The sequence below is a fragment of the Streptomyces sp. NPDC046931 genome, assembly GCF_040644655.1.
In the GTDB taxonomy this organism is placed as follows: Bacteria; Actinomycetota; Actinomycetes; order Streptomycetales; family Streptomycetaceae; genus Streptomyces.
The window spans coordinates 223,834-277,557 of the sequence record NZ_JBEYWX010000005.1 but is presented as its reverse complement, the minus strand read 5'-3'; the positions used below and the strand labels follow the sequence as shown (position 1 = coordinate 277,557).

Sequence of the window (53,724 nt, the reverse complement as noted above, 5' to 3'; positions counted from 1 at the left end):
GCTCTTGCTGTTCGTGGCGACGGGTGCCCGCGGCATCGAGGTTGGCCACCTGGCCCGCGGGCTTGGTGGTGCCGTGGGCAGTAGCTGGGGGAGAGGCGCTTTGTGTGAAGCGGGTGGGAAAGCCGACTGGGCGCTGAGTGGCTTGGTGAGGCGGCCCTGGGCCTACTGTGTGGCCGCTTCGGGATCAGCCAGCACCGCAAACAAGGTGTCCTGGACCTCGTGCTGTGCGTCGTCGCTGATGCGCTGCCCGGCCCCGGCCGCGAGACGGCTGGCCTGTCGGGCCAGGGCAAAGGTCAGTCGGTGTTGCTGTGACGACAGCTCCCGCGGCTCTTCGGGATCCAGGTCGCGGTGGGCTTGCCGTAGCGCCTCACCTAGGTGTCGAGCGTCATGAAGAGGCTGTTGAGGCCTCCGCCAGCAACGGGTGAGTGAAGATGGCATTCGCCATGGCGGTATACGGGAGCTCGCCCAGCATGGCGACCTGGATGATCGACATGATCTCGCCGCCTTCCGCGCCGAGCACGGCGGCGCCGAGGATCTGCTGGGTGTCCGCATCGACGAGTGCCTTCATGAAGCCGCGCGTATCCCCGGTTTCGAGGGCCCGGATGACGGCGCTCATCGGCAGCTCGCAACGCGGACCGCGCGGTTTTGCTCCCTGGCCTGCCGCTCGGTCATGCCGACGCGGCCGAGTTGCGGGTCGATGAACATGGTGTACGGGACGATCCTGTCCCGGGTGCCCGCCTTCTCGCCGCCGAGCAGGTTGGCGTGCAGGATCCGGTAATCGTCATAGGAGAGGTGGGTGAAGGCCGAGCCGCCCTTGACGCCCCCCATGGCATAGACGCCGGGGACGGAGGTTTCCAGATAATCATCGACATCGATGGAGCCGTTGTCGCGCAGCCGGATGCCGGCCGCCGCCGGCGCGAGCGCCTCCGTGTTGGGGATGCGCCCGATGGCAGACAGCAGGTGGGAGCCCTCGACCTGCCGTGCGCCGTCCGACGTGCGAATGGTCAGCCGCACCCGCCCGCCGTCCGCCTCCTCGACCCGGTCCGGCGTCGCCGACGTCAGGACCGTGATCCCGTCGTCGCGCAAGATGGCGGCGAACCCATCGGAGACGTCATAGTCCTCCCTCATCATCGGGCGCGGGCCGGTCTGGACGATCGTGACCTCGCTGCCGAACCTGCGGAACATCTGCCCGAACTCCAGCCCGATGTAGCCGCCACCGAGGATGACCAGGTGCTCGGGGAGTGTTCCCAGCTCCATGATCGACGTTGAGTCCAGGACGGGGACCTTCTGCGCGCCGCTGATCGCCAGCGGCTTCGGCCTGGTGCCCGTGTCGATGACGATCACCGGCGCCGTGATCCCCCGCGTCCCACCGTCCCTCAGCGCGACCTCGACCGTCTTGGGCCCCGCGAAATGGGCCTCGCCCCGGATCAAGTCGAGCCCCTCCTGCGTCAGGCGGCTCGCATAGTTCTCTCCCGCGCCCGCGACCATCGCCCGCTTGCGCTGCTCCCGCACGGCGGCGAGGTCGACCGACACCGGACGGACCGGTCCGCACGCCGTACTCCGCGCCGCGCCGTGCCTGGTGGGCGAGGCGCGCGCTGGCGACCATGGTCTTGGTCGGGGTGCATCCGGTGTTCACGCAGACGCCGCCCAGGTGGTTGCGCTCGACGAGCGCAACCTTCCTGCCTGCCTTCGCCAGATCGACGGGGAGGAACCGGCCGCCCTGGCTGGTCCCGATCACGATCACGTCATAGCCGTCGTCTGCCGCAGCAAGATCATAACCTTGTGCATTGCTGCGTTCACTGAGAGTGGTGGACGCGCGTCGGGTGGCATGGTGACCGGCGGGGTGGCCAGGGCCGCTGTCAGGGGCCGCGCACAGGTTCGGCTCGGTCGGCGTGGGGCGGGGAGGGCCTTGTTGCCGACGTCGTCCCCATGTCCTTCAGCTGCGTCCAAGCCCATGCGGTTCCGTGGCTGAGCGGTGTTCACGAACTGAGGCGGAGGGGACCGGACCCGACGCGCGCGCGAATGAGACGGAAGCCGAGCGGGCCCGGCCGATCACATTTCACAGTCCGAACAGCCTTGCCGCGTTGTCGTGGCACACGGCCCGCAGCCACTCCTGACCGAGACCCAGCCGCTCCAGGGCGTGGAGCTGGTGCACGTAGGAATAGGGGATGTTCGGGAAGTCGGAGCCGAGGAGGATGCGGTCGCCGAGGTCGGCGAGCCGGGGCAGGGCCCGGCGGGGGAACGGCATGAACCCCTCGGTGAAGTCGGTGAACGCCATCGTCGTGTCCAGCCGCACCTGCCCGTACTGCTCGGCGAGGCCGAGGAACTCCTCGTACTCGGGCATGCCCATATGCGCGACGATCAGCCGCAGGTTCGGATGCCGCGCCAGCACCCGCGCAATCGGGCCGGGGCCGGTGTGCTTGCCGGGCGCGGGCCCGGAGCCGCAGTGGATCACCACGGGAATCCGAGCCTCGGACAGTACCCCCCATGCCTGCCGGAGAAGTTCGTCGGCCGGGTCGTACGCCCCCACCTGCACATGAGCCTTGAACACGCGCGCGCCCGCTTCGACGGCCTCGCGGACGTACGTCTCGACGCCGGGCTCGGGGTAAAGCGTGGCGGTGTGCAGACAGCCGGGGGTGCGGCGGGCGAAGTCGGCCGCCCATCCGTTCAGCCACCGGGCCATGCCGGGCTTGTGCGGGTAGAGCATCGCGGTGAAGGCCCGAACTCCGAACTCCCTGAGAATGGCCGTTCGTTCCGCCTCCTCCTTCCGGTAGCTGATCGGCCACTCGAGCCCACCGGTCAGCGGTCCCAGCATGTCGAAGTAGGCCCAGACCTTGTGCAGGACACGCTCGGGCATGAAGTGTGTGTGGACGTCGACCAGCCCTGGAAGACCGAGCCGGCCCCAGAAGCGGCGCACCTCACTGGCCTCCTCACCCGAAGGCAGGTCGCTCGTGGCCTGCGAACCCGTGACGGCGCTCGGCCTCGACGACCCGGCACGGTACGAGGAGCCGTCGGCGGGGGTGGATTCGGCGGGGCCGAAAGGGTCGACGGGGGCCATGTGGTGATCGCTCATGTCGCCCACGATCGGCCCTGGTGAAGGGGCGGGTCCACCCCTTTCCGCAAGGGGTGCGTGAGGGATCCGTCACTAGGGTCGCGGCGGTTGGGTGCCCCCCCCGGCCTCCACCTCCGAGTCACGATGATCTGGATCATGGGCCTGACCCGGGCTGGCCTTGATCACAATCGAATGCGCGCCCCAAGAGCCGAGTCCCTGTGTGACGGGCTGGAAGAGGACGCCCTGGTGGTGGCCCCCGGCAACGCCCGCGCCCGCAAGGAGGCCGCCGAGACGGAGTGCAATCGTCCTCGAGCGTGACCGGCTCTGCCTGCGTGGGCAGCGTGGCCGCTGGTGGCCGCTCAGCGGCTCGGGTCCGCCCCGCCGGTCGGCGCTTATCCGGTTGTGATCAATCTGCGCACGTGCGCCAAGCCGGCGGGCCCTGATGCGGTCGGTCATCTTGCGTGACGGGGGTGGAACTGACGGACGCGGGGTGGGAGCTCATTGAGCCCGGCCTGACGATCGGCGGGTTCGGGCCCGTACCCCGAGCGGCTGCGGCAGAAGTTCGAAGGCGTGATCCGGCGCCGGGGTGGAGGCAGCCGTGCCACTCGGTCACCTCAGAACGAGCCGGGAGCCCGATGTGCACTCGGCTGGGGGCGACGTGGGTCGACGGCAGGCGTTCTGCGCCGCGGTGTCAGCCGAGTGGGTCGGCCGCATCGCGCAGGGTGGCCAGGGCCGAGGCGTCCATGCGTGCCTTGATGGTGCCCAGGGTGTCGCCGGCCTTGCTCAGCTGTGCCTCGGCGATCTCCACGGCCGTGGAAAGCACGGCGTCCTCTTCCACCGCCCGGTCGACAATGCCGGCGGCTGCCGCATCCGACCCGCCGTAGCGGCGGCCGGTGACCATGGCCTCGTGCGCGGTCTGCGGCGCCAGGCGGGACTGGATCAGGGCGCACATGCCGGGTGTGAAGGGGACGTTGATGTCGGCCTCGGGCAGGCACCGGAAGCCGCGGTCGGCGCGCATGACACGGAAGTCGTGCGCGAGGGAGAACATCGCGCCGGCGGCGAAGGTGTGCCCGCCGCCGTGAACGGAGCGGACCCGCCCGATGCGGCGGCGCCGGCCGTGCCCGAGGCCTCGGCGAGTGACTGGTACAGGGCCCCCAGGGCGCGGCGCTGGGCGGCGAACCGCGGATCGTACGGCGGGAGCAGCTGCACCACCCACGATGATGCCGGTCCCGGTCGCGATCCACCCGGCCATCACCAGGCCGCGGTGCACGTCGGGAGCCAGATCAGCCGTGATCATCAGCCCGATGATCGTGAGGCAGCCCCGGATGACGCCCACGGTCCGCCAAAGCCCGGCGGCGAAGGCCGCGAGCGCGAGCAGCAGCAGGAACAGCCAGGTGGTGTCGTGCACCAGGGCCGTGAACGCGCTCGGGATGGTTGCGGCCTTCAGCGCAATGGCGGTGCTGAACACGACGACCACGGCCGACCTCGGTTACCCGCACGGCCCGCTCGCCTAGGGCGAGCTGACGGGAGGGTGGTGACTGCTCACCTCGCAGGAAGGGCTCCACCGCACCATGGGTGACCCTCGCTGCCGGCCCACCCACTGGGTCACCGAGCGCGTCCGGCTCGGTTCTCCCCTTCACCTTCGACATTTTCGACCACACGGAGAAATCACAGCCGACATCGAGACGATCGAGAGCAGCAGCCGCCGCGCGGCCGATCCCGCCGTGTCACGGACGACCGTGGCGGTAGCGCTGGACCGTCAGGACGGCCTGCGCGTCGCTTCCGTCCGGGGCCGATGCCTCGGTGGGGGCCTGCACCCGGCGCGGCGAATCGGACGATAGACGGTCAATGTCCAGGGTACGACGGGCGGGCTGGCCGTCGGCGAAGACGGCAGCGGCCACGGTCGTACCCCAGGTGGAAACCAGGACGATCTCGCCCGCTCGCCCGCCGGAAGGCCGGCGCCGGCCGGGGCCGATGTCCGGCGCGGGGCGTGGGCGTCGGGCCCGTCACCGGTGACTGGACCGGTCGGTCGGCTTACCGGTGATCGGGTGCTCGGCCCAAGGGGCCGCGTCGGGAGTGTAGGACCAAAGCCGCGTCAGGTCTTGCGGCCGTACAGCCCGGCGGCCACCCGGTCGGGTGTCAGGCAGGAAGCCCGGATTCGGCCGGAGTAGCGGACGCCGCGTCAGATCGAGTCGATGACTGCGGACCGCCACGTTCAGGCCGGTGAGGTCCATGAGCTCGAACGGGCCCATACGGAGCCCCAGTACGTCGCGGGCGATCCGGCCGATTCCGGCAGGATCGGCGACCGACTCCTTCAGCGGCGCGAACGCCTCGGTGGCGGTCCTCGGCCGGCGTGGTTGATCAGGGAACCGGGGGCATCCACGAGACCAGAGCCGTAGAGGCGGTTGACGGTGGCTCCCGGAACGGACGTTGGCAGGCCGACGCAGAAGTGCACTCACCGGGCTGCGTTGCGGTTGTCCCCGCCCGCTCCGTTCGCATCTCCCGGAAGGCGTCGCCCATGCGCGCGGGATCCAGGTCCGGGTGCCGGGGGAGGGGCGGTGAGACCTCGGCCGCTTTGCGCGTTGCTGAGCCGCCCGCTGTCTTGCCGGGCCGCCGAGCGGAGGCGCAGGAGCTGTATGGACGTGAGCGGACGTGAGCTCCCCTGGCGTCCTGGCGAGTTTGTGCTGGGAGAGCTGGAAGCTCCCGGCCGGGTTTGCGAACTGTTGGCGGGTCAGGACGTAACGCAGGGCGATCTCGTACGCGAACGCGCGGCGATCTCGTACGCGGCGGTGGCGGCCCGAGTGCCTCCCAGGCCGCCAAGGAACGCGTCGCGCTGAGGACCCATCTCGCCCGGACACGTCCTGCCCGGCCTGATCAGTCGAGGATCGCCGTGGCCTCGATCTCGACCAGATGCTCGGGGACGTCCAGTGCCGCCACGCCCACCAGCGTTGCCGGCGGCGCAGGGGCGACCCCGAGCTTCCCGGCCGCCCGGGAGATGCCGTCCAGGAGCAGGGGCATCTTGTCGGGCGTCCAGTCGACGACGTAGACGGTCAGTTTCGCCACATCGTCGAAGGACCCGCCGGCCCCGGCCAGTGCGGTGGCGACGTTGAGGTAGCACTGCTCGGCCTGGGCCGTCAGGTCACCCTCGCCGACCGTGAGTCCGTCGGCGCCCCAGGCGACCTGTCCGGCGACGAAGACCATCCGCGAACCGGATGCGACCGCCACCTGCCGATAGACGTCGGTCGTGGGCAATCCGTCGGGGTTCAACAGAGTGATAGCCATGCTGTCTGTCTCCTCGTGCTCTCTTGCAGTTACTCGGGAACCATAGGAGAGTGACCGCTGACCTGTAAGAACGCACTTTTCGGTGACTGGGGAACCTCATGGTGACCAAGCAGCTCAAGGGCTCGGCCAGGGACGAAGCGGATGTGACGCGGGCGGACTCCTTGGCTCGGGAGATCTTCTCGGACATCGCCAACAAGTGGGCGCTCCTGATCATCGAAGCGGTGGGTGACCGTACGCTGCGCTTCACCGAACTGCGCAACGAAATCGAGGGCATCAGCCACAAGATGCTCACGCACAATCTGCGCCTGCTGGAGCGCAACGGCCTGGTCGAACGGACCGTGCACCCCACAGTGCCGCCGCGCGTCGAGTACACCCTCACGGAGCCGGGCCGGGCCTTGCGGTCGACGGTGGACGGCATGTGCGACTGGACCCACCGCTACCTCGGCGCCATCGAGATCGCCCGCCACCGATTCGACTCGGCCTGACGGCGCGTATCCGGCAGGGCCGCCCGGCCCGGACCCGGTGCGGCTGAAGACCACCGCGCGCCGCAGCCGCAGACCGATGGGCGCTGCGCGGACGGGCACCAGGCGTCCCCCACCCTCGGATTTCCTCGTGGGTCGGTTGCATGGAGGCCATGAGAAAGCTGCCAACGCAAGAATTGGCAAGTCGATAGCGGACGAAGTCGAGGCAACACTCTGATGCGTTCCGTGTCAGCGGACTTGTTGCACGACGTATCACAAGGCCCACTGCGAAAACACGCATGGCGCACAAAGATCGATTCCTCTTGATTTCTGGCGCAAGCGGAAACGGTCGTCGCCCGTCGGGCCTCGGTGTGAGAGGCGACCAAGCCATGCGTGACCTGCCCACAGCATGCATGGCAGTCACGTCAGGTGAGGTCAGGCCCGTACGCAGCCCTACGAACTGATGCCCGGCATCGGCAACCTCTGCATGGGACGCGACAACGACTCCCGCTATGACCCCCGCCGACTGATCGAACTGCTCCTCCAGGGACTGCAGCGACCCAAGTCACCCTGACCTGGACCGTACTTGATGGCCCTGTGGCCACTGCGAGACCGTGGGTCGCACCCTCCGGGCGCGGTGCTCACATAGCCGTTCCCGCCGCGGCGAACTCAGGGGCCACCGGCCCGAAGCCTGCGCCTCGCCGGTCGCGCGGGCTACGCCAGGGTCCTCCGCCCCGACGCCACGGTGTCCTGTAGTCGGACGTCAGGTGCTCGGTTTGAAGTCGAACGCCTTGTTTCACAGTAGTGTTGTGCGGGTTCGTACGGCCCACCTGACGATGGCGCGAGGCCAGTCGACCGGCTTTCACCCCTTCCTCGGACGGGCGTGCGCAGCATGCGTATGCTCCGCGCATGAAACTTTTCCGGTCACGCGGCCGAAACGAAGCCGGTCAGATGGCGAGGTCGTCGTTGGCGCACGCCGTGGTGCTGTACAAGGCCGGGCGCTATGCCGAGGCGGAGGCCGAGGCCCGCGCAGTGGCTGCTGACCGGTCCCGGTTGCGTGACGACCCGCACGCACCGTTGGCGCTGAGCATCGCCGCGGCCGCGACGGGCGCTCAGGGACGCAACGCCGAGGCCCTGGCCACACACGACGCACTCCTGCCCGTCTTCGGCAGGATCTTCGGCGCCGAACATCCGCAGACTCTGAAACTGCGCTCGGACCGCGCCCAGACGCTGAGCATGCTCGGTCGGCACACTGAATGCGAGACAGAGTGCGCGGCCGTCGCCCGGGCAGCGGCCCGCGGCACTGGGCCTGAGATGGCGCTCATAGCGGTGGCCGCCCGCAACGGCCTGGTCTACGCCCTCACCGCTCAAGGCCGCCACCCGCAGGCCGAGGCGCTCGCCCGCGAGACCCTCGCGGCTCATCGCGTACCGGACCGCTTCACTCTGGTGCTCCGGCTCGGCCTGGCCCGCAGCCTCAATGGCCAGGCCCGCTACGAGGAAGCTCTCGCCGAGGCGGAGCGCGCCGACGAGCTGCGACGCAGCCTGCCCGAGGAGGAGTGCCGACCAGAGGCCGGCGCCGTCGAGCTGGCTCTGGCCACCGCCATCCTTGGGCTGGGCCGCCACGCCGAGGCCCGCACCCTTGCCGCGACCGCCCACCATGCCTGCCTGGCCGTCTTCGGTGAGGACCACCGCCGCACCACAGAGGCCTCGGCGCTGCTCGACCGCATCGACGGCATGTGACCAGGGCGCATCCTTCGGCACCCCGACGAGGTGGAACGGCACTGGCGCACTTGGCTGGCTTCGGCAGGGGGCTCATGCACAACCGGTTCAAGGGGAAGTCGACCAGTAGGACGACGACGCCTGCGTGGTTCGGGCGTGGGGCAGTACAGGCCGATGGCCCCGCTGTTGCCCGGGCCAAGGAGCCCGGCCCGCGCGTGGCTCGCGGACCCCGCGACATCCGTGACGGTGAGCCAGGCACCGTGCAGAAGTTCGGCGGAAGACGGGAGCAACTCTCTGTCGCGCCCCGACCTTCGACCTTCTTGGTGGTGACGGCCTCCACTACGCAGTCCAGGATGTGGCCCGCATACATGACCTCGCTCTTGCCACATGACAACCGAGGCCAGGGGCGGCACACCACTTGGCGTGCCGCCTCGTAGAAAAGAAGTCACCGGCCCCGTGTTGGGGGTGATGAGGCGCTTCCTTCTCGGTGCGCGGGCCGGCTTACAGAACGGCGACGGCCGTCTGGTTGGCGGAGACGTACCCGTCGTTGTCGAAGTAGTAGACGGCGACCTTGACCTTGTCTCCCTTTGCGAAGTGCGTATCGTGGGCCGTGCGCAGGGTCACCTTCGCGATGTGGTTGCTGTAGTCGCAGACGAGCTTGTCCTGCTTGACGATGCCCGCGGCGACGCCCCCGTCGGGGCTGTCCGAGCCAAGCGCGGTCGCGTTGGCCACGAGCTCTTGCCCTAGACCGGGGTCGCATGAGTAGGTGACCTGCACCTGCACGCTCGAATCGCGCAACGACACATTGGTGATGGTCAGCTCGTTGGCCTTGGCCGCTGCCGAGGGTGCGGTCGCCAGGGCGCCCGCCCCGATGACAAGGGCGGTGAGCACGGTCCCGGCGAGGCGGCGTCGCAGACTGGACGGCTTCATCGGCTTTCTTCCTTCCCCCCTGCGCGGTCGCCCTTGGTCTGGGATGTGGAGATATCTCCAACTAGGCGGGCGACTGCAACAGTTGATCGAATTGAGAGACAGGATCCTACGTGATCTCCGCGATGTGCAGGTATGGCCGGCGTGTCGAGTGGTTCCCGCCGTGAGGTCGAAGCGGTTCCGGAGTCGAGCCGCGGGCGATTACCACCGACTGGCTGAGCGATGGGCCAAGTCGACGATGTCGAGGCCGGCGGCGGGTGCAGGTGCCGACGCCGTCGACAAGCGGACGTCGTACCTTCTCACGTCGCTGGGGTGCACCGTTTGCCCTCCAAGCGACACCGAGGGTTTTCCGGCCCGGGCCGCCGGAGCGTCACGAGGGGCCGCATCCCAGGCCGCCGCCGGTCCGGCCGCCAGACACTGACCGGCCCGGCGGACGAGCTGCACGAGTTCATCGAGGTCGGCCAGTACATGGCCGATCGCAAGGACAAGCTCGCCCGGACCCACACCGCGCAGATGCAGCGCCTGCTCAACGAGGCCGACGGCATCGCCGCCCTGGCGCGCAAGGACAGCTGCCTGGCCGCCAACGCCGTCGCCACCGCCAAGAACGCCAAGGACGAAGCGAACAAGGCGGCAGCCGAGGCACACAAGAACGCCGAACAGGCAGGCAAGTACGCGGAGGACGCGAAGAAGTCCGCGGACCAGGCACAGGACAGCGCCAACCAGGCAGCCGAATCCGCCAAGACCGCCCGCAGCGCCGCCGACCGAGCCGACCAGGACGCCGCCAGCGCCGACGATTCGGCAGCCCAGGCGGAATTCTCCGCCAACTACGCACGAGAGACTGCCTACGTCGCCACCGATGCGGCCAACGATGCCCGGGCGTCCACGCAAGGGCGGCATCCGGGGTGCATTCCGGATGCCGCCCTCGGTGGTGCGGGGTTCAGTTGACGTCGACTGCGGACCAGGCTGCCGCGACCGCCTTGTACTCGGCGCTGGAGGAGCCGTACAGGTCGGCTGCCGCTGAGAGAGTGCCCTTGCGGGCACCCGCGTAGTCGGTTGTCGAGGTGAAGTACGTGGTCAGCGCCTTGTACCAGATCTGCAGCGCCTTGTCGCGTCCGATGCCGGTGACCTTGGAGCCGTCGTGTGTGGGCGAGTCGTAGTTGACGCCGTCGATCGTCTTCGCGCCGCTGCCTTCGGACAGCAGATAGAAGAAGTGGTTGGCGACCCCGGACGAGTAGTGCACGTCGAGGTTGCCGACGGACGAGGACCAGTTGTCGGCGGAGCCGCCGTCCTTGCTGGGCTTGTCCATGTAGCGCAGCGGTTTGCCGTCGCCGTTGATGTCGATCTTCTCACCGATGAGGTAGTCGCCGGGGTCGGAGGCGTTCTTGGCGTAGAACTCCACGCCGGTGCCGAAGATGTCGCTGGTGGCCTCGTTGAGGCCGCCGGACTCGCCGGTGTACTGGAGGCCCGCGGTGTTGGAGGTGACGCCGTGGCTCATCTCGTGGCCGGCGACATCGAGGGCGGTCAGCGGGTCGGAGTTGCTCGAGCCGTCGCCGTAGGTCATGCAGAAGCAGCTGTCGTCCCAGAACGCGTTGACGTACGCGTTGCCGTAGTGGACTCGCGAGTAGGCGGCCTTGCCGTCGTTCTTGATGCCGCTGCGGCCGAAGGTGTTCTTGTAGAAGTCCCAGGTCTCCTGGGCGCCGTAGGCGGCGTCGGCGGCGGCGGTCGCCGCGTTGGACACGGTTCCGTCGCCCCAGGTGTCGCTGGACTGGGAGAGCAGGGTGCCGGTACCGGAGGTCCCGTGATCCAGGTTGTAGGTCTTGTGGCCCCCGCGTGAGGCGTCGGTGAGCGTGTAGGACGAGCCTGACTGCGTCGTCGTCAGGTCCACCTTGCCGCTGTAGTGGGTGTTGCCGACGCCGGTCTCGATGCCCTGGTACTGGAAGAGCCTCTTGCCGGTGGCGGCGTCGGTGATGACGTGCAGCTGGTTCGGGGTGCCGTCGTCCTGCAGGCCGCCGACGATCGTTTCGTAGGCGAGGACCGGCTTGCCGCTCGCCGCCCATATGACCTTGCGCGGGGCCTGCTTCGCGGTGGTCTTCGCCGAACCGGCCGCCTTCGCCAGGTGCAGGGCCTGCTTCACGGCCGTGGCCGCGGCGATCTGCGGCTTGAGCGAGGCGAGCTCCAGCTTCGCCCTGATCGCTCTGGTCACGCCCTGTGTCTTTCCGGATTTGGCCGTGTGGACGACCAGATCACCGCCCAGCACCGGCAGGCCCGCGTAGGTGCGCTCGTAGCGGGTGTGGACGGTGCCGTCGGCATCCCTGATGACGTCCTTGACGACGAGCTTCTCCTCGGCGCCGAGGCCCATCTTCTGCCCGGTCTCGGCAGCCTCGTCCTGCGCCTTCCGGATCAAGCCCGTACGGGCAGCGGCGGACAGCCCGACCGGGGTGGCGGCAAGGCGAGGGCCGTCGGCAGCGGGCCGGGCCGTGGCCGTGGCGGTCAGCCCGGTGCTCAGGACAGCCGCGGCGGCTACCGCGGTGGCCGCGGCCAGAGCGGTGCGCTGGTGACGTATGGAGTGGGGGGTCACACAAGCTCCTTTTGTGGGGGGAAGCCCGGCCGGTGTGGGGCCGACCGGGACGGGTGTGCAAGTTCTCGTGCTCGTGCGGCGGATGGAGGAAGCGTGGCATGAATGTCGTGTACATGTCAGCAGGCTGAAATTGATGTTGCTTAAAATTGGCCAATCCGCAAACAAGGACCCAGGGTGCACGGACGCCGTCCGGCCACACGGGCCGGCAGGCAGCGGCAGTCGGCATGCGTGAGCCACCTGCCCTGCGCCTGTCACCACAGCATCAGGAGGAGGCGGACAACCGCGTCGTGTCGGCTGCGATCGCCTCACCCGGCGCCGGTCACCGGCCACATGCGATGGCTGCACGGACGGCGCGGTCGGCGTGCTGCGCCGTAGGTGACGCTGATTCAGTCGGTGAAGGTGTCCAGCATGGAGGACAGGCGGATGTCGAACTTGTCGTGGGCGTAGCCGTCCGTCGAGTGCGGTGTGGCCACCGTCAGAGCACGGTCAGCTCACTGTGGGCCGTCGCGGTGGAGAGCGGGGCCGACGGGCCGGCGAGCGCGGGCACGGCCGAGATACCGACAAGGAGCAGCGGGCAGGCCGAAAGCGGCGCGGCGCATGAAGTCTCCAAGAAATGTGGGGGGTTGGAGAAACAACACCAGGAAACCGCACCATTCACTCCGTCCGCTACGCGCGTTGAGCGGGCGCGACAACCCCTCCACAGCCCCTTCACCGATCCGGCACGGTGGTCGATCGCTCCCCAGGAGGACCGCGGACCTTTCCGCCTCACTGTCCGCGGCCAGGCCAGGCCAGGCCAGGCCCGGGGGGCCCAGCACAGAACGCGAGGCTCTGTTGCTGTCCGTTGTCCGTTGTCCGCCTCGGCGTTCGGGGACAGGGATGTCTGTTGTGGCGGAAGATTGGCAATCTGCTGGTCTTTCCCTCTCTGTTTGCTGGGCGGCCTCTCAACGGCGGGTTCCTAGGGTCGTTGTCGCCCCCTGGAGGTCAGGTTCCGCAGACCTGCCTCTGAACTCGCAAGCCATACCCCAGTGTTTGGAGACACCTGATGCGTCCTCTGCCCCGTCGTGCCGTGCTTGCCGCTCCCGCTGCCGTGCTGATGTTCGCGCTGGTCGCCTGCGGCGGTTCCGACTCCGGCTCAGACACCTCCGGCTCCGCGGACAGCCAGCAGTCGGCCCAGAGTGCCGGTGGCACCGAGGCAGCGGGCGACGCCGCCGGTGACACCGACGACAAGAAGGAGCCGCCGCTGACCGGTGATATCAAGCAGAAGGCCGAGGCCGCCGCCCTGGCCGCGTACCCGGGCACGGTGGTGAAGTCCGAGCAGGACGCGGAGAAGCCCGGCATGTATGCGGTGGAGGTGAAGCAGGCCGACGGAAGCTCGATCGAGGTCTACCTCGACACGTCGTTCAAGGTCACCGACACCAAGAAGGAGGGCGCCGAAGAGACCGAGGACGCCGGCTGACGGCCACGGCCTGAATATACGGAAGGGGAGCCCGATGCCGACCGGACCTGAGCACGCCTCCGCCTCCTCGGGCACCGAGGAGACAGCGATCCTGCATGCGCTCCCCGGCGTGCAGGCGCCGGCCGGCTACGGGGACCGCTTCGCGGAGGGCGCCTTCGACTAGCCGTTGTTGTCGGCCACGCACGCCTGGTCCGCAGAGCGCACGACTTCATCGCGCACGAGGATTTAAAGATCCGCACCATGGGCAAGGCCCCCGCACCGAGATCCGACCCCGGCCGGCCGGGCACCTTCCTGCCCAACGGGGCCCTAGCCAAAGCCGGGCTCAACAGGTCGATCAGCGATGCCGGATGGCGGGTGTTCCTGACGATCCCGCACGCCAAGGCTGAAAGCGCCGGACGGGAAGTGATCGCCGTCAACCCCCGCAACACCTCCCGCACCTGCCCCGAATGCGGGCACACCGCCAAGGAGAACCGGCCCACACAGGAAAAGTTCCACTGCGTCTCGTGCGGCCACCACGCGCACGCTGACACCGTGGGCGCACTCAACGTTCTACGGGCCGGGCTGGTCCATCGCAACGCCAACCCGGCGTAACGAAAAGCCCCCGACTTCAGCCGGGGGAGGAGTCACCATCGTCCCGTACGTCTCCCTGGCCCCGGACGGCTTCCCGTGAACTCTCCAATTCCCCTGGCACAGTTGTGCGAGCCTTGCGCCATGCGGCTGCTGCTCATCGAAGACGACGACCGAATCGCGGGCCCGCTCACCGAGGGCCTGGGGCGCTACGGGTTCACCGTGGACCACGTCCGCACCGGCGCGGCCGGCCTCGCCGACGCCGAGGCCGCGCCGGACCTGGTGCTGCTGGATCTCGGCCTGCCCGACATGGACGGCCTGGACGTCTGCCGCAGCCTGCGCGCCCGCTCCGCCGTCCCCATCATCATGATCACCGCGCGGGGCGAGGAGGCCGACCGCATCGTCGGTCTCGAACTCGGTGCCGACGACTATCTCGCCAAGCCCTTCGGCGTGCGCGAGTTGATCGCCCGCATCCGTGCCGTCACCCGCCGCGCCGGGGCGCCCGCCTACGCGCCGGCCGGGTCCGCGCAAGCGCCAGAGGCGCACCAGACGGCCCCGGGCGCGCAGACGCTGGGCCCGCTCGCCGTCAACCGCCGCACCCGCGAGGTCCATCTCGATGGACAGCCGATCGCCCTCACTCCGAGGGAGTTCGACCTGCTCGCCTATCTCGCCGAGGATCCCGGAACGGTGTACTCGCGTCAGCAGATCATGGACACGGTGTGGGACCCGCACTTCTTCGGTCCCACCAAGACCCTCGATGCCCACGTCGCCGCGTTGCGCCGCAAGCTCGGAGACCCGGGCTGGATCACCACCGCCCGCGGGGTCGGTTTCCGCCTGACCGTCCCCGGTGACCACACCGCCGCCGAGGCGGCCGGATGACCAGGCGGCTGCTGCTGAGCTACCTTGCCCTGGCCCTGCTTGTGCTGGCCGGCCTGGAAATTCCCTTCGGCTGCATCTACGCCCGCGGCGAGACCGCCCGCGCCTCCCAGAACGTGGAACGCGACGCCGTCATGCTCGCCGAGGTGACCGAGGAGGACATCGAGAAAGGGAACCTCGACGAACTGCCCGAGGTGGTCGGCGACTACGCCGCCCGCACCGGCGGCCGCGTCGTCGTCACCGACAAGCACGGCATCGTTCTGGCCGACTCCGACCCGGCCGGCCCCACCGGAATCAGTCTTGCCGCGCAACCGGACATCGTCCGGGCCCTGAACAACCAGCCCACCGTCACCACGACCACTGACAGCGCCGGCAACGACGTGCTGTCGGCCACCATGCCAGGCTCCTCGGGCACCACCATCCGCGGCGCGTTGCGCCTGACCTACCCGATGGCCGAGGTTTCCGCTCGCGTCCACCGCATCTGGGGCGCCCTCGCGCTCGCCGGTGGCTGCGTCCTGGCGGCCGTGGCGCTGGTCGCGTTCAGCCTGGCCCGCTGGATCACCCGGCCCCTGCGCGTCATGGAGGCGGCGACCACGCAACTGGCCGACGGTCACCTCGCCAACCCGCCCGACGCCACCGCCGGTCCACCCGAACTGCGCAGTCTGGCCGCCTCCTTCACCCGGACCGCCACCCGCCTGCAGCACCTGCTCAAAGCTCAGCAGGCGTTCGCCTCGGAGGCATCTCACCAGCTGAAAACCCCGCTTACGGCGCTGCGGCTGCGGCTGGAGAACTTCGAGCCCTACCTCGACCCCCGGGCCCACGGCAGCCTGGAGGAGGCCGTCGGCGAGGTCGAACGACTTGGCCGCATGGTGCAGGGGCTGCTCGCCCTGGCCCGCCTGGAGAACACCGCCACGACCCCGGAACCCGTCGACCTGGACGCCGTTCTCGCCGACCGGGCAGCTATGTGGGAGCCGCTGGCCGCGGAGCAGTACGTCGCCATCGACATCGCCGGCCCGCCCGCCGGCCACGTGTGGGCGATCCCCGGGGCGCTGGAGCAGATCATCGACAACCTGGTCGCCAACGCCCTGCGCGTCTCCCCGCCCAGCACCACCATCACCCTCCACCGTGTTCCGGGCGGCGAACTCCACATCGTCGACCAGGGGCCCGGTATGAGCGAGGCCGACCGCGAGCGTGCCTTCGACCGCTTCTGGCGTGCTTCCGGCTCCCACCACGACGGCACCGGCCTCGGCCTGCCCATCGTCCGCCACCTCGTCGACGCCTCCGGCGGCGCCATCACCCTCCACCCCGCACCCGGCGCCGGCCTCGACGCCCGAATCCGACTGCGCCCCCTCACCGCCCGCCCGCGAAGTCCGCGCTCCACGCCAGAAGAGGTCCGCTCGTCCCGCGTCCCCGGCCGCCGAACACAGGCAGCCGGTCGGCGGTGAGGTCCTCACGCGGCCGTACGAAGCGGGCCGGGCGCCGGTAGCGGCGTGCTTCGTACGGCCGCGTCGGAAGTGAAGATCGCGACCAGGCCCGGTCCGGACGGGGTACTCCGGGTCGCCGCGCCGCCCGCCGCGGGCACCGCCGTCGTCTCGTTCGTGGTCGCCTGCGCCTCCATCGCCCGGCTGCTGAAGTAGTTCTTCACCCGGCACTCCTTCAACGCGTTCGTGGCCTACCGGATCATCGCCGGGACGGCACTGTGCGGGCTCCTGGCCATCAGCCTGCTCGCCCGACGCATCAGGCGGCACTGCAGCCACTGTAACGAGTGCTACATTTGCTGCTGTGTCAAAGAAAGAGCCTGGCAGGCGCTGGCTCATCCTCGTGATCAAACTGCCCGCCGATCCGTCCCGGCACCGCGTCGCGGTCTGGCGTGAGCTGCGCAAGACCGGCGCGCTCTCCCTCGGCCAGGGCATCTGGGCCGTTCCGGACGTGCCCGTCTTCGCCGACGGCGTCACCCGGGCCATCACGCTCGCCGAACAGGCCGGCGGGCAAGCCGTGACCCTGAACGCTTCCGGGCGCAGCGAGGAGGACGCGTCCCGCTTCCAGGCACTGTTCACCGCCGCCCGCTCCGAGGACTGGCAGGAGTTCCTGGCCGACTGCGGCAAGTTCGAGCAGGAACTGGCCAAAGAGATCCGCATCGGCAAGTTCACCCTGGCCGAACTGGAGGAAGAGGAGCAGTCGATGGAGCGGCTGCGGCGTTGGCACCGCGATCTGACCGCGCGGGACGTGTTCGGCGCTCCGGAGGCCGCCGAGGCCGGCCGGCGGCTCAAGCAGTGCGCCGCAGCCTGCGAGGGCTATGCGGAGCGGGTCTTCGCCGCACTGCACCAGAGCCCGCAGGGGGAGCAGTGAGCGCGCAGGCGGCCCCGGCCCGGCAGATGTGGCCGCTGTACGCGGCAGGGTTCACCACCGCATTCGGCGCCCACGGCATCGCCGCGACCCTCGGCGGCGACACCGAGGACGCGGTCACCTCCCTGCTCGTCCTCGGCGGCCTGCTCGCCCTCTACGACGGCGCCGAGGTGCTCCTCAAGCCGCTCTTCGGCGCCCTCGCCGACCGCATAGGCGCTCGCCCTGTACTGCTCGGCGGGCTGGTCGCTTTCGCCGCCGTGTCCGCGCTGTACGTCGCCGCGGACAGCCCGGGCTGGCTGTGGGCCGCCCGCCTCGGCCAGGGGGCCGCGGCCTCCGCCTTCTCTCCCGCCGCCTCCGCGCTGGTCGCCCGCCTCAACCCGGCCGCCAAGCATGGCCGCGCCTTCGGCAGCTACGGTTTCTACAAGTCCATCGGCTACACCCTCGGCCCGCTGCTCGGCGGCGTCCTGGTGTGGGCCGGGGGGCTGCGGCTGCTGTTCGCCGTCCTCGCGGTGCTCGGCGCGGCGGTCGCCGTCTGGGCCGCGCTCGCCGTACCCGCCGTACCCCCGCTGCCCAAGGCCCGGCAGACCGTGCTCGACCTGGCCAGGCGGCTGGCCGATCCGGCCTTCCTCGCCCCCACCGCCGCGCTCGCAGCGGCAACCGGGGCCCTGTCGGTCGGGGTCGGTTTCCTGCCGGTCTCCGGCCGCGCCGCCGGACTGGGCACGGTGGCCACCGGGGCGGCGGTGTCGGTGCTCGCTCTGTCTGCGGCGGTCGTCCAGCCACGCGCCGGGCGCGCCCTGGACGACGGGCGCCTCACCACACGTTCCGGCCTGGCCGTGGGCCTGCTGGCCACCGCCGCGGGTCTGGCCTGCGCCATGCTGCCGGGCCTGACCGGCGTGCTCCTCGGTGCCGCCCTGATCGGCGTCGGCACGGGCCTGATCACCCCGCTCGGTTTCGCCGCGCTGGCCGCGAGCACCCCCACCGAGCGCCTCGGCCAGACCATGGGTGCCGCCGAACTCGGCCGCGAACTCGGCGACGCGGGCGGGCCCATCCTGGTCGCCGCCGTCGCCTCGCTCGCCACGCTCACCTACGGATACGCCGCCCTCGCCCTCCTCGTTTCCGTCGGCGGCGCCCTGGCCGTCGTAGGCCGCACCGGCGCGACAGTCGCGGCCGGCCAGGCGGAATAGCCAGACCCCGGTGGGCCACGCCGACGGCGGCTCGTCACGGCACCTCTGCCCGTCCTCCTCACGGCGCCGTGTGTCGGCGTAACCGCTTTGCCGCTACTCAGTCGAGTGGCGCGAGGGGTTCGGGCCGGAACGCCTGAAGGCGGGGGTCCCGTTGACCCCTTCAAGGAAGCTTTGGAGTACCTGCCGCAGGAGGTCGGGGTGTTCCAGGTGTACGTCGTGCCCCGCCTCCGGGATGCTCATGGCCACCATGTCGGGTCGCTGCTGGAACATGTCGTCGACCTCCTGCGCAGGGATGATGCCCCTCTGGCCCCATATGGCCAGGGTCGGGCAGGTGATCCTCGCCCATTCGTCCCAGAAGGATCGCTGGGCGTTCTCGGTCAGTGAGGCGACCATCACCTCGCGGTCGAAACGCGGCCACCATCCGTCGTCCCGTTGCTCCAGCCCGGTCGCCCAGCCCTCGCCGACCGCTCCGCCGCCGAACCGTATCGGGGATTCGTAGACGCAGGTGAGGAAGGTTCCCGGGTACGCGTGCGGGTCGCGGCGGGACAGGATACGCCTCGCGGTGTGCGTTGGACGCGCTGATCGGGCACAAGACCCGATCAGCGCGTCGCCGACGACTGTGGTATCAGTTCAGGTGCCGAGTGAAGAACCGCAGGGAACTGTCCAGTTCGAACGCCGGGATCTCCCCGTGCTTGCCTGGGTTGGCGTGCAGCGTCTTCTCCGCCGAGGCCAAGGCGTCGAACAGTGCCAAGCCCTGGGCACGCGGCACCCGCTCGTCGTCCCACTGCAGCAGGAACTGCACCGGGACGGTGATCCGCGCGGCGGCCTCCGCTGATGCCAGTGCTCCGCCCAGACCCAGCACAGCGGCACGGACCCGGGGTTCGGCGGCAACGAACGGAATGCCGAGACCGCACCCCAGCGACACACCCCAATAGCCCACGGGACCAGTACCGACATGCTCGAGTTCCTGGACCGCGTCCAGGACCGCCCGCCATTCCGGGACGGTCTGGCGGGCCACAAGCGCCTGGAAGCCGGCGATCAGCGGAGCCAGTTCCTCTCCGGCTTCCACGCGAGCCTGGTTCTCGGTCGCGATCCGGTCGTACTCCTCATGCTTCGGCCGGTCGCCATGGCCGGGCACGTCGACCGCCGCTACCGCGAAACCACACTCGGTCACAAAGCGGCGCGCACGCGCGAGAATGCCGGGGGCCTTCTTGTGCTGACCGCCACCGTGTCCCATCAGGATGAGGGGACGACTACCGGTGGCACTTTCCGGAGTCCACAACACACCCGGAATCGCACCGAGGGTAAAAAGCTGTTCGGAGACACCGCCGGACGAGGTCTCAGAGGTGAAGCGCATAGCGTTTCGAGCCTTTCGGGAAGCCTTCTGCGGGCACTCCCTAGACCATGCGAGAGAGGGAGTCCCGACCTGTCGAAGCGTTGATCGGTCTCACCTCCTCAGTTCGCAGCGGCGCACGGCGACGCCGAACCTACCACGACGGGTTCGCCCGCTCTGCTCAAGTACGACGCCAAGGCGAAAGTCTGTCGCCCCTGAAATTCGAGGAGTTGGGCCTCGGGGCAGCCATCCTCTTGTCGGCGAACCGGTGTTGTCAGGTTCTTGATCCGGCCGAGCGGCTTGCTCATTCCGGCGGTCTTGGACGCGGCGACCCGCGGCCCGGCTCATCGCCTCGGTCATCACGGCCTCGGCGTGGGCGCCCACAGCGGCCCGGCCCGGCTGTCGTAGGTGAGGGTACGCGCCCTGGCGAGCATGCCGCCGTCACCGGGTCGGGTACGGGCCGGCGCCTGCGTTGATCCAGCCCCCGCCATGAATCGGCGCGGTCCCACGGGTTGGTGCTGTGGGCATTGACGAGAGTGCCGCTGCGGGTGAGCACGTCACCGGTCGGCTGCCGTCACGTAGGCGCGGCGCGACGTGGTCATCAGCGGCTTCCGTGGCACCGATGACGGCTTGGTAAGGAACCGGGCGCGCTTCCCCGATACGAGCGCCGAGACTGCCGCGTTCCGGCCCCGCGATTTTCGGCACGCAGACCAAGCGTGGCGCATCGCTGGGCGAGCGCTACGGCGTTCGGCAACTCGGTCGGAAATCGGGAGGATGACCTGGGCGAGGGCTCGCTCCACGCTGCCGATGACGCTTCGGTGGACCATGACCGGGCGGTGCTCGGCGCGGTCCGCGCCGACGTAGTGCAGGTCGCACTGCTCGGGCTGGTGGCAGTCGAGGTCGTGGCGATGCCGAGCGCCGCGTAGGCCCGAGCGGGATCGGTGGATCACCGCGTGGTGCGGACACGGGCTTGGCTGCAGCACGACCTGCTCACCGCCCATCTCCATCGGGGGGAACATGTCGTCGCTGACTCCAGGGTGTGCCGGACGGTTGCACCGTCGGGCAGCCAGTACGCCAGTCCCGCGCCGATCAGCGGGTCGGTGCCGAACGGGCCCAACCGACGGCCGAGTTTGCGGTGGTCGTGCGTGGCGGTCTCCTCACCGGCATCGGGCGAGTGACCGCAAGGCGAAGCCCCGGGGCACTCGCCCGGGGCTTCGGGCCATCGACACATGCGGCAGCCTATGAAGGGGCTGCGCGTCGGCTGTGAAGGGGCGCCTGGGCCGGGGGAAGTCCTGCCGACGGAGCCGCTGGGGGCCGGGTCTCGGGCAGCAGGGCGAAGCATCCGAAGCTGAGCAGGGCCATGGCGGTGAGGTAGACGCCGATGCTCCAGGGTGTGCTGCTGCTGCGCTCGGCCAGTGTCGTGGTGATGATCGGGGTGAGGGTGCCGCCGACCACTCCGCCGAGGTTGTAGCCGAGGGCCGCGCCGGTGCAGCGCACGCGGGCGTCGTACAGTTCGGGTACGTACGCGGCGGTCACGGCGAACATCGGCGTGAGGGAGAGCATGGCCCCAAGGGAGCCCAGGAACATCAGCAGCGGCCGACCGGTCGACAGCAGGGCGACCATGGGGAACATCCACAGGGCCACGGCCGTGCAGCCGGCCAGGCACAGCGAGCGCCGCGCGCAGCGGTCTGCCAGGTGAGCCACCAGGGGAGTCAGGGCCCCTTGCACGACGACGACGGCCATGACACAGGCCAGTATGACGGTGCGGCTCACGCCGAGCCGTACGGTCCCATACGCCAGAGTCCAGGTCGTCACGGTGTAGGCGACAGCGAATCCGACTGCAAGAGAGCCGGCTGTCAGCAGGACGAGGCGCCAGTGGCCGCGCAGGACATCCAGGAGCGGCACACGTGCGTGGTGGTCGATCTCCAGGAAGTGCGGACTTTCCGCGAGCGAGCCGCGCAGCCACAGTCCGACGGCCGTAAGGACCCCAGCGGCCCAGAACGGAACCCGCCAGCCCCAGGCGGCGAACTGCGCGTCCGACAGCGTCGCTGACAGCCCCAGCATCACGACGTTGGCCAGCAGGAAGCCCAGCGCCAGGCCCATCTGCGGAAAGCTCGACCACAGCACGCGCCGCCGGGCCGGCGCGTGCTCCACAGTCAGCAGTACCGCACCGCTCCACTCTCCGCCGAGCCCGAGTCCCTGCACAAAGCGCAGCACGAGCAGGAGGACGGGAGCGGTCGCGCCCATCGTCGCGTAGGTCGGCAGGCAGCCGACCGCCACGGTCGCGGCCCCGGTCAGCCACAGCGAGGCGACGAGTACTGGCCGCCGTCCGCGCCGGTCCCCTATGTGACCGAACACCACCGAGCCGAGGGGCCGCGCCAGGAATGCGATGCCGGCGCTTGCGAAGGCCAGCAGCGTGCCGGTCAGCGGCGAGAAGGTCGGGAAGAACAGGGGTCCCAGGATCAGGGCGGCCGCGGTTCCGTAGACAATGGAGTCGTAGATCTCGATGGCCGTCCCGACGAGCGAGGCGGCAGCGAGCCGGAGCATCGAGGGAGCTCTTACGGCGCGTACATCGTGCATGCCGCTTCACTACCCATGGTGACGACGGGTTACGGGGGAGCATGCGGGGCACTGCGTATCACGGGGGGCATGCGGGGGCACTGCGCATCCGTGGGGTGGAGGGGGCGTACGCCTGTCGCGCGTCAGGCTTTCCGGCACAGGCACTCGTGATCCCCGGCCCCACCGTGCACATTGATCCGGGCTTGTGCTGTGACGGCGCGCTTTTGGCCAACGGCCTGTACGGCGTCGCTGGTGGCGAATGCGGGTGCCGGACGCGGGTCGCCCCGGGAGAGCCGGGGCAGGGCGTCCGGAGGCTCGGCAGTGGCGTCGATACGGCCGCGTCGGCGTGTGCCGGAGAACGCCGGCGCAGATCGGGCCGCGCCGAGGCGGTGGCGAGTTGCTGCCCGATCGGCCCGGCCCGGCGTCGCCCACCGCGAGGGGCCCTCTCTGGCTCACCCACGCGGACGCGCGGGCTCGATGCCCGGCTTGCGCGCGATGGCCGTACAGCCGCATCCGACGGACTCCGCGCACAGCGAGCCGTACGGGCTGCTGGTCGGCCTCTTCGTGCCAATGTGCCCATCCTGCCACCCGACGACGGGCCCTGAGCCTGCGGCAGCGGCCGGCCGATCGGCCGTGTCCCCGCCCGGCGTCGGTGTCCCGCCGGATCTGCGAAGCCGGCTGGGAGGCTGTGTCCGGTGCCTGCATGACTAAGGTGAGGCCACTTCGGATGAGCCGTCTATGCTGGGCCCGCAGCAGCACAGGGGGGAAGGGTTGGCTTGTGGACTGGTTCTGGTGGGTTCTCATCGTCTTCTGGACGGGTGGCTTCGCGTGGGCGGCCGACAACGTTCGCACGGCGCTGCGCAATCGGCATGAGCGCAAGCTGCAGTTGCTGGAGGCGGCGAAGCAGGAACGATTGGCCATCGAAGCGGCGCACAAGCCACCGGAGCCCGTGTGCGGATGCACGCACCATCTCGCCAAGCATGACAAGCAGGGCCGGTGCCACGAACGCGTCGAGGTGCCGACGGCCTGGGACGAGAACAAGAAACCGCTGCGTTACGAGGCCGGCCAGTGCAACTGCCAGCAGTACGTCGGACCGCAGCCCCTGTCGCAGGTGTTTGCGGAGGACCTGACGGACCGCGCCTGACCAGGACGGCGTCCGTTCCACGAGGGCGTCGTCACGCGGTTCACCTGCCGACGGTCTCTTCGACCTCCGACCACAGGGCGATGAGGGCCTTGTAGGCGGTCGGGTGCTGCTTGCCGATGTTGACGCGCTGGGGGTCGGTCATGGTTCCTTTGGTGGGCGGTCGTGTGTGTCTTGACCGTGTCGACGGAGTACACCCGGCCTTCGCGGTAGAACACAAGGGCGAGCTCGCCGCCGACCTCGGCGCAGTCGATGCGGTCCGGGTGCCACTGCCGCCCCACACGCACCATGACCTCGGGGACGCGCCCGCCGCCGTGGAGGAGCTTGCGTGCCGCGGAGACCTTGCCGCCGCCGTCGGTGACGTAGACGGCGTCCGGGTGTAGAAGTCTGACCAAGCCGGCCAGGTCCCCGGCTTCGTACGCAGCGCGGAAAGGTTAGGCCACTGGGGGGATCCGGCCGCCGGTCCTGTGTCGAAGTGCCGCCTCCAGCCGGTCGCGGGCCTCGGTCTGGGCAGCGATCCTTTCGTTGAGGACCGTCAGCCGTTCCAATGCGACCCGCAGACCCTTGTCCGACGGCGTTGCGGCAGCCACATCGCCGTCCAGGCAGGGCAGGAACACCTGCACGTCGTCGAGGGTGAGTCCCGCGGCCAGCAGGTAGCGGATGTTGTGGACCCGGATCACTGCCCGTTCGTCGTAGATGCGATAGCCGTTGGGGGCTCGCTCCGAGGAGATCAGCCCGGCCTGTTCGTAGTGCCGCAGCGCACGGGCGGTCGTCCCGGTGGCTTTGGCCAGCTCGCCGATCCTCACCCGCTCCACCTCCCGGGTCACTCCTATCACGCCACGACCGCCCCGCCGTCGACCGGGAGCACAATCCCGGTGACGAACGACGCGGCCGGTGAAGCGAGCCGGGTGATGGCCCAGGCCACCTCCTCGGGGTGGCCGATCCGGCCCAGTGGGGTGTGTGCCAGCTGCCATTCCCGCACCGCGGCCATTCGCTCCGGCGTCAGGCCCTGATGTTCGCCGATCGGGGTGTCGATCGCTCCGGGGGCGACCGCGACCACGCGGATCCCGCGGGGTGCCAGTTCGACCGCCCAGCTGCGGGTCAGCAGCTCCAGCGCGGTCTTGGTCGCCGCGTAGACCGAACTGCCCGGCCAGGCCCGCTGCCCCACCGACGTGGTCACGTTGACGATCACCCCACCGGTTGACTCCAGGAGCGGCAGGGCGGCCTGGGTCAGCAGGATGGGTGCGATCAGGTTGGTGGCGATCTGCGGGGTGATCGTCTCCGGTGTCAGGGTGCCGAGGGCACCGCTGCGCACGATGCCGGCGTTGTTGACCAGCACGTCCAATCGGCCGTGCAACTCCTGCGCGGTGTGGATGATTCGCTCGGGTTCTCCCGCGGCGGTGATGTCCGCGGCCAGCGGGGTGATCCGCTCGCGACCGGCGGCGGTCTCGTGGAGCGGTTCGGCTCGCCGGCCGACGGCGAGCACATGGGCGCCCTCGGCGGCGAAGGCCCGGGCGGTGGCCCGACCGATCCCGGTGCCGGCCCCGGTGACGGCGACGATTCTGCTGCTTTGCGGTGCGACGTTGGTGTCCATGCTGTGATCGTTCAACCCTGCCGCCAGTGGCAAGGTCAAACGGCGCCCGGTGGGGCCCGCTGGTCCTGGGGCTCACCGGGCCGGGAGCGTGTGGACCGTGGCGTGTGGGGCGGACTCGGCTCCCTTCCGAAGGGCGACGATGAGCTCATGCCGGGCCGCGTGGCGAGACAGGGCTGGGGCCTGGGCGCGGCGAGCGGAGACAACGGGCACAGGTACAGGGCAACGGCACCGGGTACGGTCCGGTGGGCGCGGGCAGGGTGAGCTGCACCGGCCCCGGGGCGGTGGGGGCCGCCCACGCCTGGGGTGCGACGCCGATCGGTAAGGCGGCTCCGACTGCCAGCGCGGCTTTGAGTATGCGGCGGCTGTCATTCCTTCTTGGTTCATGAGCGGTGCGGTTGTCACTGAGCCTCCCTGGGTTGCTTGCGCAGAACCGGGCTGCGGCCCCGCGTTCGGGTAGCCGGCCGAGCCCACCAATTTTTTTGATCTCTGGATGTCGGCGATTTCTCCTGATGAGGCATCAGAAAGGTCCTGACGGAGAGGCCCTTTGAGGAGTTGACGTGTCAGCCGTTGCGGGCGGCCCCTGGGCCGGTGATGCGTTTGAGGAGAGGGAGAGTCGAGGCGATGATGCCCAGCGAGGCGACGAGGCCGAGGGCGACGAGGCCGAGGGCGACGAGCGCGTAGTACGCCGCGCCCGGCGACACCAGGTCGTAGTGCATCTGCGATTTCAGGAACAGGGCGGAGGCGGCGAAGGCCGAGCCGCGAGCGTGCCCGCGTCCGCAGCCAACGCCAGCAACGCTGGGGCCGCCCCCGCTCCATGGCGGCTTGATCAAACCGATCGGCGTTCGTGGCACCGCGCACTAAGGTCGTGGCATGGGGAGCCAGGGCCGCGATCGTGCCGGAGATGTCTGTGGCGTCGTGGCCACGCATCTGCCCGCCTACCGGATCGACTCCGTGGTCCTCTTGGGGGAGGGCGAGGACAACACCGCCTACGAGGTCAATGGCGAGCTGATCCTACGGTTCACCAAGGAACCCGATGCGCAAGTCCGGGCAGCGAAGGTGAACGACGAGGCCAGGTTGCTTGCCGCTGTCGCGGGCATCTCACCGCTGCCCGTCCCCGAGTCGGCCTTCACGGTCGCCGAGCAGGGCTGCCTGGCCTACTTCAAACTTCCCGGTCTGCCGCTGATCGACCTGCCTTTGCCGCAACGATCGGCCCACGGCACCTCGATCGCCGCCGTGCTCGGCGAAGTGCTCACCGCACTGCACGGCGTTCCGCTCGCCCAGATGGCGGAGCTCGTGGACACCGATGACCAGCCGATGGAACTGTGGCTACGTGAGGCCGCGGAGACCTACGCCGCCCTGGCCCCAAGGGTGCCCAAAGCGCACCGCCCGGCCGTGGAGGCGTTCCTCGACACGCCACCGCCGGCTGACGGACACACACTGGTGTTCTCCCACAACGATCTGGGAATCGAGCACGTTCTCATCGACCCGGTCACCTGCGCAGTAACCGGCGTCATCGACTGGAGCGATGCCGCGATCGTCGATCCCGCCTACGACTTCGGTCTCCTCTACCGCGACCTGGGCCCCGACGCTGCCCGCCTGGCACTGCACAACTACCCAGCCGACCCCCATGAGATCGGTGCCCGAGCCGCCTTCTACGCCAGGTGCAGCGTCTTGGAGGACATGGCCTACGGAATCGAGACAGGGCACCACAAATACCTCGACAAGAGCCTCGCCGCCTTGAAATGGCTGTTCCCGACGCAGTCAGAGTGAGCACCCACCAACTCGCGCATGTCCACGCCCATACGGACCGAAAACCTCAGAAGCGGGAGCGCGGCCGGTGCTGCTCCCGTGACAGCCTCGCCCTGCGGGCCGGGCGTTGCCGTACCTGCCTCAGACGGCGGCAGACTTCCCTGGGCCGGGGACGGTGCGGAAGCGGAAGGGTTCCGGTTCGCGGCCCGCCTGGACGAACCAACACTCGCCCGTACCGTCGCCGGTGACGATCCGCAGCACCGTGTCCGCCACCACCTCGGCCGGGATGACGGGCAGGCCCTGCTCGGAGAGCATGTCCCGCAGCGGGTCGATGATCCGCGATTCGGCGAAGCCTGGGCAGACCGCGTTGAAGCGCACATTGTCCGGCGCGAGAGCCGGTCCAAGGGAGCGTGCGAGTCCGACGACCGCGTGCTTGTTGGCCGCGTACAGCGGGTCGAGCGGTACCGCCGCCAGTCCGGCGAGGGAGGCGGTCGCCACGATCGCCCCTCCGCCGCGGGCTCGCAGCGCCGGCAGCACCGCGTGGGTGCCGTAGACCACGCCGTCGAGGTTGGCGCCCATCGCCCGGCGGTAGCGCGCCGGGTTGAAGTCGTCACCGACGCCGCATCCGGTCGCCACGCCCGCGTTGAGCAGCGCGATGTCGACACCGCCGTAGTGCTCCTGGGCGAAGTCCACCAGCGCGCGGCTGGCGTCGAGGTCGGAGACGTCGCAGGCGCGGAAGGCTCCGTCGACCAGGTCGGCCACCTCGCGGCCGCCGCGCGCGTCGAGGTCCGCGACGACCACCCGCGCCCCGGCCTGCGCCAGCGCGAGTGCCATGGCCCGGCCGAGTCCACTGGCACCGCCGGTGACGATCGCCACCTTGCCCGCGAGCGCGGCGCCGTCCGTCTGCCCTCCCCGCAGGGCCCCGGTGGCGGTCATGCCGACTCCGGCACGAGCTCGCCGACGTTCTCGCCGCGGAACAGCACCTGCAGCGCCTCACGGAGGTCGTCCACGGTGCCTCTCACCATGTGTCCCCTGATCTTGATGCGGCCGTCTCGGATCCAGGCGGGGATCTGCTGCGCGGCCGTGGCGCACTGCTTGGCGTAGTCGAAGGAGACGTAGCCCATGGGCATCCCTTCGAGGGGCGGGGTGAGAGCGGCCGTGCCCAACGGCCGCACGTAGAGCGCGACGGCCATCGCTACGGGGTGATGATGTGGCCGGTACGCGGCGAGGTCCGACCCGACTGGACCTCGTGCCAGACCCGCTCGAGGCTCTGCGGGCCGCTGCTGTGCACGATGTCGACCCACCCCTCGGCCACGGGCAGGAACTCCTTCCACGCCTCGGCGAAACGGCGGTCCAGCCCTTCCCGCCCCCAGTCGCCGATGCGCTTGCGCATCTGGTCGGGGGCGAAGAACATGCCCGGCCCCGTCTCCGCAAGGGTGCCGGCGGGCGCGGGTTCCTGGTTGGTGATACCGACGACCACCTCGTGCACCAGCGAGTCGCCCAGGTGGGCGCCCAGCCGGGCGGACAGCTGCTCGTCGCCCGCGAAGTCGGCGTACAGCGTCTGGGTGCGTGGGAGCCGGGAGATGTCCTCGTAGGTCAGCACCCGGTCGTAGCAGCCGAGGCCCTCGGTGAAGGCGAGGTTGCGCGGGGAGGTCAGGCCGACCACCTCGCAGCCCTGCCCCTGCAGCAGGTGGGCGGCGCCGTAGGCCGTCTTGCTCGAAGCGGACGACAGGACGACGCTCTTCGCGCCCAGCCAGGCGTTGTCGACGAGCCAGTCGGCCAGCATGAACGAGGTCCAGAACAGCGGGCGGTACAGGACGTGAAGGTCCTCCCGACCGGCCTCGTAGGCGAGGTCGCCGGTGGTGAGGGCGTAGGCGTTGTAGGGCCGGGGCAGCGGCACGCGATGGGGGCTGGCCTCGCGGAAGCCGCGTTCGTCGACCCGGTCGGGGCGGACCAGCAGGTGGCTCGCGGACGGGTAGTAGCCGTAGTAGCGGCTGCCTGTCTCGATGCCGTCGACCCGGGAGGCGACGACGTCGGCGAAGCCCCAGAGGGGGACGATGCCCCAGCCGGCGCGGGGCGCGGGGAAGAACTCCCAGTAGCGGAACGAGTCGCCGAGCGCGGCGTAGGTGACGTTGTTGGCGGTCAGGCCGACCCGGTCGACGCGCAGCAGCGCCTCGCCGTCCCGCACTTGCGGGACGGGGGCGTCGGCCAGCTCCGCGGTGGACAGGTCGTCGCGGCGGACGAGCAGGTTCCAGGCGGTGGCAGCGGTGGTGTTGTCCATGGGCCGGAACGTACTTGAATCCGCATTCGGATTCAAGATTGGGCTACGATGTGCACATGCTCCCCCCTGATCCTGGAACCGAACAGCCCGCGCGGCCGCAGTCGGCCGGGACGCGTACCCGGCGTGGCATGCGCACTCGTGACGCCCTGGTGGCCGCGGCCCGGCGGATCTTCGAGCGGGTCGGCTATCTGGACGCCCGCATCGTCGACATCGCGGCCGAAGCCGGAGTGGCCACCGGCAGCTTCTACACGCACTTCACGTCCAAGGAGGACGTGTTCGCCGCCGTCCTGGCGCGGCTGCAGGACGAGATGCTGCACGCGGGAGTCAGCGACGGCGGTGACGGCGACGGCGGACGCAAGGACCTGTGGCGAGGGGTCGAGGAGGCCAATCGCGCCTACCTGGAGTCCTATCGCCGCAACGCCGGCCTGATGGCAGCCATGGAACAGGCCGCCGCCGTCGACCCGCAGTTCGTGCGAGTGCGGCTGGAGCGGTCGCGCGTGTTCATCGACCGCAGCGCCGCCTCCATCGCCCGCCTGCAGCAGTCGGGCCTCGCGGATCCGGAACTCGACCCGGACATCTCCGCCCGGGCGCTGAGTGCGATGGTCAGCCGGCTTGCGTACGTGACCTTCGTCCTGGGCGAATCCGTGCCCTTCGACACGCTGGTCGAGACCGTCACCCGGCTGTGGACGAACGCGCTGCGCATGCCGCGGGACTGAGCCCGGCGCCGACGCACCCTGTGATCCGACTCATAGCGGGACCGTCACGGCCGGTGGTTGACGACGGCGCCGCGCACCCGCAAGGTTTACCGCCAGCCGGCTGGTGAGCAAGCGCTTAGTTAGCGATGAGAGGTGTCCGATCATGAAACGTCGCATGTTCGAAGCGGATCACGAGGTCTTCCGGGCTTCCGTACGGGAATTCCTGCACCGCCACGTCCACCCGCGCACCGACGAGTTCATCGAGGCGGCCGCGATCCCGCGCGACATATGGATCGAGGCCGGCAAGCAGGGCTTTTTGGGGCTGGAGATCCCCGAGGAGTACGGGGGCGGCGAGGCGCGCGACTACCGGTACAACACCGTGCTGGCGGAGGAGCTGGCCAAGGTGAATGCGGCACTCTCCTCCTGCCTGGGCATCCACACCGACATCGTCGCGCCTTACCTGGTCGATCTGACGACCGAGTGGCAGAAGCGCCGCTGGCTGCCCCGCTTCTGCTCCGGCGAGATCGTGACGGCGATCGGGATGACCGAGCCCGGCGGCGGCTCCGATCTCGCGGCCCTGCGCACCACCGCGGTCCGGGAGGGTGACACCTGGGTGCTCAACGGGTCGAAGACCTTCATCACCAACGGCTACTCGGCCGACCTCGTCGTGGTCGCCGCACGGACCAGTCCCGAGAAGAAGGCTCATGGCATCACCCTGTTCGGCGTGGAGACGGGGATGGAGGGCTTTACCCGTGGGCGCAAGCTCGACAAGGTGGGGCAGACCGAGTCCGACACGGCGGAGCTGTTCTTCGACAACGTCCGGGTCCCCCACGCCCATGTCATCGGCGAAGTCGATCGGGGCTTCGTTCACATGATGGAGCGACTGCCCCAGGAGCGCCTCGGAGGGGCGGTCGCCAACCTCGCGCACGCCGCGCAGATCCTCGAGGAGACCATCGAATACACCAAGCAGCGCAAGGCATTCGGCCAGCCGATCGGCTCCTTCCAGTACAACAAGTTCGTGCTTGCCGAACTGGTGACGCAGATGGAGGTGGCCCAGGCGTTCGTCGACCAGGCGGTCATGGCACACAACGACGGCGAACTCACCGCCGTGGACGCGGCGAAGGCCAAGTGGTGGTCCGCGCAGGTGCAGAACGACGTGCTCGACGCCTGCGTCCAACTGCACGGCGGCTACGGCTTCATGAACGAGTACCGGGTGGCCCGGGCCTGGCGCGACGCCCGGGTCACCAAGATCTGGGCCGGCTCTAACGAGATCATGAAGGAACTCATCGGCCGCGACCTCGGTCTGTGACCGCACCGCTTCGGGTGTCGGCGTGCCGGTCGCCCGGACCCTGACCAGGGGCGGACGGCCGCGGCGGGACCAGGTGCATGCCTTCGGCGGCCGCAGCAGGCGCCCCACGGGACTTGGCGCAGATCTGGGCGCCGGAGGAGCGGTAGAGCTGGAAGCCGTTGGCCGCGACGGCGGCTGAGGCGTCGGGCTGCGACACGAACGTGGAGTTGGCGCCGGTGAGGGTTCCTCGCTGGCGACTGTGGCCCGGCCCCGGCGGCGGAGCAGGAATCAGTGAACCTGCGCGGCCGGGCCGCATGAAGTACGTCCTGTTCGACGTGGACGGCACGTTGATCGACGCGGTGAGCAACCAGCGCCGCGTCTGGGGAGCCTGGGCGAAGCGATACGGGCTGGATGGGCACGAGGTCTACCAGGTGGCTCTGCGGACGCGGCCGATGGAGACGTTCGCCCAGGTCGCTGCGGGCCGGGATCCGCACGAGTGCCTGGCTGCGCTGCATGAGCTGGAAGACGAGGACGTCCGCTCCGGCGTCTATGCGGCTTTCGACGGCGCGTCGGAGCTGCTGCACGGCCTGTCACCGGGGTCCTGGGCGCTGGTGACCTCGAACTACGAGCACCGCGTGCGCGGCCGTTTCCTGCGAACGGGCTTGCCGGTGCCGGACGTGATCGTGGACGCGGCCGCTGTCGGGGAGGGCAAGCCCTCTCCCGTCCCGTATCTGCGGGCCGCTGAGCAGCTCGGCGCCGCGCCGGGAGACTGCCTGGTCATCGAGGACGCCCCGTCAGGAGTGCGGTCCGGGCTTCGCGCCGGGATGACGGTGTGGAGCGTGAACGCCGCCGTTGCGGTGGAGGGTGTGCATCGCCACTTCATCAGTCTGCGCGAATCAGTCCCTCACATCCTGGCCTTCGCGTCCGCTCCTCCCGGGAATGCCGCCGCCTGAACCTGGCCGCCGGCATCAGGCAGCACTGGAATGATCTTCGTGTGGGCTGGAGTGATCACGGCGTCCGAGCCGTCTTGGATGGCCCCGTTCACGGGGCTGCGCCCGCGCTGTTTCGGCAAAGATCACCGCGTTGCGACGGAGTGGCGCGGACGGCGCACGTCGGGGACGGCCGTGGAGCCTGCCCTGGAGCCGGTTGCCCATGAGCTGGGGGAGCGATGCGAGAGGTGGCCCGTGGGGGCCGTGGCGGTGCTGGCGGACGCCACCACGGCTGGGATGAGAGTCCCCGGAAACCACTGGTGAGCCTCTGCCTGTCCCCGGCTATCCTGCCTCGTCCGAACAGGCCAGGGAGGTCCCTCACCATGTGCAGCACCACGTCGCCCTTTCCCGAGCGGATCGAGCTCTCGGGAGAGGGTCTCGTCCTCCGGGACTGGACGGAGGCGGACCTGGCCGCGATGCCGGAGCTGTTCGACCACCCCGACATCGCGTACTGGACACCGATCGTCTCCCCCTTCGACGAAGCGGCCGCCCGCGCACGGCTGGACCGGGACCGGCAGCTGCGGGCGGGGGGCACGGCCATCCTGCTCGCCATCACCGTCGACGGCGGCCCACCGCTCGGCGAGGTGATGCTGAGGCGTGCTCCCGAGGGCACGGAGCTCGGCTACGCGGTCGGCCCCGCGCACCGCGGCCAGGGGCTGGCGGCGCGGGCGGTGCGGGTGATGGCCGCGTACGCCTTCGAGCAGCTGGGCGCGGCACAAGTGATTCTGGAGCTGGAGGCCGAGAACGCCGCCAGCGTCGCCGTGGCCACCAAGGCGGGCTTCAGACTCCTCGACGTGCCGCTGATCACGGGTGAGGAGAAAGGACGGCCCTACGCCCTGCAGACGTGGGGTCTGGACCGCCCCTGATCCTCAGCCGAAACAGCTGTACCCGGCCGCTGCCGGCGCGGCCGGGACCCCTTCGGGGTCTTTTCCGTCATGGGGACCCCGTCCCCGGCCGCGTGCCCGCTCGCCCTTGGGCGTGGGCCGTGCCGGTGGCCGCCTTCGGCCGCTCGGAGGAACGCGTCGGCCCCCTCCGGGTGCCTGTCACCCGCCCGCATCCGTTGTGCCGGCCAGGGGCCTGACGCCGCTGCGCAGAGGGGCACCCACCCCGCACGACCGCCCACCCCGCACGACCACCCATTCCGACCGGCTCCGCGACGAGCTTGCTCGCGTGCAAGAGCGTGGCCGGGCCGAGGCGGACGCAGAGAAGATCGTGCTTGCGTCAGACGCTCTTGCACAGGTTTTTCTCGAGCGCGCCGGCTTCGATGCCGGGCCGGATACGGCCGTGTGGTGGCGGGTGGTGCGGCGACTGGACGCGAGCTCTTTCACCCGTTTGGTGACGGAGCTGAGAACCGCCTGGATCATCGAGACCGACGACACCACGCTGATCAGGATCTGTGCGAAGGCACCACTATGAGCCGCCGGGCGGTCAGCTGCCGGCGACGGCAGAAATCGCAGAGCCGAACTGGACAGGTCGGTCGCCGAGCTGCTCAGTCGGCCTGACCAGCCGCCCGCAACGGGCATCCGGTGCCCACGCGCGCGTCGAGTTCGGCCCGCAGGGCGGCGAGTTCGACCATGCGCGCATCGATGACCTGGATCTTCTCCTTCAACAGCGCAGACAATGCCTCGGCGGCATCCGGCGCGTCGCGCAGTTCCTCGCCGTGCCGTGCGATCTCGGCGAGGGAGAAGCCGAGCGTTTGTGCGGTGCGGACGTAGTGCAGCCAGGGCACGGTCTCCAGAGGGAAGTCGCGGTAGCCGTTGGCCAGACGCCGACCAGTGACGAGGCCGATCTTCTCGTAGAAGCGAATGGTGTCCTTGGTCATACCCGCTTGCGCGGCCAGCTCTCCGATACGCATGGCCCTCCGCCGGATTGTGGACTTGACCTTGGAGAGTACTCCACTGTTTACGGTGAGGCGTCGCTGCCGTGAGACCAGCAGGAGCCTTGCCGTGATCCGTCCTTTCATCGCTTCCCACCGCGCCTATCTTCGCGTCGTACGTGCGAGTGCCTGGTACGACCTCGTCGTCACAGCGGGATTCGCGACGCCGTGGACCTACGTGCTGCTGCACGGAGCACTGTCGTCGCTGGGGGGCGCGCTCGGGCTGGGCGTCCTTCCCGCTCTCGACCCGATGCAGACCCTGTACGCGAATCTGATGGGTTCGGTTGTAGTCGTCTGGGCACTCTTGCGGATCGTCGAGCCGCTGCCGGTGCACGGACTGCTCGACGGTGTCGCGCGCACGCTGTTCGCCATGTGGCAGTCGTACGCGCTGGCTCACGGTGTCACGCGGCTGCTGTGGCTTTTCTTCGTTGTGGAGGTGGCGTTCGGTGTCGTTCAGCTTTTGCCGTGGTGGCGGGCTCGCACGGACATCACTGGCGAGCCCGCCGGTCCAGCTGGCGAACACCCGCTCAGCATCGAGGCCCAGTGACGCCCGCATCGGGTCAGGGGCTGTACACGGGCCGGCCCCCGCCCTTGAGTACACGGGCCGGCCCCCGCCCTTGTCCTTCGTCACGCTCAGCCGGCACCGTAGTCGCCGATCAGGCAGGGCGGTTCACTTGAGATGGATCATCTGATCGTCGGTCCAGGGCTGCCGTCTCACCGTCCTTTGGCAGGCCCGCCAGTCAGGCTCGCGGTCCACCTGTTCACCAGCGGCCTTCCAGCCCGAGGGGCCACCCTTCGGTGGACGTCGCACGTGGTGCCGCTCGCCGCGAAAGGTGACCACTCGCAGTTCCACCGGCCGGGAAGAGTCCTCGGCCGGGCCGAGTTCAGGAGACCGCGGACGTCAGGTATGTCAGGTATACCCCTTGCTCGCAGTCGGCCATCTTCCGCAGCGTCCAGCGGCCACGGACGGTCGGGGAGGAGAAGTTCGACTCGGCGTCGTCCTTCTCCACCTCACCGTCCTTCGGGGTGTATCCGGCCTTGGGGAGCTGCTTGTGCAGAAAGGCCAGGGTGGCGTCGAAACCGCTCCGTACGACTGTGGCGACGATCAGCCGGTCGCCGTTGCGGTGCTCCACCGACGTCACGACCGCGCCCTCGGGCACCGGCAGATCTGCCGGGAAGTCCTTGGGAAGCGGCAGTGAGGCGGCGGTGGGGCAGCCGCCGGGCGCGTAGGCGGCCGTGTACGGCGTCGCACGCAAGGGCCCGGCGTTCCGGGGCGCGGGCGAGCATCCGGTGACGGCCGCCAGACCGAGGACGGCGCCGACCAGCACGGCAGCCGGGGCGAACGGCTTCACCTAGCGGCCTCCCTTGGACTTCTTGTGCTTGCCGGCGATCACGGCGTCGTACGCGCCGTACAGCGTGTCGCCGGAGGACTGGCGGGCGATGGAGGCCAGCGCGTCGTAGTTCTGCGCGCCACCGGTGGTGCAGGTGCCGGTGCAGCCGTCGGCGTAGGCGGCGAGCACGCGGCCCTGGGCGTCGAGGGTGACGTCGATGAAGTCCAGGAGGTTGCGGTCCTGGCCGCAGGTGGTGCCGCCCGTGCAGATGGACCCCCTCTGTACCGGGTCGGTGGGGGTGGCGTCGACAGTGACCCAGGACTGGCCGCCGTCGTAGGTGGTGGCCACGTACAGGTGCCAGACGCCCTTGAAGTTGGCCGTGTCCTGGTAGTTGCCCCCGGTCGTGGTGCCCAGGAAGGCGAAGGCGGCGCGGTTGTCGTCGCCCGCGATCACGGCGGGGAAGACGATGTTCTCGATGCCGAGGGACGCGCCGACGTTCTGGTCGTACAGCCACGTCTTGCCCTTGTCGTGGCTGACGGCGACCCGCGCGGTGCCGTCGCTGTCCTGGTAGCCCATGTACGCAGTCCCACCGGCGCCGATTCCCACGCTCGGGTCGGAGTCACCGGGGGTGCTGGACGTGTTCTTGCGGACGGTCCACGTCAGCCCGTTGTCCTCGGACACGGCTACGGCCTGGTTGCCGCCGCAGCCCTTGTTGGGCACGTACACCGTACCGTCCGGGGCGACCTTCACATGCCCGTGCAGGCCGCCACAGTCCAGCAGCGAGTACATCGGAATGGCGGGCCCGTATGTCAGACCGCCGTCCCGGCTGGCCGCGCAGGAAGCGTCGGCGATGTCCTGGGAGCAGTAGTAGACGGCGTTCGGGTACGACGTGACGGCGCCCGGCTCGCCCGTGGTGAAGGGGCCGCCACCGATGGTCTGGTGGTCCACCCCGGAGTTGATGCCCGAGCCGCCTGTCGGCGTCCACGTCTCGCCGTCGTCGTCGGTGTAGCAGGTCAGGGCGGTCTTTCCGGCGAGCTGCGACTCGAAGGTGCGGTGGGTGGCCGGGTCGGTGAAAAGGATCGGGTCGAGGCTGGTGGTGCTGCCCTGGGGACAGCCGTTGCCCGCGTCGGCGCTCTTGTCCTGCCAGGTGGCGGCGCCGGCGCCGTCGTAGGTGACCTTGAGCGTCGAGGTGTACGCCTGGAACATCGCGGCACCGGTTGCGCGGTCGACGCCGATCGAGGGTTCGCCGGCGTTGTGCGCGTCCTTGATGCTGTCGGGCGCCGAGGAGTTCGCGTACATCGGCGGGGTCGCCGTACTCGGCGGCGGATTGGCCGGATCGGCGACCAGGCTCGCGGTGCCGGTGAAGCTGTCGCCGAGCGGGGCGTACGGCACCACGCGCACGGTGTACGTCGCCGTCACTGCCGGGAGCAGCACGGTCTCCGGGTCGCTGGAAGAGGCGGAGGCGGCCACCTCACGGCCGTCCGAATCCAGCACGTACAGGTCGAAGTCCGCGGCGGAGTCAGGCCACTTGACATCAACGCGCAGGCTGTGACCGGCGTCGTAGCCCACGGGCACTGACACCTTCAGGGTGTAGTCATCGCAGAGTTGCGCATTTCCGCAGCTCACCGTCCCGGCAGTACCGGAGACGTTCGGGACGGCGAAGGGACCGGCGCTCCACGTGGTCGTGGGCGCAGTGTCGCTGACCGATCCGGAGAGCGGGGTGGCGGCGTCGGCCGGCACATTCGGCAGGGTTCCGGCGATGAGTGCCAGCAACCCCACGGCGAGCCGCCCCCGCGACCGCGGGCGGCGGTGAAGACGGAGTGTCGAGAGGAGAGCCACAGGTACCTCGTGGGTTCGCGAGTCGGACCAAGGGGGGTGGTGCGTAGTGGTACAGGTGGTGCCTTCGTCTGCTCTACGAGGAGGCAGGCGGCGTCCGTCGCGGGAAACCGAACTGTTTTCGAAGCGGGCCGGACAGTGCGTACGGGGTGCACCAGAAAGGAGTGTGAACACGGCTTGACGTGGATCAAGCCGTCGTTCCCGTGGATGTGGATGGTGTACCGCTGCGGGGTAGGGCACCAAAGAAGGGCAGGAGACCGTCCTCGCCCTCGAAGTCCACTGCGCACCGCCGCGGCCGCGGAGCTGGGCATCGAGGTGGAGACCGTGAGCACTCCGGCGCAGGCACTGGCCGGAGCCGACCTGGTGTGCACGACGACGGCGGCCAGGGAGCCCGTCGTCCAGGCCCCGGACCTCGCACCTGGCGTGCACGTCAACGCCGTCGGAGCCTCCTTCAGCGACCATCGCGAGCTGTCCTCCCAGGCCGTGGCGGGCGCGTCCTTCTTCGTCGACAGCCGGGAATCGGCTCTCGCCGAGTCCGGTGATCTGCGCGCACCGCTCACCGAGGGCCTGGTGGGACCCGACCACATCCGGGCCGAGCTGGGCGAAGTGCTTCTCGGCACCCGTCCCGGACGCCGCGAGGACACGGAGATCACCGTCTTCAAGTCCCTCGGCCCCGGCGTGCAGGACACCATGTCCGGCTTCGCCATCGCCGAGGAGGCCGCAGCCCGTGGGCCGGGCCGCACCTTCGAACTCGACTGACCGACACCCCCGGGACACAGCAGAGGAGAACGACCGCAGTGAGTGCTCAGTTGCCCGTGCCGCGCGCCGTGCTCGACGGCATCCCGGCCTACGTGCCCAAACCGCCGCAACCGCCCGCCACGGGCACGTCGTACCGGCTCTTCCTCAACGAGAACCCCTGTCCGCCGCTGCCTTCGGCCCTGGAAACGATGTCCGCGGCGGCATCGCGCACCAACCTCTACCCGGGCCTCTTCCCGGAACAGCCGACGGACGCCCTCGCCCGCAAGCTGGAGGTCCCGCACACGCATGTGCTCACCGGTCCGGGGTCGGTCGGCATCTACCAGCAGATCGGGCAGGCCATGCTCTCGCCGGGCGACGAAGTCGTCTACGCCTGGCCCTCGTTCGAGGCCTTTTCGATCGCCGTGCGGATGGCCGGCGCCCTTCCGGTCGAGGTGCCGCTCAGCGACGAGACCCATGACCTGGAGGCCATGGCCGCGGCCATCACACCGCGGACCATCATGGTGCTGCTGTGCGAGCCCAACAACCCCACGGGCACCGCCGTCGGCGCCGCCGAGCTCAAGCGGTTCCTGGACCGGGTGCCGAGCCATGTCCTGGTGGTGCCGGACGAGGCGTACTTCGAGTTCTACCAGGGAACGGAGGCGCCGGACGGGGTGGAACTCCATCGTGACCGGCCCAACCTGGTGGTGCTGCGCACCTTATCGAAGGCCTACGGGCTGGCCGGGCTGCGGGTCGGCTACGGCGTGGCCCACCCCCCGGATCGCCGAGGCGATGCGCAAGTGCGCCGTGCCGTGCGGGGTGAGCCGGATCGCGGAGCAGGCGGCCCTGGCCGCACCGAACGCGGAGTACGAAATCCTGCACCAGGTGGACCGGATCATCGCCGAGCGGGAGCGGTTGCGGGAGGCCCTCGGCCGTCAGGGCTGGAGTGCCCCGCCCAGCGAGACCAACTTCCTCGGGATGCCGCGCGGCGCGGACTCCGACCGGGTCGCCGCCGCACTCGAGCAGCGAGGGCTGCTGGTGCGCACCTTCTCCGGCGCCGGTCTGCGGATCACGGTCGCCCGCCCGGAGGCGAACGATCTGCTGATCGCGACCTTGGAGGACCTCATATCGGGTCGATGACGGTCTTCCGCAGGTGCCCGTAGACCACCGAGGTGCGCACGTCCGCGAGTTCCTGTCGTTCGGTCAGCTTGTCCAGGACCACCGAGTGCAGATGGTCCGTGTCGCGAACCGCCACATGGAGGAGGAAGTCGTCGGTGCCCGTCAGCACGAAGACCGAGATCACCTCAGGCATCCGCGCCACGAAGGCCTGGAACTGCTCGATGAGCGCACGAGTCGGCGGCCGCACCCGCACGGCGATGATCGCCTGCAGTCCCCGGCCCAGCGAGGTGAGATCCACCTCGGCGTGGAATCCGAGCAGCACTCCGCGCTCCCGCAGGGAGCGCACCCGCTCCAGGCAGGTCGAGGGTGCGATCCCCAACTCCTGTGCAAGGTCCCGGTTGGTGCGCCGACCGTCTTGCTGGAGAAGCCGCAGCAACGCCGAATCAAGTTCGTCCACGTTCCGTCACACCCCATCGTCGCCGAATTATATTCGACAAGCATGCCCTAGTTCCCGTGTGATTGCTAGCATGCCCGCAATTGTTCCGTCCATGATTCGTTTCTGTACGTTGCGCGCCGGGCGGAGTCGGGGAGTACGGGCGGAAGGGGAGATCGACGGTGGACGAGCGGAGGGGGAGGGCCTGGGCGATCTGTGCCGTCGTGGCGGCCGCGCTCTTCTGGAGCAGCTCTTATGCGGTGACCAAGCAGGTGCTGGCGGACGTCGGGCCGCTGAGCATCGGGGCCATCCGCTTCACGATCGCCGCCGGCCTGCTCGCGGTCATGGTGCGCGTGCGCCGCAACCCGGTGGCACGGCCGGAGGCCCGGCAGCGGCGCATGATCTACCTGAGCGGCCTGCTCGGTATCACCGCCTACTTCGTGCTGGAGAACATCGGTGTGGAGCTGTCGACGGCCTCCGACGCCTCCCTGATCGTGGCCACGTACCCGCTGATGACCATGCTCCTGGAGCTCGTGATCTTCCGGACCAGGATGCCGCTGCCCCGGGTCGGCGGTGTGCTGCTCGCCACCGTGGGCGCCTTCCTGGTCGTGCGCAACGGGGCGGAGGTCGGAGGCGGCGAGCGCTGGCTCGGCGATGTCCTGCTGCTGTTCGGCGGGTTGGTGTGGGCCGGGTACAACGTGCTGGCCAAGTATGCGGGCCGCGGGCAGGACTCGGTGAACCTCACCTACTACCAGACCGTGGCGGGCGCCGCCGGCTTCCTGCTCGCCTCGTGCCTGGAGATCGGCGACTGGCAGTCGCCGGGCGGGACGGCCTGGCTGCTTCTCGCCTATCTGGCCGTGGCATGTTCCGTCGGCGGCTTTCTTCTGTACAACTACGGCCTGCGCCACATGACGTCGAGCGTCGCGGTCAACATCCTCAACCTGGTGCCGGTGTTCGGAGTGCTCGGGGCCGTGGTGATCAACGGAGAGACGGTCCGGCTCCCGCAGGCCTTCGGCGGCGCGATCATCATCGCCGGTGTGGCGCTCGGGGTGGTCGAGCGCCGAACGGCCGTGGAGAAGCCCGCGATTGTCGAGCCGGTCTCGGCCGGCGAGCGCGCCTGAACGCTCCGCGGACCACTTTCCCACCGAGGCCGCACCGGCGACGCATCAGGTTCAGCGAGGCCCACAGCGCATGCTTTCCGGCCGGCGCCGGAACGGCGCCGGCCGTTCATCACGAGGTCGTGGGCGGCGGCGCCACTCGTCGGGTGCTTAGGGCCTCCGCCGCGCCTGTGCCCGAGCCGGCCGTTCAGCCCGGGGAAGGGCGTCCATGACGAAGACGACCGACGCGTCGTGGTTCCCTCCGTGCCGGCCGGAGGCCACTCCTCCGCCGGCACTGGACGGGGACGCGATCCAGTTGTTCTGCCTGGCCCACGCCGGGGCCGGCGCGTCGGTCTACCGGGACTGGCCTGCGCTGCTGGCTCCAGGTATCGAGGCGGTACCCGTGAAGCTGCCGGGACGGGAGAGCCGCCACAGGGAGCCGGCGCTCGATACGGCCGCGGAGCTCGTCGGCGGACTCGAAGGGCCCCGTGGCGGGCCGCGCAGGAGGGAACTTCGCCCTGTTCGGGCACAGCATGGGCGCTCTGCTCTGCTACGAACTGGCGCATGTGCTGTCCGCGCTCGGCAGGCCTCCTAGACATCTGTTCGTCTCGGGGCTGGGTGCGCGGCACATACCGCCTACGGGGCCACGGCTGTGCGACCTGCCGGACGACGAGCTGGTGACGGTCATCGCGAAGCTGGAAGGGACGTCACCGGAGGTACTCGCCCAGCCGGAGCTGATGCAGCTCCTGCTTCCCTTGTTCCGCGCGGACCTCGAGGTCTGGGAGACGTACATCCACCACCGGGGTCCCCTCCAGGTGCCGATCACGGCGATGGGCGGGCGCCGCGATCCCGGCGTAGGCCTGGACCTGCTCAGCGCGTGGGGGAGCCTGACGTGCGCGGAGCGGTTGCTGAGAGCAATGTCGCTCCATTCCTGTGCAAAGTGGCGGAAATCCATTGCGGGTTAACCTGCGAGTTTCACTCGGCGCTCGAAGTCGACTACCTCGCCCCGCGAGACGTGGAGTTGGGTGACCCTGAGCGAGCCGCCGCGGCCGCCCGGTCGGCTCGTGTGCACGGCTGTCACCGAAGGACTGTCGTACACCACGGCGACAAGGACTCCCAGTACACCAGCCTGACGTTCGGTCAGCGATCCGCCAAGTATGATGACGTGCCTGTTCCGCAATCAGGGAGATGCTGTGGGGGATCAGGGATTTCGGGTCCATCCGGGCGCGCTGAAGTCGTACGACCAGGTCATCCAGGCCCAGGCCGAGCAGATCGCGCGGATCCGGACGAGTCTGGAGTCGGTGCCGCTGTCGTCGACTGACTTCGGCAAACTGCCGAACGCGCACAACCTTTACGAGGCGTACCAGGAGCACGTGCAGGCCGAGCGGGACAACTTCACCGACCTGCTCGAGATCCTTCGCGACACCTGCGAGGGTCTCCAGGACTCGGCGATGAACTACGAGAGCCAGGACGTGCACATCGAGGCCTCCTTCGGAGGCGGACGGTGAGTGGCGGCACTTTCCAGCAGGCGGGCGACGCGTACAAGTGGACGCGGGACTTCGTCGACGAGCCGTTGATCCCACTTCCGGAGATCGAGAATCCCGTCGCGGACGGCTTGGACGCGGGTCTGGACAGCATCGTCAAGGCGGCGCTCGACTCCACCGGGCTGATGGACATGCTGGAGGAGGTCACCGGCAACCTCGCCGGACTCACTGCGGCCGCCCATGAGTGGCAGGCCCAGGCGAAGGCGATGCGGGCAGTCAGCACCGCTCTGCGTGAGGGTGGCGGCACACTCGCCGGGCAGTGGGAAGGCGTTGCGTCGAATGCGTTCGGCAGGCACATGGGCCAGGTCGTCGAGGCCATCGACGGCACCGCCAAGGACATGGACGAGATCGCACAGATCATCAGCCAGGCGGCTGCCGCCTGCCAGCTCGCCGAAAACATGATCATCGAGATCATCCGGGAGGCGATCGAGGCGCTGATCGTCTCGCTCGCCGCGATGATCGCCGTCGACATCCTGACCCTCGGCCTTGCGACGGCTGCCGACGCCCTCGTGGCGGAAGCCGAGATCGCCGTGTTCATCGCGCGGGTGGAACGGGTCTCCGCCCGCCTGGCGAAGACGCTGGAGGAGCTGATGGCGGCGGTCCGCAAGATCAAGGAAGCCGGCAAGTCCTTCCGTACCATCAAGGACGGCCTGAAGGCGGCCAAGGCCGTGCGGAAGATCGGCGGCATGGGCAACAGGGCCAAGAGCATCAGGGACTTGGTCCGCTCCCCGTCGATGGAGAACCTCGGAGAGTTCGCGGCCGCCAGGGGCACCAAGGCCGTGTACGGCACCGCCAAGGGCGTCATCGCAGGCGGAGTCGGACTGGTGGTCGGCGCCGACGGCCCGACGAGCGCGGTCAAGGACGGGCTGAGCAAGGATCCCGCCGTCGACGCCGTGACCGGCCAGCTCGACGGCCGCAAGAACGAGGCCCCGTACCATGTGCCGAAGACACGGATCGAGGAGGACTTCGGATGAGCGCCGGCCAGTACGGCCCGCCACAGCCCATCTTCGAGCCGCACCTGTACGGCGTCGGCTCCCATGTGCCGTTGATCGCACCGTGGCTGCAGCCGCACGAGCGACTGCTCGGGATCGTCGACGTGAAGCTGAGCGATCTGATCCGTCGCACCCTCCCCCGCGAGTTGCGGCCCGGCAAGCGGTGGAGGGGCACGCTCGGCGCGGTGGACGGCGCCGCCGAAGGTGCCGAATCGGCCGCGGATGCCGTAGAGAACTTCGACTTCGGCATCATCCGCAGGCTCCGACGCATCGTGCGCGGGGCCGGTCTCACTGGCGGATGGCAGAGCATGGCCGGCCAGTTCGCGATCGCTGTGCGCACCGGACCCCGCACCCCGAGCACCTACGACAACGAACAGGTGCTGCTGGTCTTCACCGACCGCAGGATCCTGCTGATGTGCACGGTCTCTGCCAAGAAGGGGGCCCTTCTTGGCAAGGTCCCGCCCGGAACGCAGCTCAAGGAGGCCCGGCGTCTGGGCGAGATACTGCCGGGACAGCTTCGCAGCGTCGCCGTTCGGCATACATGGCTCTCGGAACGCGTGGACCTGCACTTCGCCGACGGCTCCCTGGCTGCGGTCGAGGTCGCCAAGGAGCAGGCCCGGGCTCTGGAGGCGCTGAGTCAGGGCATCGTCCCACCCCCGCGACCCTGAGCCGACGCGCCAGTGGAAACGGGGCGCGTCTTGGTACGGATCCTGCCCGGCGGTCAGTGAAGGCCCACCATCCTGAAGTGGCTGGTCACGGTGGCGCTGTGACCGCGTAGGTTCGCCGGGTCGGTCGTCGGGGCGGTTGGATGTGCGGTGACCTCCGATCCGACAGCTGGGGGCGCGGTGGCTGGGCCTGTTCGTGTGCACCGGCCTTTCAGACGGTCACCACCCGCCCCACAGGCTCGGGCTGGGCCTGTCAGGGGCACCCCGACCGGGTGCACGCCGGCTACGACCGCACCCACGGGGTGCGCTACTTCCACGGCTGCTACTCGGTCGGCGACGACACCTTGTGGGGAGTGAACCGCCGTAAGAAGGGTGCCGCCGACACGCTGGCCGCCTGCGGGAGGACCTGCGAATCATCCGGTCCCGGCGCCCGGCGCAGGACATCGGCGCGCCGCTGCCCTGCCCGATCCATGTCTTCGCCGGCACCCGCGATCCCCTGGTGGACCGGACGGCCGCGGCGGGATGGAGCCGGCACACCAGCGCCGGCTGCTGCGAGTTCACCGGGCTGCTGCCCAACAGCCTCTACACCGTGATGTCCGTACGGCGTCGCGACCTGGACCCCTCGGGGCCGGTGCGGCCGGGCCCGCTCGGGGTGCCGAACGTGCTGATCGCCGACCACAAGGGCAACGGCAGCTACCACGCGCGCATGCCGAACCCGTTCCCCGACCCCGAGGTCGCGGCCGGTGACCGGATCATGGACGTCGTCCTGCTGTGGATGAGTTACCAGCAGAACTACGTGGGCGCCATCGGACGGTTCGGCCTGGGCGGCGACGTCCACGCCCAACTCAAGCTGCGCGGACCGAGTTTCGCCGAGTTCGTCACCCACGCCTGACAGGCACCCAGGGAAAGGAAGTAGGAAGTGGAGACGAAGGTGCCGACTCAGCGATCCTTCCGAGATGTGCTGGGCCGCTTCACCACGGGGGTCGTCCTGGTCACGGCGCAGACCGAGGCCGGGCCCGCCGGAATGGCGGCCAACTCCTTCACTTCGGTGTCCCTCGTGCCCCCGCTGATCGCGCTGTGCGCGGCGCACACCTCGACGACCTGGCCGGCGATCCGCGCGGCCGGGGGCTTCGCGGTGACCATCCTGCGCGAGGACCACGAGGAGGTCTGCCGGACCTTCGCCACCCGAGGCGCCGATCGGTTCGCCGGCCGCGACTGGGTACGCACCCCGGCCGGGCACCCCCTGCTGTGGGGCGGGCTGGGCTGGCTGGACTGCGCCATCGAGCAGATCCATCCGGCCGGCGACCACGAACTGGTCGTCGCCAGGGCCCTGGAGTGGTCCACGGCGGGCGGTCCGGAGGCCGCCTCGGGGGGCCCGCTGGTCTTCCAACTCCGGGCGCTACGTACGGCTGGCATCCTGACCGGAAGACCCTCAACTGCCCCATGACGGACGGGACCTGGTCCCGCAGAAAGGCACGAGCAACGATGAGCTACACCGGTGACGTCCAGGCCGGCGGCCCCGGGGACACCCGGGAGACGACCGACCTTGTGATCACGAAGGTTTCGGTCGGCGAGATCGACAACAACGTCTACCTCCTGCGCTGCCGGACGACCGGCGAGCAGCTGCTGATCGACGCGGCGGCCGAGCCGCGGACCCTGCTGAACCTCATCGGCGACGGAGGTCTGGCCACGGTGTTCACCACGCACCGGCACTGGGACCACCACCGGGCCCTCGCCGAGGTGGTCGCCGCCACCGGAGCCCGCTCCCTCGTCGGACGCGACGACGCACCCGGCGTCCCGGTCGCCGACGTCCTGGTGGACGACGGAGACACCGTGCGGGTCGGCGCCGTCTCCCTCACCGCCATCCATCTGGTGGGTCACTCGCCGGGCTCCACCGCGCTGCTCTACCGCGACCCGCAGGGCCACCCGCACCTGTTCACCGGGGACAGCCTGTTCCCGGGCGGCATCGGCAACACGGAGAAGGACCCGGCGCGGTTCGCCTCGCTCCTACACGACGTCGAGACGAAGATCTTCGACCGGCTCCCGGACGACACCTGGGTCTACCCGGGCCATGGCAAGGACACCACGCTCGGCGCGGAGCGGCCCGCCCTGCCGCAGTGGCGGGAACGGGGCTGGTGACGGACGAAGAAGAAGAACGGCAACCGCCGGGCGGTCTGCGGGGGCCGCACAGCGCCGCCGGACATGCGGCGGGTGGGGCGCACGTACCGTGACGAGTACCCGTTCGCCTCAACCTACGAGGGCGGCAGGAAGCTGCCCGCCTCGCAGCGTGAGACTACGTGGGTGAGCACGAACGAGAACAACACCCAGGGCGCCCGGATCACGAGCTGGCGTCGGCCGATGCACGTCATGGACCACGACCCGTTGTACGTCCTCGCCTGACGGTCTGCCAGGCCGGGCCGTACGGCAACATGGGGTACCCCCGCGAGCCGGGGGTGCCCCCTCCGCGTGAGGAAACCACGATGATCACCGCTGAGACCACCCTGACGCCGGAGACCGGCGAGTACGGCTACCTCCTCGCGCTCGGCGAGGACTACGAATGGCCGCCCGAGTGGCCTTACGGCCGGCGGTGCGGGCCCATCGGCAGGGACACGGCGCACATCCTCACCGACACCGATACCGGCACCATCATCATCACCGTGCAGACTCACGACGGGCCGCCCCCGCCCGAGACCGACCCAGCCTGGGGCTCTGCGGAAGAGATGAGCCTGCACGCCACCGAGGACACCCCCGTCATCTACATCCTCGGCAGCGGTGACTTCGAAGAAGCCGAACCCGAAGACGCCCCGCTCCAGCTGCCCACCGACCATGTGCCGGCGTGGATCCGGATGCGCCTGTACTGCCGCACCGCAGACCCCGAGCCCGGCGTCGGCGACCGCGGCGAGCGCCACCTGATCCAACTGTGGGCCGCCCCGCAGCAGCCGCCGGTACACCCGCAGCCGACCGAATCCGATCTCACCCAGCGCCGCGGCTACAAGGAGGACTTCGACCGGAGCGCCGCCGCCTGGCAGCAGTAGCGCGCCTCGACCGGGACGTGCATGGCGCAACACGTCCTGCACAGCTGTGCCGGCCACCGTGTGGCGCGCCCCGCACCTGTGGCGCGGTGCGTGCGGGCAGACGGCCTCGGCTCCCAGGGATATGAAGCGTTCCGGATCGGCCACGACGAACTGCGCGACCGTGAGCGGGTCAGGACAGCGCTGGCTCACTTCTTCCGCGCCGGCAGCTCCAACCGAGACCCCGGCTGGCATGGGGCTACTCCGGATGCCGAGTGCAGTGTCCGGACGGCAGTGGACGCATGCCGGTACCAGTTGCCGCAGGGCGTCGGGGCCCGTTGCCGGGTTGCCGGGCGGCAGCGGCCGCTCTTGGCCGCTGCACAGCAGTCGCCGGTGTGGGCAGCGTCGATGTTGGCTTTGTTGAGGCCGTACTTGGTCGGCCAATCCGGTTGTGGACCGCCGGTATTCGCTCTGCCGCCGCTCGACCTGGCGCCTCTACTCGTCGGCGATCCACCGGCGAATGACGGCTAGCTGCTGTACGGCCTGCTGTTCGACGAGGCGGCGGGCGAACCGCAGCATATCGAGACGGGTCAGCGGTCTGGGTGCGTTCGCATATTCGATATTAGGGGGTGTGTTGCCCACCAGCACCAGAAGGGGGGCGAGTGACAAGGAGCCGGGCATGCGGGATGACCTGTGGATCCTCCGAGCCCTCGGCATCGACCCCGCCAAGCTGGACCCAGCCCCCGACGGGCCGCTGCGTTACTCCGGCGCCCGCGACCAGGGGCACGGCGGAAGCGGCTGGTCATGCCGCCTTCGCGGGCTGCTTGAGGGCCGAGCCTGGATGGCCGCCGGCCGAGCGGGCTAGCGCAGGCATCGGCGTCGCACTCGGCGCCGTTGTGTCGACGAGCGGATCGCCGGGGACATCGGGGAAGGTCATGCTGCAGGCCTCCCGTGCACCTGAGGCGCTTGATCTCTGTCGTTGCCCCCGCAGGCTGTCAGCGCCGATGCCGCGGCCATGACGACGATGCCGGCGGCCGCAGCGCGGGGCAGCGGCCTGATGCCGGCGATCCCTGGTCTTCACTCGTTCGGGCGTACCCGGTCGTGCGAGCGCGCATGGTCTCGTTGCTCAGGCCAGGCCCGGATTCCCCCGAGGATGTGTCACTTCCGTCGGGTGGCTCGGAAGGCGTGCGGGTGGCGAAGGCAGTCAGCATGGCCCGGGAGGCGGCGGGTCGGCGCGTCCGCTGCAGGGGGCGCCCGGCTCATCGGCCGGCTCATCATCCGGTTCCACGACACATGGAGGTCACTATGCGAATAAACCGCCTGTGCGGCACAGCCGTCGCGACCATGGCGCTCGCCGTGGCCGGACTCACCGCTCCGGCCACGGCGGCGGTCCCGGCCACCGGACCCGACGCCACCTTCCTCAAGATGATCCACCAGGGCAATCTCGCCGAGATCGCCACCGCGGAGGATGCCCAGAAGCACACGGCCAGCACCTGTGTGAAACAGGTAGCGGACATGCTCGTGCGCGACCACACCAAGTTCGATGCGGTGGTCGTGGCGCTGGCCCACAGCAAGGGCATCATCCTGCCCTCCACAGCTTCAGCCGACCAGCAGAAACAGCTCACGACGCTGAAGTCCCTGCACGGAAAACGGGACTACAACCGGATGTGGTTGCAGGGCCAGGACACGGGCCACCGGCAGGCCCTTGCTCTGATCGACAAGGAAGTGTCCTCCGGCAAGGACGCCAAGATCCGCGAGGCCGCCCGGGCCGCCCGGGCCACAGTGGCAATGCACCTTGAGGCGGTCAGGGGCGGGACCTGCCATACCGGCATGGGGCGGACAGGCACCTGAACCCGACCGCCGGCACGGGAGGCGGCAGTCGGAGAGCGGCGGCAGCAGCGCATGCCGCCGCTCTGCGGCTAAGCACCGCGGCGCGTGCGGCAAGTGCGGGGCGTGCCGGCGCCACTGAGCACCAGAAGCACGCCGATTCGGTGAACGGAGACCGGAGGCGCCCAGGCCACAGGCACAACGGAGCGGAGCGGAGCGTCTTACACAACGCACCCGCGCCGCCGGCCACGCTGACGCTGTTGAGACTCTTCGTCGGCACGGAATTCCGGCGGTCAGCTGGGATGCCTGCGGGCATGCCGTGACGAACCGGCATCCTTCCCGGCGCGGGCTATGGGGCGACTTCATGGGGGAGGAGTACGTGCCGTTGTGCCCGGCATGGGACGACTCAGCCCTGGAGACGGAAGACGAACAGGACAGCCTCGCTGTCGGAGGACTCCGCCAGCGAGATCCGATTGCTTTCGAACCCCCCAAGGTGGGTTAGCCGGTGCGTGATCGCGGTGGTGGCGTCTTCGGTCAGCCGCCCTTCTGCTGGGCCTTGGCATGGGCCAGGCGGCAGGAGCCGGTGCCGGTCTCGATCATGCGGCGAGCGTGCGGCCCGACGGTAGTTCAGCGGGTGGCTGCCGGATCAGGTCCAGCGCCCGTCCGGCCTCGGTCACCTGTACCTCAGCTCCTCCCGTGGGGGCAGGCAGGAGCGGCGGCGAATGACGGTTTCTCATGGTTTCCAATTGCCGCGCCGAGCCGTCGTTGCTGCTCTCCTGACTGCTGTTGACGGGCTGTTCATCCGGTTCGCAGCCCGCGTCGGACACCTCGGGGAAGGGCGGAGCGTCAGCGGAGTGGTCGTGGGGGAGTGCCGTACCTGCAGGAGGGGCGAAGGTCCCGGTGGGTGCGGGGCCGCAGACGACGTAAACGGTGCAGCAGCAGCCGCTGATCCCGATCCTGGAACGCTTCGCGTGCCCCGGCCGGCGGGCGGCCATCCCCGCACCCGGCCCGATCACCTCAGCGGCGACAAAGGCTACTCATCACGCCGCAACCGCCGGTACCTGGGGCGTCGACAGATCAAGCACACCATCCCCGAACGCCGTGACCAGCAAGCCACCGCCAACGCCGTGGCAGCCACGGCGCAGGCCCGCCGGCTTTGACCCAGCGCGCTACGCCCGCAGAAACGAAGTCGAGCGGCTGATCAACCGGTTGAAGATCAACGGGGCCGCGGCAACACGCTTCGACAAGAGGGCATACGTCTTTCACGGCACCGGGACCGTTGCTGCCGTACGCCTCTGGCTCCGACCGTGACTCCCGAAGTCTCCAGTGGCTGCGTTTCGAACTGCTCAGAAAGACGCCGTCGCCACCCGGATTTAGGACAGCTGGTGTCCGCCATTGTGCCTAGCTTGGCGTCCAACACCGCAGGGCAAGCGCGAAATGAGAGTGGCCATGGCAGAGATCGTTCTGGTTCCCGGGTTCTGGCTCGGAGCGTGGGCATGGGAAGAAGTGACACCGGAGCTGAGGGCAGCGGGACATGACGTCTACCCACTCACGCTGACCGGCCTGGGCGACCGGGCAGCCGAGGCCACCCCCGATGTGGACGTCTACACACACGTGGATGACATCGTCCGTCTCATCGACGACAACGATCTGAGGGATGTAGTGCTGGTCGGGCACAGCGGAGCAAACCTGCCGGTTACGGGTGCCGCAGACCGGATCCCGGAGCGGATCGCACGGATCGTATATGTGGACGCCGGCCCATTGCCCGGCGGCATGGCTGTGATCGACTTCAATAAGCCCCAGAGGCAGGAGGAGTGGCGCAAGCAGGTCGCGGAACAGGGGGACGGCTGGCAGCTGCCAGTACCGCCGTTCGACCTGGCAGCGGACCCGGACAACTTGGCAGGAATCACCAACGAACAACTCGCGCGCATAGTCAAGTTGGCCACACCTCAGCCATTCGCGACCGCCACTCGCCCCCTGAACCGGCCTACGGTGCCGCCGGATGCGCACTGCTCGGTGATCGCCTCAACATTCACTCCCGAACAGGTACGCATGCTGGCCGACACCGGCAACCCAGTCTTCGAACCGATGGCCGCAATGGACCTGCGCCACCTGCCAACCGGGCACTGGCCGATGTTCTCCCGGCCGATCGAACTGGCATCGCTGCTGGACGAGATCGCTCGCTGACCAGGGCCACGCTTGCCAGGAGCTTGCCAGGAGCTCGCCTTGAGCCTTCCGAGCAGCCGCGCGACGCAAAGACCACCAGGCCGTCCACACGACCCATCGGACACTGCCTGGAAGGCTCATGAAGATCTTGGTGTGGGGCTGTGCGGCCGTGGGCTGTGGGGCCCCTCACCTATGCGGTGGCCGGGATCATCCAGGTGCTGCCTGTCCGGGTGAGTCCGCGGTTGATGAGTCGGCGGAGGTTGAGGGCGGCGGCTCGGCGCCGACCTCAGCTTGCCGTTCAAGGCCTGGCGTCGAACGCGGCTCGAACTTGGCCGAGGAGAAGCCCAGGTCAGCCGGGCCTCCGTCAGCCGGGCCACCACCATTCTCGCCGAGTGGGGCAACCATGTCGCCGGGCACCACCACACCCGGCTAGGCCCGCCGCGACGAAGAGATCACGCGACTCCGCCGGAAGCTCGCCGAGAAGACCCGCGAGTGCAGCCTGCTCGGCAAGCGCACGGACGCGACCGTCAGGGCCACCGCAGCCGCCACCACGACAACACCCGGCTCCGCCAAGAGCCGGTGTCCGCCGTCAGCCGCGACACCCCTCTGAGGTCGCGCAGCAATCAATGACACAACGCCGCCCTCTGTGAACGGCATACGGATAACCCGGGCGCGACCTCGGGGTATCGCAGAAGATCGTTACCACCGTCAGGGGCACAGGCACGGGGCGAAGACGGTGGTGGCAGCCGCTCCATGGGCGACATTGAGGATGCGGTTCTGGCTCACACGGCTTCCGTAGCCGATGACGCGTCCGTCGAGGACGGGCACGATCAGGTCGCGGAAGTAAGCTCCCCGGTCGGTCTGCACGGCGCGGGTCGGCACGCGCTGCTGGACGAGCCAGCCGCGATGTGCAGGATCCCGGACCACGGCCTTCCACACGTCCGGTGCGGTGTCGATGCCGATGAACACGTCCCGGCCCCAGTAGCTGTAGGGCGCTTTGAGGACCAGGTCGCCGCGCCCCGCCACCGTCTCCAGCTCCGTAATGCCGTCGCCGAGTTTGCGGCTGAACGGCACGAGGGCGTCCAGAGCGCTCGCCTGGTCGGCTGTGAAAAGGTGACGGAAGCGCGGGTCGGAGAGGATGACCAGGCACAGCTTGTTTTCCGCGACCCACCGCACCGCGGGCACATTGGGGATGATGAGATCCCCTTCGGCCACCCGGGACTGGAAGACGTCCCAGTCGGCGGTCTTGCTGACGTTGCTCTGCAACTTGAGGTAGCCGAGTCGTAGGTCTGCCGCCTCCTTGGCATCATCGGCCTCCAGGACCACGGGGGTGCACCCGAGTTTGCGCAACTGCGCCCGCATGAGGTCGAACTCGAAGCTCGTGCCGTTGGCGGAGGTGAACAGGCCGACACGGCGGATTTCCTCGCCGTTCAGCCCCTTCCGCCGCCCGAACCCCGTCAGCCACTCAGCGAACCACTCCTCGGCCTCGATCGGCGCCTGGGCGGCTCCCGCATCCTTCAGTACATCGCCCAGCGCCGATGCGCGCCACGCGCGATTCAGCACGCCGTGCGAGAGAACGCCGCCGGGGCTGCTCGGATTGAACTCCAGGACACGTACCGAGCCCATGGTGTCTCCCAGCAGATCCAGACGGCAGAAGTCCACGCGCAGCCGCTCGGGCTTTTTCTGCCACATGATCCACTCGTGCAGCATCGGTGGTACCTCGAGCAGCCGCTGCACCTCGGAGTCGCGTGAGTAGCGGCGGACAACCTGCTGCAGGCATTCCACCACCGCGGTCACCCGGTGGCGCAAGACAGGCTCGGCCGCCGTGTCCAGCACCGACACAAAGGGCAGTGTCCGCAATTTCTTGGCCTTCGCGTCCGCGTTTCCGGTATGCCTGTTCACCACGCCCTCAGCGGCGATGCGGCCCTCGACGTCTGCGAACGCCTTGACCATGAGAGGGGCGGACGCCCGGGGGCGGCCAGGGCTGGCGTTCAGCCCGAACTCGGAGCCGAGAAGAGGGAGGTCGTCATGTACGTCATTGCTCACAGCTTGCTGTAACGACTGGCCCAACTCCGCGGTATGCCGCCGGCTGGGTGTCGCCGTTGCGATCCTCCCGATGGGCCATAGCCGACGCGTTCGACGCAGAGACCAAGCCCACATCTTGGACCGTTTGCGCCATGTGGCGGCCGACTCACCCTTCCAGATGAAGCTTACGGCGGCTTCTCCATGCCTCACGAGGCACCTCGATCGCGGAGAGCGCCTCCAGGGCCTGCACGCCACGGCGGCCGTCAGCGCTGCCGCGTTCACCCTCTGCAGCGCGACCATGGCCCTTGGCGGACTGACCGGTGACCGGCTCACCGCCCCTTCGGCGCCCCGCTGTGCTACAGGCCGGTGCCGTCCTCCTGGCGGTAGGGCTGGTCACCGGAGTGCTGCTGTCCGCGCAGGGCACGCCCGTGGCGAGGGCCGCCGAAGTGACGTTCACCAGTCCGGACCGGGTCCGGGACGTGATCCACGACTTCAACGCCGACGGTTTCGAGGCGCTCTACCCGAAGTACAAGGGCGGGCGCCCGAGGACCTTCACCCCCCGGGCGGCGCGAGATCAAGAAGATCGCCAAGTCCAAGCCGGCCGAGCACGGCCTGCCGTTCTCGACCTGGAGCCTGGTCAAGCTGGCCGACTTCCTGGTCGCCGAGGGGATGGTCGACGACATCAGCCACGAGGGCCTGCGGGTCCTGCTCCGCGAGGAGGGCGTCTCCTTTCAACGCGTGAAGACCTGGAAGACCTCCAGCGACCCCGACTACGAGGCCAAGAAGGCCCGGGTCGAGCACCTCTATGCAATCGCCGACGGAGAGGTCCTAGCCGAGCCCGGTGAGCCGGAGGTCGTCTCTGCATGGACGAGTTCGGCCCGCTCAACCTGCAACCCCGCTCCGCGCGGCAGTGGGCCGAACGCGGCGGCAAGCGCCTCCGCAAGGTCGTCGATAGGGCGAGCGTTGCCTGATGCTGCATCAGCGCCAGCA

Annotated in this window: 57 protein-coding genes and 10 pseudogenes (2 of these 67 cut by a window edge); 40 read left to right on the top strand and 27 right to left on the bottom strand. The window is 69.4% G+C overall.

The window, feature by feature from the left end:
• The 5 genes and pseudogenes from ABZ876_RS13280 to ABZ876_RS13260 all read right to left on the bottom strand — a co-directional run.
• Positions 1-36, bottom strand: partial view of a hypothetical protein gene (locus ABZ876_RS13280; RefSeq protein WP_361778822.1) — the 5' portion only. It extends 153 nt beyond the left edge of the window; 36 of the gene's 189 nt are visible here — the first part of the coding sequence; its start codon is at positions 34-36; its stop codon lies beyond the left edge, outside the window.
• Between the two features lie 349 nt (positions 37-385).
• Positions 386-616, bottom strand: a complete 231-nt coding sequence (locus tag ABZ876_RS13275; RefSeq protein ID WP_361778819.1) for a hypothetical protein — start codon at positions 614-616, stop codon at positions 386-388.
• Positions 613-1,488: an FAD-dependent oxidoreductase gene (locus tag ABZ876_RS13270; protein ID WP_361778816.1), complete on the bottom strand. Its 876-nt coding sequence runs from the start codon at positions 1,486-1,488 to the stop codon at positions 613-615. Before ABZ876_RS13270 ends, ABZ876_RS13275 begins: the two co-directional genes overlap by 4 nt.
• A gap of 130 nt (positions 1,489-1,618) precedes the next feature.
• Positions 1,619-1,738, bottom strand: a pseudogene (locus ABZ876_RS13265) (hypothetical protein); the annotation flags it as partial.
• Positions 1,739-2,059: 321 nt separating this feature from the next.
• Positions 2,060-3,073: an amidohydrolase family protein gene (locus tag ABZ876_RS13260; protein ID WP_361778813.1), complete on the bottom strand. Its 1,014-nt coding sequence runs from the start codon at positions 3,071-3,073 to the stop codon at positions 2,060-2,062.
• Positions 3,074-3,244: 171 nt separating this feature from the next.
• On the opposite strand from ABZ876_RS13260, the gene ABZ876_RS13255 reads away from it, so the two are divergent.
• A complete protein-coding gene (locus ABZ876_RS13255; protein WP_361778810.1) occupies positions 3,245-3,370 on the top strand; it encodes a hypothetical protein in 126 nt (41 codons plus the stop codon).
• Between the two features lie 373 nt (positions 3,371-3,743).
• On the opposite strand, the gene ABZ876_RS13250 is transcribed toward ABZ876_RS13255, so the two are convergent.
• The 3 genes from ABZ876_RS13250 to ABZ876_RS13240 all read right to left on the bottom strand — a co-directional run bounded on the left by ABZ876_RS13250 (position 3,744) and on the right by ABZ876_RS13240 (position 6,334).
• Complete coding sequence (locus ABZ876_RS13250; protein WP_361778807.1) at positions 3,744-4,520, bottom strand: enoyl-CoA hydratase/isomerase family protein; 777 nt, start codon at positions 4,518-4,520, stop codon at positions 3,744-3,746.
• Between the two features lie 538 nt (positions 4,521-5,058).
• Positions 5,059-5,511: a 3-hydroxyacyl-CoA dehydrogenase family protein gene (locus ABZ876_RS13245; RefSeq protein WP_361778804.1), complete on the bottom strand. Its 453-nt coding sequence runs from the start codon at positions 5,509-5,511 to the stop codon at positions 5,059-5,061.
• Positions 5,512-5,926: 415 nt separating this feature from the next.
• A complete protein-coding gene (locus ABZ876_RS13240; RefSeq protein WP_361778801.1) occupies positions 5,927-6,334 on the bottom strand; it encodes a RidA family protein in 408 nt (135 codons plus the stop codon).
• Positions 6,335-6,432: 98 nt separating this feature from the next.
• On the opposite strand from ABZ876_RS13240, the gene ABZ876_RS13235 reads away from it, so the two are divergent.
• The 3 genes and pseudogenes from ABZ876_RS13235 (at position 6,433) to ABZ876_RS13225 (ending at position 8,535) form a co-directional block, all read left to right on the top strand.
• Positions 6,433-6,819, top strand: coding sequence for a helix-turn-helix domain-containing protein (locus ABZ876_RS13235; RefSeq protein WP_361778798.1), 387 nt, complete (start codon positions 6,433-6,435; stop codon positions 6,817-6,819).
• A 421-nt stretch (positions 6,820-7,240) separates the two neighbouring features.
• Positions 7,241-7,369 (top strand): annotated as a pseudogene (locus ABZ876_RS13230) (TetR family transcriptional regulator); the annotation flags it as partial.
• 377 nt (positions 7,370-7,746) lie between these two features.
• The gene (locus ABZ876_RS13225; RefSeq protein ID WP_361778795.1) at positions 7,747-8,535 is read left to right on the top strand and encodes a tetratricopeptide repeat protein; all 789 of its coding nucleotides are present in this window, start codon (positions 7,747-7,749) and stop codon (positions 8,533-8,535) included.
• Between the two features lie 480 nt (positions 8,536-9,015).
• Here the strand turns inward: ABZ876_RS13225 and ABZ876_RS13220 are convergent, their stop codons facing one another.
• Positions 9,016-9,444 carry a hypothetical protein gene (locus tag ABZ876_RS13220; protein ID WP_361778792.1) on the bottom strand — a complete coding sequence of 143 codons (429 nt, stop codon included), beginning with the start codon at positions 9,442-9,444 and terminating at the stop codon, positions 9,016-9,018.
• A gap of 465 nt (positions 9,445-9,909) precedes the next feature.
• Between ABZ876_RS13220 and ABZ876_RS13215 the strand changes: the two genes are divergently transcribed.
• Positions 9,910-10,386, top strand: a complete 477-nt coding sequence (locus ABZ876_RS13215) for a hypothetical protein (RefSeq protein WP_361778789.1) — start codon at positions 9,910-9,912, stop codon at positions 10,384-10,386.
• Here ABZ876_RS13215 and ABZ876_RS13210 read toward each other — a convergent pair.
• Positions 10,379-12,019 (bottom strand): M4 family metallopeptidase, encoded by a 1,641-nt coding sequence (locus tag ABZ876_RS13210; RefSeq protein ID WP_361778787.1) that lies wholly within the window; start codon positions 12,017-12,019, stop codon positions 10,379-10,381. The genes ABZ876_RS13215 and ABZ876_RS13210 overlap by 8 nt on opposite strands.
• A 1,042-nt stretch (positions 12,020-13,061) precedes the next feature.
• On the opposite strand from ABZ876_RS13210, the gene ABZ876_RS13205 reads away from it, so the two are divergent.
• The 8 genes and pseudogenes from ABZ876_RS13205 to ABZ876_RS13170 all read left to right on the top strand — a co-directional run bounded on the left by ABZ876_RS13205 (position 13,062) and on the right by ABZ876_RS13170 (position 18,448).
• On the top strand, positions 13,062-13,475 hold the full coding sequence (locus tag ABZ876_RS13205) for a peptidase (protein ID WP_361778784.1): 414 nt from the start codon (positions 13,062-13,064) through the stop codon (positions 13,473-13,475).
• Between the two features lie 34 nt (positions 13,476-13,509).
• A complete protein-coding gene (locus ABZ876_RS13200; protein ID WP_361778781.1) occupies positions 13,510-13,638 on the top strand; it encodes a hypothetical protein in 129 nt (42 codons plus the stop codon).
• A gap of 32 nt (positions 13,639-13,670) precedes the next feature.
• A pseudogene (locus ABZ876_RS13195) lies at positions 13,671-14,066 on the top strand (transposase); the annotation flags it as partial.
• Positions 14,067-14,186: 120 nt separating this feature from the next.
• Positions 14,187-14,921 (top strand): response regulator transcription factor, encoded by a 735-nt coding sequence (locus ABZ876_RS13190; RefSeq protein ID WP_361778778.1) that lies wholly within the window; start codon positions 14,187-14,189, stop codon positions 14,919-14,921.
• Complete coding sequence (locus ABZ876_RS13185) at positions 14,918-16,363, top strand: HAMP domain-containing sensor histidine kinase (protein ID WP_361778775.1); 1,446 nt, start codon at positions 14,918-14,920, stop codon at positions 16,361-16,363. Before ABZ876_RS13190 ends, ABZ876_RS13185 begins: the two co-directional genes overlap by 4 nt.
• 114 nt (positions 16,364-16,477) lie before the next feature.
• Positions 16,478-16,633 (top strand): annotated as a pseudogene (locus ABZ876_RS13180) (undecaprenyl-diphosphatase); the annotation flags it as partial.
• Between the two features lie 67 nt (positions 16,634-16,700).
• Positions 16,701-17,267: a Chromate resistance protein ChrB gene (locus ABZ876_RS13175; protein ID WP_361778772.1), complete on the top strand. Its 567-nt coding sequence runs from the start codon at positions 16,701-16,703 to the stop codon at positions 17,265-17,267.
• Positions 17,268-17,293: 26 nt separating this feature from the next.
• Positions 17,294-18,448, top strand: a complete 1,155-nt coding sequence (locus ABZ876_RS13170) for an MFS transporter (protein ID WP_361779057.1) — start codon at positions 17,294-17,296, stop codon at positions 18,446-18,448.
• 93 nt (positions 18,449-18,541) lie between these two features.
• On the opposite strand, the gene ABZ876_RS13165 is transcribed toward ABZ876_RS13170, so the two are convergent.
• The 4 genes and pseudogenes from ABZ876_RS13165 to ABZ876_RS13150 all read right to left on the bottom strand — a co-directional run bounded on the left by ABZ876_RS13165 (position 18,542) and on the right by ABZ876_RS13150 (position 22,361).
• Positions 18,542-18,841: an alpha/beta hydrolase gene (locus ABZ876_RS13165; RefSeq protein WP_361778770.1), complete on the bottom strand. Its 300-nt coding sequence runs from the start codon at positions 18,839-18,841 to the stop codon at positions 18,542-18,544.
• A gap of 232 nt (positions 18,842-19,073) precedes the next feature.
• Positions 19,074-19,805 (bottom strand): alpha/beta hydrolase, encoded by a 732-nt coding sequence (locus ABZ876_RS13160; protein ID WP_361778767.1) that lies wholly within the window; start codon positions 19,803-19,805, stop codon positions 19,074-19,076.
• 478 nt (positions 19,806-20,283) lie between these two features.
• Positions 20,284-20,898, bottom strand: a pseudogene (locus ABZ876_RS13155) (hypothetical protein); the annotation flags it as partial.
• Between the two features lie 122 nt (positions 20,899-21,020).
• Entirely contained in the window at positions 21,021-22,361 is a 1,341-nt protein-coding gene (locus tag ABZ876_RS13150) for an MFS transporter (RefSeq protein ID WP_361778761.1), read from the bottom strand.
• Between the two features lie 757 nt (positions 22,362-23,118).
• Between ABZ876_RS13150 and ABZ876_RS13145 the strand changes: the two genes are divergently transcribed.
• The gene (locus ABZ876_RS13145; RefSeq protein ID WP_361778758.1) at positions 23,119-23,484 is read left to right on the top strand and encodes a hypothetical protein; all 366 of its coding nucleotides are present in this window, start codon (positions 23,119-23,121) and stop codon (positions 23,482-23,484) included.
• A gap of 431 nt (positions 23,485-23,915) precedes the next feature.
• Here ABZ876_RS13145 and ABZ876_RS13140 read toward each other — a convergent pair whose 3' ends face one another.
• The 3 genes from ABZ876_RS13140 to ABZ876_RS13130 all read right to left on the bottom strand — a co-directional run bounded on the left by ABZ876_RS13140 (position 23,916) and on the right by ABZ876_RS13130 (position 25,791).
• On the bottom strand, positions 23,916-24,287 hold the full coding sequence (locus ABZ876_RS13140) for a MerR family transcriptional regulator (protein WP_361779054.1): 372 nt from the start codon (positions 24,285-24,287) through the stop codon (positions 23,916-23,918).
• Between the two features lie 26 nt (positions 24,288-24,313).
• Positions 24,314-25,075: an SDR family oxidoreductase gene (locus ABZ876_RS13135; RefSeq protein WP_361778755.1), complete on the bottom strand. Its 762-nt coding sequence runs from the start codon at positions 25,073-25,075 to the stop codon at positions 24,314-24,316.
• Positions 25,076-25,635: 560 nt separating this feature from the next.
• Positions 25,636-25,791 carry a hypothetical protein gene (locus ABZ876_RS13130; protein WP_361778752.1) on the bottom strand — a complete coding sequence of 52 codons (156 nt, stop codon included), beginning with the start codon at positions 25,789-25,791 and terminating at the stop codon, positions 25,636-25,638.
• A gap of 154 nt (positions 25,792-25,945) precedes the next feature.
• Here ABZ876_RS13130 and ABZ876_RS13125 point away from each other — a divergent pair, with 154 nt between their 5' ends.
• Positions 25,946-26,845 carry an aminoglycoside phosphotransferase family protein gene (locus ABZ876_RS13125; RefSeq protein ID WP_361778750.1) on the top strand — a complete coding sequence of 300 codons (900 nt, stop codon included), beginning with the start codon at positions 25,946-25,948 and terminating at the stop codon, positions 26,843-26,845.
• Positions 26,846-26,965: 120 nt separating this feature from the next.
• On the opposite strand, the gene ABZ876_RS13120 is transcribed toward ABZ876_RS13125, so the two are convergent.
• From ABZ876_RS13120 to ABZ876_RS13110, 3 genes are read right to left on the bottom strand one after another with little or no spacing between them, the layout of a single operon-like run.
• Complete coding sequence (locus tag ABZ876_RS13120; protein ID WP_361778747.1) at positions 26,966-27,760, bottom strand: SDR family NAD(P)-dependent oxidoreductase; 795 nt, start codon at positions 27,758-27,760, stop codon at positions 26,966-26,968.
• Positions 27,757-28,017, bottom strand: a complete 261-nt coding sequence (locus ABZ876_RS13115) for a hypothetical protein (protein ID WP_361778745.1) — start codon at positions 28,015-28,017, stop codon at positions 27,757-27,759. Before ABZ876_RS13115 ends, ABZ876_RS13120 begins: the two co-directional genes overlap by 4 nt.
• A gap of 2 nt (positions 28,018-28,019) precedes the next feature.
• A complete protein-coding gene (locus ABZ876_RS13110; protein ID WP_361778742.1) occupies positions 28,020-29,105 on the bottom strand; it encodes a DUF2855 family protein in 1,086 nt (361 codons plus the stop codon).
• Positions 29,106-29,233: 128 nt separating this feature from the next.
• Here ABZ876_RS13110 and ABZ876_RS13105 point away from each other — a divergent pair, with 128 nt between their 5' ends.
• The 6 genes and pseudogenes from ABZ876_RS13105 (at position 29,234) to ABZ876_RS13080 (ending at position 33,493) form a co-directional block, all read left to right on the top strand.
• Entirely contained in the window at positions 29,234-29,821 is a 588-nt protein-coding gene (locus ABZ876_RS13105; RefSeq protein WP_361778739.1) for a TetR/AcrR family transcriptional regulator, read from the top strand.
• 142 nt (positions 29,822-29,963) lie between these two features.
• Positions 29,964-31,109 (top strand): acyl-CoA dehydrogenase family protein, encoded by a 1,146-nt coding sequence (locus ABZ876_RS13100; protein ID WP_361778736.1) that lies wholly within the window; start codon positions 29,964-29,966, stop codon positions 31,107-31,109.
• A 293-nt stretch (positions 31,110-31,402) separates the two neighbouring features.
• Positions 31,403-32,041: an HAD-IA family hydrolase gene (locus tag ABZ876_RS13095; RefSeq protein WP_361778733.1), complete on the top strand. Its 639-nt coding sequence runs from the start codon at positions 31,403-31,405 to the stop codon at positions 32,039-32,041.
• Positions 32,042-32,071: 30 nt separating this feature from the next.
• Positions 32,072-32,225: pseudogene (locus ABZ876_RS13090) on the top strand (IS5/IS1182 family transposase); the annotation flags it as partial.
• Positions 32,226-32,400: 175 nt separating this feature from the next.
• Positions 32,401-32,943: a GNAT family N-acetyltransferase gene (locus tag ABZ876_RS13085; protein WP_361778730.1), complete on the top strand. Its 543-nt coding sequence runs from the start codon at positions 32,401-32,403 to the stop codon at positions 32,941-32,943.
• 304 nt (positions 32,944-33,247) lie between these two features.
• Complete coding sequence (locus ABZ876_RS13080) at positions 33,248-33,493, top strand: hypothetical protein (RefSeq protein ID WP_361778727.1); 246 nt, start codon at positions 33,248-33,250, stop codon at positions 33,491-33,493.
• A gap of 73 nt (positions 33,494-33,566) precedes the next feature.
• Here ABZ876_RS13080 and ABZ876_RS13075 read toward each other — a convergent pair whose 3' ends face one another.
• Positions 33,567-33,932, bottom strand: coding sequence for a MerR family transcriptional regulator (locus ABZ876_RS13075; protein ID WP_361778724.1), 366 nt, complete (start codon positions 33,930-33,932; stop codon positions 33,567-33,569).
• A 91-nt stretch (positions 33,933-34,023) separates the two neighbouring features.
• Between ABZ876_RS13075 and ABZ876_RS13070 the strand changes: the two genes are divergently transcribed.
• Positions 34,024-34,500, top strand: a complete 477-nt coding sequence (locus tag ABZ876_RS13070) for a hypothetical protein (protein ID WP_361778721.1) — start codon at positions 34,024-34,026, stop codon at positions 34,498-34,500.
• Between the two features lie 337 nt (positions 34,501-34,837).
• Here ABZ876_RS13070 and ABZ876_RS13065 read toward each other — a convergent pair whose 3' ends face one another.
• Both ABZ876_RS13065 and ABZ876_RS13060 read right to left on the bottom strand, forming a co-directional pair.
• A complete protein-coding gene (locus tag ABZ876_RS13065; RefSeq protein ID WP_361778718.1) occupies positions 34,838-35,305 on the bottom strand; it encodes a hypothetical protein in 468 nt (155 codons plus the stop codon).
• Positions 35,306-37,063, bottom strand: coding sequence for a sialidase family protein (locus ABZ876_RS13060; RefSeq protein ID WP_361778716.1), 1,758 nt, complete (start codon positions 37,061-37,063; stop codon positions 35,306-35,308).
• A gap of 264 nt (positions 37,064-37,327) precedes the next feature.
• Here ABZ876_RS13060 and ABZ876_RS13055 point away from each other — a divergent pair, with 264 nt between their 5' ends.
• Positions 37,328-37,879, top strand: a complete 552-nt coding sequence (locus ABZ876_RS13055; protein ID WP_361779052.1) for a hypothetical protein — start codon at positions 37,328-37,330, stop codon at positions 37,877-37,879.
• 38 nt (positions 37,880-37,917) lie between these two features.
• A pseudogene (locus tag ABZ876_RS13050) lies at positions 37,918-38,995 on the top strand (histidinol-phosphate transaminase).
• Here the strand turns inward: ABZ876_RS13050 and ABZ876_RS13045 are convergent.
• Positions 38,979-39,431 carry an Lrp/AsnC family transcriptional regulator gene (locus ABZ876_RS13045; RefSeq protein ID WP_361778713.1) on the bottom strand — a complete coding sequence of 151 codons (453 nt, stop codon included), beginning with the start codon at positions 39,429-39,431 and terminating at the stop codon, positions 38,979-38,981. The pseudogene ABZ876_RS13050 and the gene ABZ876_RS13045 sit on opposite strands and share 17 nt — an antisense overlap.
• A 158-nt stretch (positions 39,432-39,589) precedes the next feature.
• Between ABZ876_RS13045 and ABZ876_RS13040 the strand changes: the two genes are divergently transcribed.
• From ABZ876_RS13040 to ABZ876_RS12990, 11 genes and pseudogenes are all read left to right on the top strand, one after another.
• Entirely contained in the window at positions 39,590-40,528 is a 939-nt protein-coding gene (locus ABZ876_RS13040; protein WP_361778710.1) for a DMT family transporter, read from the top strand.
• Positions 40,529-40,733: 205 nt separating this feature from the next.
• Positions 40,734-41,099 (top strand): thioesterase domain-containing protein, encoded by a 366-nt coding sequence (locus ABZ876_RS13035; protein WP_361778708.1) that lies wholly within the window; start codon positions 40,734-40,736, stop codon positions 41,097-41,099.
• A complete protein-coding gene (locus tag ABZ876_RS13030; RefSeq protein WP_361778705.1) occupies positions 40,993-41,469 on the top strand; it encodes a thioesterase domain-containing protein in 477 nt (158 codons plus the stop codon). The genes ABZ876_RS13035 and ABZ876_RS13030 overlap by 107 nt, the downstream gene beginning before the upstream one ends.
• A 228-nt stretch (positions 41,470-41,697) precedes the next feature.
• Complete coding sequence (locus ABZ876_RS13025) at positions 41,698-42,012, top strand: hypothetical protein (protein WP_361778702.1); 315 nt, start codon at positions 41,698-41,700, stop codon at positions 42,010-42,012.
• Positions 42,009-43,022, top strand: coding sequence for a hypothetical protein (locus ABZ876_RS13020; protein WP_361778699.1), 1,014 nt, complete (start codon positions 42,009-42,011; stop codon positions 43,020-43,022). The genes ABZ876_RS13025 and ABZ876_RS13020 overlap by 4 nt, the downstream gene beginning before the upstream one ends.
• Positions 43,019-43,708 carry a hypothetical protein gene (locus tag ABZ876_RS13015; RefSeq protein WP_361778696.1) on the top strand — a complete coding sequence of 230 codons (690 nt, stop codon included), beginning with the start codon at positions 43,019-43,021 and terminating at the stop codon, positions 43,706-43,708. The genes ABZ876_RS13020 and ABZ876_RS13015 overlap by 4 nt, the downstream gene beginning before the upstream one ends.
• Before the next feature lie 224 nt (positions 43,709-43,932).
• Positions 43,933-44,162 (top strand): annotated as a pseudogene (locus tag ABZ876_RS13010) (IS630 family transposase); the annotation flags it as partial.
• A 42-nt stretch (positions 44,163-44,204) separates the two neighbouring features.
• Entirely contained in the window at positions 44,205-44,597 is a 393-nt protein-coding gene (locus ABZ876_RS13005) for a hypothetical protein (protein WP_361779082.1), read from the top strand.
• 39 nt (positions 44,598-44,636) lie between these two features.
• Positions 44,637-45,152: a flavin reductase family protein gene (locus ABZ876_RS13000; protein WP_361778693.1), complete on the top strand. Its 516-nt coding sequence runs from the start codon at positions 44,637-44,639 to the stop codon at positions 45,150-45,152.
• 38 nt (positions 45,153-45,190) lie between these two features.
• The gene (locus ABZ876_RS12995; RefSeq protein ID WP_361778690.1) at positions 45,191-45,844 is read left to right on the top strand and encodes an MBL fold metallo-hydrolase; all 654 of its coding nucleotides are present in this window, start codon (positions 45,191-45,193) and stop codon (positions 45,842-45,844) included.
• 341 nt (positions 45,845-46,185) lie between these two features.
• Entirely contained in the window at positions 46,186-46,740 is a 555-nt protein-coding gene (locus ABZ876_RS12990; RefSeq protein WP_361778687.1) for a hypothetical protein, read from the top strand.
• A gap of 471 nt (positions 46,741-47,211) precedes the next feature.
• On the opposite strand, the gene ABZ876_RS12985 is transcribed toward ABZ876_RS12990, so the two are convergent.
• Complete coding sequence (locus ABZ876_RS12985; RefSeq protein ID WP_361778684.1) at positions 47,212-47,397, bottom strand: hypothetical protein; 186 nt, start codon at positions 47,395-47,397, stop codon at positions 47,212-47,214.
• Between ABZ876_RS12985 and ABZ876_RS12980 the strand changes: the two genes are divergently transcribed.
• From ABZ876_RS12980 to ABZ876_RS12965, 4 genes and pseudogenes are all read left to right on the top strand, one after another.
• Positions 47,396-47,581: a hypothetical protein gene (locus ABZ876_RS12980; protein ID WP_361778681.1), complete on the top strand. Its 186-nt coding sequence runs from the start codon at positions 47,396-47,398 to the stop codon at positions 47,579-47,581. The genes ABZ876_RS12985 and ABZ876_RS12980 overlap by 2 nt on opposite strands.
• Positions 47,582-48,021: 440 nt before the next feature.
• A complete protein-coding gene (locus ABZ876_RS12975) occupies positions 48,022-48,567 on the top strand; it encodes a DUF4142 domain-containing protein (protein ID WP_361778678.1) in 546 nt (181 codons plus the stop codon).
• A 941-nt stretch (positions 48,568-49,508) separates the two neighbouring features.
• A pseudogene (locus tag ABZ876_RS12970) lies at positions 49,509-49,854 on the top strand (transposase); the annotation flags it as partial.
• A gap of 138 nt (positions 49,855-49,992) precedes the next feature.
• Complete coding sequence (locus ABZ876_RS12965; protein ID WP_361778675.1) at positions 49,993-50,730, top strand: alpha/beta hydrolase; 738 nt, start codon at positions 49,993-49,995, stop codon at positions 50,728-50,730.
• Between the two features lie 687 nt (positions 50,731-51,417).
• Here the strand turns inward: ABZ876_RS12965 and ABZ876_RS12960 are convergent.
• Positions 51,418-52,755: a hypothetical protein gene (locus ABZ876_RS12960; protein ID WP_361778672.1), complete on the bottom strand. Its 1,338-nt coding sequence runs from the start codon at positions 52,753-52,755 to the stop codon at positions 51,418-51,420.
• Positions 52,756-53,087: 332 nt separating this feature from the next.
• Here ABZ876_RS12960 and ABZ876_RS12955 point away from each other — a divergent pair.
• A pseudogene (locus tag ABZ876_RS12955) lies at positions 53,088-53,666 on the top strand (helix-turn-helix domain-containing protein); the annotation flags it as partial.
• Between the two features lie 46 nt (positions 53,667-53,712).
• On the opposite strand, the gene ABZ876_RS12950 reads toward ABZ876_RS12955, so the two are convergent.
• Positions 53,713-53,724 carry the end of a hypothetical protein gene (locus tag ABZ876_RS12950; RefSeq protein WP_361778669.1) on the bottom strand. 282 nt of this gene lie beyond the right edge of the window, so only the last 12 of its 294 coding nucleotides appear in the window; its start codon lies off the right edge, out of view; its stop codon occupies positions 53,713-53,715.

Coding starts and splice junctions, on each gene's coding strand:
- ABZ876_RS13275 (WP_361778819.1), bottom strand. CDS start 616: ATGAGCGCCGTCATCCGGGCCCTCGAAACCGGGGATACGCGCGGCTTC.
- ABZ876_RS13270 (WP_361778816.1), bottom strand. CDS start 1,488: ATGGTCGCGGGCGCGGGAGAGAACTATGCGAGCCGCCTGACGCAGGAG.
- ABZ876_RS13260 (WP_361778813.1), bottom strand. CDS start 3,073: ATGAGCGATCACCACATGGCCCCCGTCGACCCTTTCGGCCCCGCCGAA.
- ABZ876_RS13255 (WP_361778810.1), top strand. CDS start 3,245: ATGCGCGCCCCAAGAGCCGAGTCCCTGTGTGACGGGCTGGAAGAGGAC.
- ABZ876_RS13240 (WP_361778801.1), bottom strand. CDS start 6,334: ATGGCTATCACTCTGTTGAACCCCGACGGATTGCCCACGACCGACGTC.
- ABZ876_RS13235 (WP_361778798.1), top strand. CDS start 6,433: ATGGTGACCAAGCAGCTCAAGGGCTCGGCCAGGGACGAAGCGGATGTG.
- ABZ876_RS13225 (WP_361778795.1), top strand. CDS start 7,747: ATGGCGAGGTCGTCGTTGGCGCACGCCGTGGTGCTGTACAAGGCCGGG.
- ABZ876_RS13220 (WP_361778792.1), bottom strand. CDS start 9,444: ATGAAGCCGTCCAGTCTGCGACGCCGCCTCGCCGGGACCGTGCTCACC.
- ABZ876_RS13215 (WP_361778789.1), top strand. CDS start 9,910: ATGGCCGATCGCAAGGACAAGCTCGCCCGGACCCACACCGCGCAGATG.
- ABZ876_RS13205 (WP_361778784.1), top strand. CDS start 13,062: ATGCGTCCTCTGCCCCGTCGTGCCGTGCTTGCCGCTCCCGCTGCCGTG.
- ABZ876_RS13200 (WP_361778781.1), top strand. CDS start 13,510: ATGCCGACCGGACCTGAGCACGCCTCCGCCTCCTCGGGCACCGAGGAG.
- ABZ876_RS13190 (WP_361778778.1), top strand. CDS start 14,187: ATGCGGCTGCTGCTCATCGAAGACGACGACCGAATCGCGGGCCCGCTC.
- ABZ876_RS13185 (WP_361778775.1), top strand. CDS start 14,918: ATGACCAGGCGGCTGCTGCTGAGCTACCTTGCCCTGGCCCTGCTTGTG.
- ABZ876_RS13170 (WP_361779057.1), top strand. CDS start 17,294: ATGTGGCCGCTGTACGCGGCAGGGTTCACCACCGCATTCGGCGCCCAC.
- ABZ876_RS13165 (WP_361778770.1), bottom strand. CDS start 18,841: ATGGTCGCCTCACTGACCGAGAACGCCCAGCGATCCTTCTGGGACGAA.
- ABZ876_RS13160 (WP_361778767.1), bottom strand. CDS start 19,805: ATGCGCTTCACCTCTGAGACCTCGTCCGGCGGTGTCTCCGAACAGCTT.
- ABZ876_RS13150 (WP_361778761.1), bottom strand. CDS start 22,361: ATGCACGATGTACGCGCCGTAAGAGCTCCCTCGATGCTCCGGCTCGCT.
- ABZ876_RS13135 (WP_361778755.1), bottom strand. CDS start 25,075: ATGGACACCAACGTCGCACCGCAAAGCAGCAGAATCGTCGCCGTCACC.
- ABZ876_RS13130 (WP_361778752.1), bottom strand. CDS start 25,791: ATGCACTACGACCTGGTGTCGCCGGGCGCGGCGTACTACGCGCTCGTC.
- ABZ876_RS13125 (WP_361778750.1), top strand. CDS start 25,946: ATGGGGAGCCAGGGCCGCGATCGTGCCGGAGATGTCTGTGGCGTCGTG.
- ABZ876_RS13120 (WP_361778747.1), bottom strand. CDS start 27,760: ATGACCGCCACCGGGGCCCTGCGGGGAGGGCAGACGGACGGCGCCGCG.
- ABZ876_RS13115 (WP_361778745.1), bottom strand. CDS start 28,017: ATGGCCGTCGCGCTCTACGTGCGGCCGTTGGGCACGGCCGCTCTCACC.
- ABZ876_RS13110 (WP_361778742.1), bottom strand. CDS start 29,105: ATGGACAACACCACCGCTGCCACCGCCTGGAACCTGCTCGTCCGCCGC.
- ABZ876_RS13105 (WP_361778739.1), top strand. CDS start 29,234: ATGCGCACTCGTGACGCCCTGGTGGCCGCGGCCCGGCGGATCTTCGAG.
- ABZ876_RS13100 (WP_361778736.1), top strand. CDS start 29,964: ATGAAACGTCGCATGTTCGAAGCGGATCACGAGGTCTTCCGGGCTTCC.
- ABZ876_RS13095 (WP_361778733.1), top strand. CDS start 31,403: ATGAAGTACGTCCTGTTCGACGTGGACGGCACGTTGATCGACGCGGTG.
- ABZ876_RS13085 (WP_361778730.1), top strand. CDS start 32,401: ATGTGCAGCACCACGTCGCCCTTTCCCGAGCGGATCGAGCTCTCGGGA.
- ABZ876_RS13075 (WP_361778724.1), bottom strand. CDS start 33,932: ATGCGTATCGGAGAGCTGGCCGCGCAAGCGGGTATGACCAAGGACACC.
- ABZ876_RS13055 (WP_361779052.1), top strand. CDS start 37,328: ATGTGGATGGTGTACCGCTGCGGGGTAGGGCACCAAAGAAGGGCAGGA.
- ABZ876_RS13035 (WP_361778708.1), top strand. CDS start 40,734: ATGACGAAGACGACCGACGCGTCGTGGTTCCCTCCGTGCCGGCCGGAG.
- ABZ876_RS13015 (WP_361778696.1), top strand. CDS start 43,019: ATGAGCGCCGGCCAGTACGGCCCGCCACAGCCCATCTTCGAGCCGCAC.
- ABZ876_RS12995 (WP_361778690.1), top strand. CDS start 45,191: ATGAGCTACACCGGTGACGTCCAGGCCGGCGGCCCCGGGGACACCCGG.
- ABZ876_RS12990 (WP_361778687.1), top strand. CDS start 46,186: ATGATCACCGCTGAGACCACCCTGACGCCGGAGACCGGCGAGTACGGC.
- ABZ876_RS12980 (WP_361778681.1), top strand. CDS start 47,396: ATGCGGGATGACCTGTGGATCCTCCGAGCCCTCGGCATCGACCCCGCC.
- ABZ876_RS12985 (WP_361778684.1), bottom strand. CDS start 47,397: ATGCCCGGCTCCTTGTCACTCGCCCCCCTTCTGGTGCTGGTGGGCAAC.
- ABZ876_RS12975 (WP_361778678.1), top strand. CDS start 48,022: ATGCGAATAAACCGCCTGTGCGGCACAGCCGTCGCGACCATGGCGCTC.
- ABZ876_RS12965 (WP_361778675.1), top strand. CDS start 49,993: ATGGCAGAGATCGTTCTGGTTCCCGGGTTCTGGCTCGGAGCGTGGGCA.